Here is a 57071-nt window from a genome sequence, read left to right as displayed (position 1 = left end):
GCAGAGTCGCATCAGTCCCGCACCACGGCCACGATGCGCCCACAGGGCAGGTCGGCCCGTGGTGGGGCTCACCCCCGCCCGGTGGGTGGTTGGTGTGCGATCTTCGGTTCCAGGAGGTCCAGGGCTTCTTCCCAGTGGAAGCGGTCGGCCCCTCCTCCGGCCTTGGGCCTGTGCGGCTCGTACGACCCGATCATGACGTCCATTGCGCGGAGACGTTCCAGGCTCCGGGGATAGGCGGGGTGGGCGGCCTGGGCTGCGTTCAGGTACGGCAGGACGGCGGTGGGAATCCCTATGCCGTACGCCTCGCACAGGATGCCCAGGGCAAGGGTGTCGGAGATTCCGGCGGCCCACTTGTTGACCGTGTTGAAGGTGGCCGGGGCGACGGCGATCGCGTCCGCGGGCGGGAGGGGTCGGGCCTCGCCGGGGGTACGCCAGGCGGAGCGGATGGGGTAGCCGGTCGCCGCTTCGATCGCCTCCGTGTCGAGGAAGCCAAGGCCCTGCGGGGTGGCCACGACCCCGACGTTCCAGTGCCGCTCCTGCGCCGCGGTGATCAGCTTGCCGACGTCACCGGCGATGCCGCAGGCGCAGACGACGACATACAGGAAGGGTTTCCTGTCCAAGGCGGCGGTTCGCTCGGTCACGCAGGGACTCCCAGTCGGCGGCTGAAGTGGTGCAGTTCAGGCAGGGTACGACCGCGGTCACGGGCAGCCATGTCGGCGACCAGTTCGCGGACGGCGGGCCGGTGTACGTCCTGAACGGCGCAGCTCTCGGCGATGCGCACAGCCCGGTAGCCGTCGGCGAGGCGGCCCTGCTGGCTGTAGGCGCGGGCCGTTTCCACCCAGAGGGCGGTCCTCCGCTCGGGGACGGGGACGCGGAGGCGCATGAGGGGACGCGCGGCCTGGAGGGCGAGGCCTGCATCACCGAAGGCCACCAGGGTGCTGAGTTCGTGGAGGGCGACGTTGGTGGGGCAGAAGTTGGCCCAGGCGTCGGGCCGGTCGAGGCAGACGTACCGGGAGACCTCCTTGGCTTCGGTGAGGAACTCCTCGGCCGCGGCCCGGTCACCACCGCTGCCCGCCGCGGTCACACCGCGCAACAGCAGCAGGCCGACGGCCGCGAGGTGCTTCGCGGGGCGGCAGTCGTAGGAACCGGAGAGCTGACCGGCCATGTGCCGGACGAGGGTGACCGCCTGATCGGTGTGCTTCTCCCGCGCCAGGACGTGGGCCTGCACGCGGACGCTGGAGGCCAGGACCACGGGGTCGCCGCAGCGCTCGGCCTCGGCCATGGCTCGGCCGGCCGCGAGCCAGGCATTTCCCTGGTCGTGCTGCTTCAGCAGCAGGCTCGTCGAGGTCTGGTACGCCGTGGCCAGCAGCCCGGACACTGCGCCCCGGTCGGCCGTACCGCCGGAGGCCGACCGCAGGTCGGCGATCAATCCCGGAAGCATGCGCTCCAGTTCGGCGTAGTCGCACGAGTAGAAGAGCCGACGGGCCATGCCCACCCGCTCACGCAACACCGCCGCATCCAGAGTCCCGCCCGTCCTGTCCGGGGCCGGCCCCGGCAGCAGGGACTGGATGTGTTCACTGTGTGCTGCGGCGGCGGCCGGCCGGGATGCGAGTGCGGCGGCGCTCGCGGCAAGAAAAGTGCGGCGGTGCATGTCCTCTGCTTCCGCATCGGCGGGGGAGGAGTCCGGAGCAGGGCCAAGGCCCAGTCGGTGCCACGGAATGCCCAGTTCCTGCGCAACAGCGCGCAGGACACGGATGTCCTCCGCTCCGCGCCCGCCTTCCAGACGGCTCACCTTGGACTGGTGGTAGCCGAGCGCGGCAGCGACATCCCTCTGCGAGCGCCGCTGCGCCACCCGGGCCCGGCGGATCACCTCACCGATCCGCGCCGCCTCACTGTGCGTGTCAGCCATCCGCCACGGCCCCTCCCGCCGTTGCCGACTCCTTGCTGCCCAACTGAGCGTAGGCCAGCAGGGCTTCGCCGCGATGCAGGTCCTGCATAACCGATGCAGCGCACGCACCTGAATCCACCGTCCGCCAGGGGCGACTGGTTGCTTGGAGTGGCCACACCTACACCGGGAGACCGCCCATGGCAGCAGCCCAGCTCACTCTGTCCGTGCCCGCCCTTCCTGCCGCGGTCACCGCCGCACGGCACGCGGCGATGGACGCCATAGCGAGCTGGGATGCGGGGCTCAGCCCTTCGGTGGTGCACACAGCGGAGGTCGTCATCAGCGAACTGGTCACCAACGCCGTCCGACACGCAGGCACCGGACCCGTCAGCCTGACGATGCAAGTCGTCGGCCCCTTCCTGCGCATCGAGGTCTACGACACCAGCCCGAGACTCCCCCGACCCGACATCCCGGACGCAGACAGTGAAAGCGGCCGAGGCCTGCTCCTCGTGGCCGCCCTCACCGACCGACACGGTGCCGAACCGACAGCGAACGGCAAACGGTGCTGGGCTGAAATCGACCTCCGTCCGAACCCGGAGCCCACAGCCGACACACCTTGCCAGCGGAACAACACCGGACTTCTCGCGAACGCACTCACCGGAGACCGCCCGTGCTGACCGACAACCAACCCCGCCGCGGCTACTGGTGCGAGTGCTGGACCCAAGACCTCAACGAGAACGCCGGGCCGACACTCCACGCATCCTTCGACGCCCACTCCGCAGCCCAGGCCGACCGGTGGGTCGCCATCGCCCTCCGCACCATCTCACCAGCACTCGACCCCAACGCCTCCGACGAAGCCTGGGCCTGGCTCTACGACGACCGCATCCGCACCAGACGAGCCCTCCTACGCGCCGAACCCTGCACAGTCACCATCACCCAAGCCGACACCCGCATCACCCTGACCATCCGACCGGTCGTCTACCTCCCTCTCACCCAGCATGCGGCGACGCCTTAAATCCTCCAGCGGACGACTGAGTTACAACTTTCTCCACTTGGGTTTTCAAGGCGGCTCGCTCCGCTCACCGCGCGCTCCCCGGCTCACCGCCGGGGCCACGCTCCTGCCTTCGGCCCGCTCTGGCCCCGGCTACGCCGGTCGCGCGGCTGGAGCGAGCACCATGGTGGGGAGAAACCCGCTGCGGCTGGGGCGGTCGGCTCCACGGCTTTAGCCACCTCCCCGGTTCGGGTCCCGCGTCGAGCAAGACCAGGGGGTCACCCGCTCCATGATCGAGACCCAGGTCAGAGACCTGGGCCTTTTTGCCGTCCCTCGTGTGGCGAGCCCCTCCGCTCCGGGAACTGAGGGGCTCCTGGAGCGTGGACCGATACGCGCACAGCGGCTCCCGGCACCGTGCGGTCAGCCGCCCGAGAGCCAGTCCGCCACGTCGTAGACGGTATGGCAGTAGGGGTCATGGACGTCCTTGCGCATGCGGTCCAGCTCGCCCAGCAGAAGGACCGGGAGTGCGGTGTGCACCGCCGTTACGCCGACCGTGACGGAGCCTCTCTCGTCTTGGAGCGGAAGGTCGATGCCAAACGGTGGTGCGTCCCGTGATTCGGGGGTGTCCAGGTAGAGGCGGCACGTTGTCCGGTCGAGAAGGAGAAAGCCGCGCAGGCGAAGTTCCGGGGGCTCTTCCGGCGCCGGGGGCAGGGAGAACGCAGCCGCCGCGGCGTGCAGTGCGTCCGGCACCTTGAAGCGCGGCTCGGCCACGAAGGCGTGAACGGGGGCGGATACGTCGATCACGGGGATCCCGAAGGCGTCGCGCGGTGCCGCCTGGATCTCGCGTTCCGAGCAGTCCGCCGCCACGCCGCGCAGGGCGGCTGCGAGGTCCCCCGAGGGGATGTTCCCGCCCTGGGTGTCCGTGAGCGGCACGTCGAAGGCGACGGAGCTGTCGAGCCGCTCTCCGTCCCAGAGGACGACGCGGCGACGCCGGGTAGGTCCGGCGAGGCCACCACACCTCTGACGAGCCACACTTCCGGTCCGAACGCGAAGGCCGTGACACGGCTCAGCATTTCGTGCGCCAACTGCGCCTGCAAACCGGACAGGCCTGTCTCGTCCCATGCCATGGAGTGCTCCGTCATACTCGGTTCAACGCGTCCGGGCATGCGTTGACACCCTGGCAGAATGCCGTGGCTGCGGCTCTTCACTCCAGTGCGATCCATGCGTGGCTGGTGAGTGTGCTGTCCCAGAAATAAGTGGACCCCAAACATGGAGCGTTGGGGGCCCGACTACACAGCGAATTCACATCGTCACGATCACGGGAGCATCTTCCGGGGCCGTCGAGGGGGCGTCCGAGGGTGCTCAACGACAACCAACGCTAAGGGCGTCTCTAATCGGATTGCGCCTGGACAGCGTCATCCTCCGCCCGCACCCAGGCCAGCTGCGCGTCGCTCAGCGGGGGGTCGAACCTTTCTGGGTACATCAGCATGAGTGGTTGCGGCCATATGCTCTCAGGCCCGTGCTCTTGGCAGTGTAGGGCGATGAAATGCGGCCCTTCCCCACAGGACTGGTGCCAGTAGGGGCGATCATGGGCCTGGCAGAAGTACCAGAACCTTGAGCACCCGTCCTTATCGCTCGGCTCATAGAAGCCGGGATCACTGACAATCTGGGTCACCCGCTCCTGCCGATTGAACCGGGGGATGGACCGGGGATCACGCCACAGCAGTCGGGGAGGGAGCATGCGCTCATCCTGCAACGCGGCCGTCCCCTTCAGATCACCGAGTTGTTGGCCTGGTCACGGCGCTGACTGATGTGCAGTGGTCGCGGAGGCGTGCCCCTTCCGTACCGGAACGGAAGGGGACTCACGGGGAACCGAGGTTCGCCAGGGTGCACACAGCCCCAGGCTGCCCAAGGCCGGGATTCCCAGATCACGCCTAGGGTCACCCAACCTCGCTCCTTTAAAGCAGTGGTCGGTCGCCGAAGTAGCGCATCCACACACACCGTCGGGTACACGGTCTGCCCCACGTCGCGCCGGAACGGGGCGTGCAGGCACGGGAGCCGTCGCGTCCGCCGGCCGTCAGTAGCGGTGGCCGGGCCAGTGCGGATCCGTCCAACGGTCCTTGCCGGTGAGTCCGAGCAACCGTATCCGGTGCTGCAGATCCGCCGATGCGCCCGACTCACGGACCGCACTGCGGCCTGACCAAGGAGCCAGGCGACCAGTTCGGCGCGCATCTCCTCCTCGTCGTGCTCGTACCAGTCAACGCTCCACGGCAGACTGTCTCCCAGGAGCTCGCACTCCCATTCCGCGACCGCCTCGGCGAGACGTCGGTCGCTGAGGTAGCCGGTCTGCTTCTCCCAGTCGGCAAGCCAGGGGCCGAGCGTTCCGGACGCCTCGGCACACACCGCGAAGACCTGGTGGATGGGACGGCCGCATTCGGGTCGGTGAGGCTCTGCGCCCACCAGGCATGCAGGAACTCGCGTACCGGCTCGCCGTGCTCGTCGGGCCACTGCTGCCAGCGGCCGCGGGCGAATGAGTATCCGGCCTCTTCCAGTCCGAACAGGGGCTCCACGTGACCGGCGACCAAGGCCGTGGCGAACTGCGGCAGGATACGGCGCAGCACAGCCGCGTGATCCATCCAGTCGATGGCCTGCCAGGTCCGGCTCAGGAGGTCCGGCTCCAGTTCCACGTCCGGCGTCTTCAAAAGGGAGAGCTCCTCCGCACTGCCCCAGTGGCAGTCGCAGTTGCTCTCGTCCGAATGTGCGGTCATGCCGTGGAAGGTGACGGAGAGGTTGTCCAAGGCGGCGCTGAGACGGCGGCGTGCGGGATGGTCGGAGAGATGCATGATGTACTCGGCCTTCAAGACTCCGTACGGCTTCCGCCGACTGAAGATCGCATAACCGGTGAGGCGGGACTTGTGCTGACCGTCCTGGGATGGGTGCGGACGGCAGTAGCACTCGGCGGCTTGGCACGGTGCCGGCATAGGACGATCGGACCGCCCCGCCAAGGCGTGCCCGCATCTTCCAAGCACTTGGTCAACAACCGCGCGGCCGCAACCGACCGAGGCCGTGCCAGGTGCGTGCAAGTCGCCGCGCAAGCGCGGCGTGCGCGGCCCGGGCCTCGGCCGGGCCTGCGCTCCTGCCTCCAGCCCGGCCGACGCCCGTGCCGCGCTCATGCCGATCAGCCGCCTGATGCCAGAGAAAGAGGACTGAGTCAGCGCTCGCCTTTATTATGCCCATATTCTCCAACTGGGCATGACCATGCACCGCGCCTGCTTGGGTCTACCCAAATAACCATATCCGCAACAATGCTCGGAACTGCTGGCCGCTGGGTACCTGGAACCACAGGAAGCCCGACAGCGTACATCTCGACATAGGCGTCCGGAATCCTATAGGCCATTTCATAAAGAACTTCCGCCTCGGGCGCCGATGGGTTGACAGTGAAGCCCACTCCCATCCCCGATTCGTCTTGGAGAAGGATCTCTACGTAGCCCTCGCTATCCGGTTCCGAAAATCCGATAGTAGGTGTGGCTTCGGTGCCCACTGAAAGGTCACGAAGGACACGCTCGGCAAGTTCCTTCAGGTTTCGCATCGATAAATCCCCACATAACCAGAATGGGCGCCCCTCCCCAGCTGGGGAGGGGCGCCCATTCTAGGTCAGATAAGCGCCACAGTGAAGTCGAACTCTGTCGTGACGTACTTCTTGCCACCAGCTATAGGAAAGTGCTCGTTGACTGTGAGTACGTAGTGACTCGTGTCTACCCGGAACGAAGAATGGACCAGGTAGTTCGCAGGTACGGCGGGGTGACTGTCACTGTACCCGAAGCTGCGACCATTGCGAGTTGCCGCAGCGCTTTCTGTCATGGGCCCAGTTGCCGTAGCAGCAACGTTGGCAAAGAGCTTTGAACTCCACGCGAACGACAGATGGGAGCCCTCGTGGTATCGCACCTGCCCAGTGAAATGCCCGTATGCTGAATTACCCCGATAGTCGGGCGCCTGCGGGGTGAAGAAGTGTGTGACCGACGAAGGCGCTGCCGCCTCGGCCTTGGCCACTTGGCCGTCAATGACGGTCTCGGTCTCAGTGCGCTCGGTCACAGTAACTTCAACCGCACGAAGCGGCTGTTTAGAGGCATCGTCACCCTGCTCAGCCGCCGAAGCGGAGGTAGTTACCGACACCACGGCAAGCGCAGCAAGACCAATACTTGCCACTCGTTGCATAATTTTCAATTTTCTCCCCCGCAGCCTCATCTGGTCAGCGATCGGCAACGGGAACTTATCGATTGGCCCCGGAAACCTGCAATCGCATTTAAAGAGACTCACGCCACACGGCCATGAGGCAACCAAAAGCAGACTTTCCCCGTCACCCCTCTCGCGTCAGAAGTGATGACCTCGACTTGTACGCCCTCGGCGGGGTGGCCGTGGCTGGACGCCTGGCTCAGGTCATGGTCGCGAACGACCTCAGGGAACTTGCCGCGCTGCTCGGCGAAAGGCCGCGCCAGACCCGTGCCAGGTCGTGCGGGGACCACGGGCGACACCGGGAGTCGGGGCGGCGGGAGCCCGGGCCCCAACACTGCTTCGCCAGAGGTCGTCCCGGCAACCTCCCCCAAATCCCTAGCACCGCAGGTAGAGAACGCGAGTTGGATTCTCGCCACCCGGTCCACGAAGAAGATTCAGGTCGGGCGGCCGCGGGCGTGTCTGCGGGTGGGAGGGGGTGGGGCGGTCCGGCCGCCGTTAGCGGCGGGCAGTCCGGTGGTGGATTGTCCAGGCTGCTGCGCCCAGGGTGAAGCCGTAGGCGGAGACCAGGCCGTGGCCGTTGGACTGGGTGAGCCACATCGTCAGGCCCAGTGCCGGGACGGCGAGGGCCAGGGCGCGTTCCTTGGGGAGGCGGGTGCGGGTGAGGAGGGCCAGGGCGAGGGTGGCGCCCAGGAAGTAGGTGGCGCCGGAGCTGCCGGCGAAGTTGCGCGGGTCGGTGCTGGGGCCGTCGCCGAGGCCGAGCAGGGTGTCGATGCGGCTGGGCAGCAGGATGCCGGCGAGGAAGAAGCCGAGGGTCAGGGGGCCGCCCCAGTACCACTGGGCGAGCGCGGCGACGGCGGCAAGGGTGACCAGGTTCCACAGGGCGCCGAAGAGGCCGCCGTTCTGCATGAACACCGAGGTGAACTCGCGCCACCAGCCGGACTTGGCGGGGTCCGCGTCCAGCGCGTCCATGGCGCCGGACCAGCTCAGCTGGAGCAGGACGCCACCGACGGCGAGCGCGGTCAGGGCGACCGCCGCCCACGGGACCGGCCGCCCGCGCAGGGTGTCCCGGCCGACCACCCCGAGACCACAGTTGATCATCATGACCATCAGCGCAGCCGTGGTCACGTTGAAGACGATCGCCCCCATGTCGGCCCACCCCCCGGACTTCGGCGCTTCTAACGCCGTTCGAAACCTGTCGACGCCAAGCTAGCACAGTTTTCTAATGGTGTTAGAAGGCGTTGTAGAGTGGGCCCATGAAGCTCACCAAGGAGCGCATCGTCGACGCGGGCATGGCCGTCTTCGCCGAGGTCGGTTATCAGAACCTGTCCATGCGTCAGGTCGCCGACCGTCTCGACGCCCGGGCCGGCAGCCTCTACTACCACGTACGCGGCAAGGAGGAACTGCTCGCCCTGATGGCCGACCGGGTCTGCCGCCGGGCCTACGACGCGGGCACCGACGCGCTGGCCGCCCTCCCGTCCGCCGCAGCCTGGCAGGACCGGATCGAAGCCCAGGCCGCCGCCCTGCGCTCGGAGATCAAGCAGCACCCCGGGGGCGCCCAGCTCCTCGCCGAGAGCCCCGGCATGCTCAGCACCGGCGCGTTCTCACTGATGGAACGCCTGCTGCGCACCCTGCTCGACGGCGGGCTGCCCGCCGTTCACTGCGGCATCGCCGCCGACGCCCTGCTCAGCCATGTCACCGGCTTCGTGCTCCAGGAGCAGAACGAGCCGACCGCCCCGCCGGCGGTGGACGCCGCTCGCTACGCCGACCTGTGCGCGCAATTTCCGCTGGTCATGGGCGACTTGATCCCGCGGCTGAGCCAGGACGAGAAGTTCACCCGGAGCATCCGCCTGCTCTGCGCGGGTTTCGCCGCGCTCGGCCGGGGGGAGCGGGACGGCGGCGACGGTTACACCGGCGATCGGTGAACTGGCGGTCGGTGAAATGGCGGTCGGGGGGCGGCGCTACCCGGTACCCCGTACGCCGGTACCCCCGGCTTTCTCGCTGCCGGGGGTACCGCTCTTGACGGGCAGCTCAGAGGCCGGCCGCCCGGCCGGTCACAGCCCGACGGGGTTGAGGTAGGTACCCGGGTGGGTGGCGCCGTCCTGCTTGAGGATCTGGCCGCCGAACGGCCACCTCAGGGTGAAGTGCGTCGTCTCGTTCGGCGGGGTGACCAGGAACTCACCCGGCACGAACTTCTCCTTCTCCGGGGTGGACTTGGCCACCGGGAGCAGGGTGATGCTGAAGTCCACCGTGTCCCCCTGCCTGAGGGTCATCGTCACAGGCTTCTTGGAGGAGCGCGCCAGCGACCAGGTGCCGTCGGTCTTCTGGGTGCCGACCATGTCGACACCGGCGAAGCCGGACAGGGTGCAGGTGCGCTTGCTCTGGTTGGTGAACCAGATGAACGCCTGGGTCTGCTTCGCGGTCTGCCCCATCTCCGGCGCCGCGTCACCCCCCGTGGCGAAGCCCGCCTTCAGGTCGGCGGTGTGGCAGCGGGTCGGGCCGGCCTGGGCGGAGGCGGCAGAGGCCGGGATGGCGGCAGCGGCAGTGCCCGCGACGACGAGTCCGGCAAGGGCTACGGCGGTCAGCTTGCTCTTCATGACGATTCGGTTCCCCTCGAATGCGAAGCGGCGCGCGAGGTCAAGACGCGCCTGTACTGAGGAAGATGGGCAATGGCGGGCGGAGGTTGGGTGGGCCCGAGGTCCTTTGCGGCGGCGCCGGCTCACCCTGTCAGCAAGCTGACGGTTCCAGCGTCTCCGGGCCGCGACGGGTGCCGGGCGGTGACTACCAGGCGAGGGCGTCCTGCGCGTTGGTCTGCCAGTAGGTGACGGTGGCGGCGCTGTTGAAGAAGACTCCGCCCTTCGGCAGCTTCAGGGTCTTCTCCGCGGTGGTCGCGTTGCCGTCCCGGTCGGCGAAGAGCACGCCCAGGGTCTTCTCCGTGGCGCCGCCCTCGCCTTCGGGGGTGGAGGTCGTGATGCCCGCGTACGCGGACTGGCCGGGCGCCAGCGTCACCACGGCCTGCGGCGTGGTCTCCTCGGCCCACGCCAGCGGGGCCTGGGCGTCGGCACCCGCCCTCAGGTAGGGGGCGATGTAGGCGTAGCAGGGCTTGGTGCCGGTGTTGGTGGCCTTGAGCAGCAGGTGGTTGATCGGGCGGGACACCTCGGTGACGGTCAGGTCGGTGTTCGCCGTGGTGCAGGTGGCGACCGAGGGCGCCTTCGTGGTGGCGGCGGAGGCGGTCTGCACGGTGGCCTGGAGACCGACGATCGCGAGGGAGGCGGCGACCACCATGGAGGAGGCGGCTGCACGGGAGGCGAGACGAGGAGCGATACGCATGAGTGGGCTGCTTTCTTTGACATGTAAGGGGAGTTGAGCGATCCGATCGCCGTGCCCGGTGGGGCGCCGTGTTCGGATGACCCAAGCCTGTGGCTCCCCGCGTCCCATCCGCCATTCCCCGGGGGAGTTCCGGGATGCTGGAACGCTCACACCTACTCTGAGCTGGGAAAACGCGGTCCTTCTGGAATGGCGGATGGGACACCGGGCGGGGCGGCGGGGGAGCGGCCGGGGGGAGGGAGGACGGTGGAGGCGGTCGGTGGGAGCGTCGGCCGCGGCGGCACGGGCACCGGACGGCGAGGCACGAACCGAGCGGCTCCGTCTACGGAGCGGCAGGCCCTACCCTGAATCCCGTGAGGCAGGCAGGCGCTGGGAAGGGTGATCGGCGATGACGCCCCTGAGCACCGGGGACCCGGAGTCCATAGGCGGGTACACCCTCCTCGGCCGGCTCGGGACGGGCGGCATGGGTGTCGTCTATCTGGGAGTCTCCGCTTCGGGACGAGAGGTCGCGGTCAAGCTCGTACATGAGGCGTACGCCCAGGAAGAGGAGTTCCGGACGCGCTTCCGGCAGGAGATCGCGGCGGCGCGCAGAGTGAGCGGTGCCTTCACCGCGCCGGTGGTGGACGCAGACCCGGACGCCGAGCGGCCGTGGATGGCGACCCTCTACGTACCGGGGCTCAGCCTTGCCGAAGTCGTCCGCCGGGACGGCCCGTTGAGCATGCGGGAGCTGCGTGCGCTGGGGCTCGGGCTCGCCGAGGCGCTGCGCGACACCCACCGGGCCGGTGTGGTGCACCGGGATCTCAAACCGGGCAACGTCCTGATGACCGAGGACGGACCGCGCGTCATCGACTTCGGCATATCGCGCGCCTCCGGCAACCAGCGCCTCACCACGACCGGCCAGATGATCGGCACTCCGCCCTTCATGTCGCCGGAACAGCTGGCCTCTCCCCGCGATGTCACCCCGGCCTCGGACGTGTTCTCGCTGGGGTCGCTGCTGGTGTTCGCGGCCGTCGGGATGGGACCGTTCGACGCCGACAGCCCGTATATCACCGGCTATCAGGTGGTGTTCGGGACGCCGGACCTCGACGGGGTGCCCGAAGCCCTCCTGGAGATTGTCGAAGGCTGCCTGGACAAGGACCCGGCGGCGCGGCCGGAACTGGCGGAGGTGCACCGCATGCTGCGGGCGCTGCCGGAATCCGACACCACGGGGTCCCCGAGGACCCAGTCCGCGCATCCCTGGGTCCTCCCCGTTCCTCCGGGCGCGGCCACCACCTCCCGGGGCTCCGCGACCGGCACCGGCGCGGGGACCGCCACCGGCGCGGGGTCCGGCACCGGCACGCGACGCCGGACCCGGCGGCTGCTCATCGGCCTCGGTGCGGTGCTGGCCGTCGCGGGGCTGGCGGTCGGGCTGGGTGTCTTCGTGTCCGGTCCGGCCACCACCACCGCCTCCGGCACCGCCGCCAGGGCCACCGCTCGTGCCGCGGCGCTGCCCGCGGGCTGGCGGCCGTGGCAGAGGCATCTGCGGTACGACACCAAGGGTGTTCCCCTCGACTACGACAGCCCCGGATGCGTACCGGAGGGAACCGCCCTGTTCTGCGGCGGTTCGGGCTTCACGGTCGCCAGGGTCGACGCCGCCTCCGGCCGCACCGTGTGGCGGACCGGCACCCGCCCTCAGGGGGCGCCGCCGATCGGCGTCCGCGGCGGACTGGTCTACATGTACGAGGACCCGGACGACAGCATCCGGCGCGTGGTGGCCCTCGACGCCGCCACCGGGCACCGGCGGTGGCAGCGCGACATCAGCAAGTCCGAGGAGGCGATGCTGTACGACGGCGGGTTGCTGACCCTCTCCTCCAGCGACTCCTCCTTCGTGGCCTACGGGCCGTCGGGCAAGGAGTTGTGGCGGGCGCCCTCGCTGGACGAGTACTGCACTCCGTCGGCGCTGGGCGGCGCGCCCTACGCCCTGTGCTCGAAGGGCAACGAGCCCGGCCAGGCACCGGTCGAGCTGATGAAGCTCGGCCCCGGCAGCCTGACCGAGACCGCCACACTGCCCGAGAAGGCGATGGCGCTCGGCGCTGTCGGCGGACAGCCCCTGTTCCTCGCCCCCCAGACCGCGAAGGAGGTGTACGACGGCGCGTACGAACGGCCGTACAACGCACTGCTGCGGGTGGCCCCGGAAACCGGGCAGGTCACCCGGATACCGCTGGCGCGCCCGCTGACCGGCGCGCCCACCCTGGTGGGCGGTGTCGTCTACTTCGTCCGGTCGGACGGGCTGGTCACCACGGTGTCGGCGGACAGCGGCCGGGAGCTCTGGCAGAAGGTGACGGACGTGGAGAGCCTGTCCGAGCCCGCGGTGTCGGCGACGTACAGGCGGGTCTACTTCGCCAACCGCTTCGGGCGTCTGCTGGCACTGGACAGCCGCACCGGAGCGGAGGCCTGGCGTACCTCCGCACTGGACGACCCCGGGGTCGAGGCGCAGAACTACTCACCGCACGTGCTGTTCGTCAAGGACGCGATCGTGGCGATGGCCGGCGACACGGTCTTCTCCCGACGCCCGGACGGGCCGGCTGACCGACCAGGGTGACCCGGGCGGACCCATGGGCCCTCCGGCGGGCCCATGGCCATCAGGCGTTCAGCAGCTCCGTGGGCTCCGCCCCGTGGGGCCCCTTCGGCAGGGCCGTCCTGGCCGTCAGGCCCCGTGACTGCCAGGCGTTGTCGCGGAGTTTGAACAGGGCCCAGTACCGGGTGGGGCACAGCAGCACGATGTTCATGAACACGGACGCCGGGGTTCCGACGAGCCACGAGTGCCAGCGCTGGCGTGTGGTCATGTCGGGCCGCATGAGCACATACAGGCCCGACTGGCCGTACCGGACCACGATGTACACCGCGAGATACACCAGGGCCACGCCGGGGTTGTGGTATCGGCCGCCGAGGGTCATCGCCGTCATCACGAGCGTCCAGGCCAGCATCACCGGGGTGATGACGAGCTGGAGCAGGCCGAAGGTCGGCGAGATGAGCTGCTTCAGGGACAGCCGCGCGTACACGAACGGCAGCATCCACCACCAGGACCGGGCCCAGCGCAGGCGCTGGCGGTAGGTCTTCTTCAGCGTGGTCGGCATGTCGGTGACGACGCCCGCCTCGTTGACGGCCACGACCTCACCGCGCATCAGGGCCCGCAGCGCGAGCCAGCGGTCGTCTCCCGTCCCGCACTCCACCTCGTAGGCGTCCAGGTGGTCGTAGAGCAGCTCGGCCCGGTAGAGGGCCAGGGCACCCGACGTGGTCTCCAGCGCTCCGAGCATGGAGCGCGAGGACCGCATCATCACGCAGGAGGTGCCGATGTCGATGTCCGCGGCGCGGGAGACCCAGGTCTCCTCGAAGTTGCGGATGTAGATCATGCCGGTGGTGGCCTGGATGCGCGGGTTGCTCATGGCCCGGAGCTGCTGCTCCAGAGCGTCCGGGAAGGGCTCGCCGTCCGAGTCGATGGTGAGGACGAAGTCGAAGTGCCTGCCCTGCTCCTGGAGGTGGCGGAGGACGGTGACCTGGGCCCCGCGCTTCCCCTTGTTCTCCTGCCGGTGCCAGAAGACCCGGGGGTGGTCGAAGGTCGCAGCGCCCCCGGTCGGGCTCGTAGCCGGTCACGGTGTGTCCGGCCTCGGCGGCCCTCAGGGCCAGGGGCAGGCCGACATAGCCCTGCCCTAGCACGCAAACGCGCATGGTGGATTCCTCTCGAACCGGCCCGCAGGCGTGTACGGACCGGGAAACGGCGCCCCTGAAGTGCGGCTGCCTGTTCCTGAAGCAGGCAGCCGCGGCGTCGGGTACTGCATGGACTGCGGTGCGGGAGCTGCGGCGCCGAACCCCCGTCGGGCCGGGCGGGCGCTCCCTCATGAGTCACCGCGGACTCAACGGCCGGTCCAGGCCCCCTGCCCGCCGGACGCACACCAGACCCACATAATGATCTTCACAATTCCCCCTCATTTGTGGACCTTAAGAATTCAACAAGACCTTGCCGCGCGGAAGCCCTGTTATCGATTCGGAACATATGAGTTGCCTGTGGGGCTCAGGGGGCAGCTTGAGGCGCCATCCTCGCCAAGTTACTTGGCAATGAACGGAATTGACCGAGTCGTTGCCGCTTCTCGATCGGGTGCGGCAGCGGGCTCGGCGGCGGACGGCCCGTTCCCGGAATGTCGGCCGACACTTCGGGCCGTACTGCATTTGATCTTCACAAGTCGCGGTGGTGAGCCGGTCTTTGTGGATCGCGCCCGTCCCCGTGGCCGGAGGGCGGGCGGCCGCAGGCGCACGGTTAGGGTGATTCGCCGTAGGGGGAATGCTGTGCGGGAGGGGGCGGGTGGGGGTGGTTGATCCCTCGGCGGTGCGGGTGCCGGTCGGTGAGGGCTCGCATCTGTGGGCCAGCCGGTCGACCTGTCGCAAGGTGCTGCTGGTGGCGCACAACGTCACCTCCGCCGGGCGGCTGCTGGACGTACTGCCCCTGTTCCACGACGACTTCCGGGTACAGCTGCTCGTGACCTCCACCGGGTCCTCCGCGTTCCGGGCCGGGCTCCATGAGTTGTTCGCCGAGCTGGAGCTTCCCGTACTGCCGTGGGAGCAGGTTCGGTCGACGCCGGTCGATCTGGCGGTCTCGGCCAGCTTCGGGGGTCACATGCACGCCCTTAAAGGGAAATTGAGCGTTCTGTCGCACGGTGTCGGTTACACCAAGAAGCTGGCGGCGCCGGGAGCGGGGAACCGGGAGGCGACGTTCGGTCTGTCACGGGAGTGGCTGCTCGTCGAGGGCAAGCCGTTCGTGGACGGTCTTGTCCTGTCCCATCCCGAGCAGTTGGAGCGGTTGCGCCGCGTGTGCCCGGAGGCCGCGCGGTCGGCGGTCCTCGCCGGGGACCCCTGCTTCGACCGCATGCTCGCGGGCCGCCCGTACCGCGAGCGGTTCCGGCGGGCGCTGGGTGTACGCCCCGGACAGCGGCTCGTCGTCCTCAACTCCACCTGGAACCCCGAGGGTTTCTTCGGGAACGGCGGCGGGGCGGACGTCCTGCCGAGTCTGCTCCCGCGCCTCACGGCCGAGTTGCCCGCCGACGACTACCGGCTGGCCGCGATCCTGCACCCGAACATCTGGTTCGGGCACGGCCCGGGCCAGATCCGGGCCTGGCTGGACCGGGCGCGCCGCAGCGGACTCACCCTGATCGACCCCGTGCACGCCTGGCGGCAGGCCCTCCTCGCCGCGGACGTGGTCCTGGGGGACTTCGGCGCCGTCTCCTACTACGCCGCGGCCCTGGGCCTCCCCGTCCTGCTGGCGGCGGCCTCGCAGGACCGGCTCGATCCCGAGGCACCGCTCGCGTCCTTCGTGCGGGACGCGCCACGCCTCGATCCGCACGGCCTTCTGCGGGAGCAGATCGACAAGGTGCTGGCCGGGCACCGGCCGCTCGCCGGACCGGCCGAGTCCACCACCTCCGCCCCGGGCGCCTCGGCGGCCCTGCTGCGGCGGCACTTCTACGCGTTGATGGACCTCCCGGAGCCCGAGGCGCCCGCGCTCCTGGAACCGCTGCCGCTGCCGCCGTACGACCCGCCGCGGCGCACGGCTCCCCTGCATGTGTGGACTCGGGTGCGCGGGACGGACGTCGCAGTCGAACGCTCCACCGGACGCCCGCACCGGACCGACGGGTATGTGCACCTCGCCGTCCACGAGGACGGCCTCGACCCCGACAGCCTGGAGTCCGCCGATGTGATCACGCGTGAGGGCCAGCCGGACGATCCCCGGCTCGGTGGCGCGGACGCGTGGACCGGCGAGGTGCTGCGCCGCCATCCGCACTGCCCGGCCGCCGCGTATGTGACGGGCCCGCACACCTGCACCGTCCGGGTCCGCGGCCACGGGGTGTTCCGGCTGGCGGCGGCCGGGCCGGACGCGGACGCCGACCCGGCGGCCTACGCGTCCGCGCTGGCCGCCTGGTACGCCGCGGGCGGGAGGGTCCCTGCGGGCGGCATCACCCTCCGGGTGCACGCGGCGGGCCGAGCGCACCCGGTGGCCGTGGAGCCCGCGGGCTAGGGTCTTTCGTTGGGATCGGGCCGGATCAGGGAGCGGGGTCTGGCACCGTGCATCGCAAGGCGGAGGAGGGCGTCATGGCGGAGCCATGGCAACCGACGACAACGCCGCGAGGCGCGGCACCAGGGCCCGCGAGCCCGGCCTGATCCACACGAGAGGCCCTATCCGGCGACCTCGCAGCGCAGCCGTAGGGCGGCCAGGTACCCCAGGTGCGGGGCCGCGCCCGGCGGGAGGAGGCGTTCGGCCTGCTCGATCTTCGCCAGTGCCTCGGTGTTCCCGCCCGCGTCGTGCAGGGTCTCGGCGAGGTCCGTGAGGGCGCGGGCCTGGTTGTACGCCTCCCCCCGCTCCTCGAAGAACTCCACCACGGCCGTGAGCAGGCCGCGTGACTCGTCGAGCCGTCCCAGGCCGCGCAGGGCCCGGCCCCGGTGGCGCCGGGACAGGGCGTAGGCGCGCGGCAGGTCCTCCGCGCCCTCCTGGCCGGGGGCGATCCTGCCGTAGACGGCCTCTGCCGCGACAAACCGCTCATGTGCCGCCTCGTAACGCCAGCGGTAGAGGTTCAGCAGGCCCTGCAACTCCACGGAGGACGCCTCGCCGCGGAGGTGCCCGGCCTCGCGCTCGGCCCGGGCGGCGGCCTCCGCCTCCCGGTCGGCCTCCTCCCACCGGCCCAGTTCGCCCAGGCAGTGGGCGAGTTGGAAGTGCAGCGCGCCCGCGATCCGCGATCCCGGCCGGTGTTCGTCGGCGCAGCGGGCCGCGACCCGGAGCGCCGGGAGCACGTCGTCCCAGTGGCCCGCCTTGAGCTGGAGGGGCCACAGGGCACGTCCCAGGCGGAGCGCGGTGGTGAGGTGCTGGTACTCCCGGGCGACGGACACCGCGCGGACGAGGTTGCCGACCTCCGCCGCCAGCGCGTCCACGCCCGCCGCCTCGTCGCGGTACGGCTCCCCGTGCGGGGGCGCGGGCTCGGTGCGCCAGCTCTGGGGCAGTGCCGCGTGGGCCGCGTGCAGCGCCCGGTGCAGCAGGGCTTCGAGGGCCCGGGCGACCGCGGCGGAGCACTCGGGGATGCCGTGCTCCGGTCCCGCCGTGTGCGCCAGACAGCGGCGCACCTCGGGCCGGAACCGGTAGCGGTCGTCGGGCAGGGCTTCGAGCAGGTGTGCGTCCGCCGCCTCGGCCAGCAGCGGAGCGGCCTCTTCCGCGGTGATGCCCGCCGAGGCCGTGGCGAGGTGGGCCGTGACGGACGGCCAGTCGCCCAGGGCCGTCAACCGGCAGAGCCGGGCGGTCTCCGGCCGGATCCGCAGGCAGCCCGCCTGTACCGCGGCGCGCACCGGGTCGCTTCCCGGCTCCCCGGTCACCGGGGCGGGGGGCGCCGACTCCGGGTCTCCGTCGAGCAGGCTCAACGCCGTTGTCCGCAGCGCGAAGGCGTTTCCCGCGCAGTGGGCCAGGAGGTCCGGCATCCACGGCCTGGCCCGCGCGATCCGCTCCCGTCCGGCGATCCTGCCCATCAGCTTCAGCGCGTCCCGGTCGCTCAGCCGGTCCACCGGTACGGGCTCCGCCTCGAGCGCGAAGGGCGAGCCGGACACGATGACCAGCAGAAAGACCTCGGGGGTCGACGGAACGAGTCCGCGGACCTGGGCGAGGGAGGACGCGTGGTCGATCACCACCATGGCCCGGCGGCCCGCCGTGAGCCGCCGGTAGAGCTGTTCCCGCCCGGCCTCGGTGGGCGGGATCCGGTCGGGCTCGACCCCCATCCGGCACAGCAGGCGCAGCAGCACGGCCGCCGGAGCCGGTCCGTTCTCTCCGGAACCGTCCCGAAGGTCCACATAGAACTGTCCGTCGGGGAAGCGGTCGTGGGTGACGGCACCCAGACGAAGGGCGACGGCGGTGGTGCCGATCCCCGGCGGTCCGTACAGCAGCGCGACTCGGGGGCGGCCTCCGGCGGGGCGGGTCGCCTCCCGCCTGAGCTGCCGGACGACGTCCTTGCGGTCGGTGAAGTGCCGGGTGGCGGGCGGGAGTCCGCTCCCGGACAACAGTGCCGGGGCGTGCTGCGGGAAGCTCCGCAGGAGCAGTGCCCACTCCGCCGCCTGCCGGGGGTCGTCGGCCAGGCGGGCGTGCACATGACCGGCGAGCGACTCCCAGTCCTCGCGGGCCGCGGGCAGCGGGGTGTCCCGTCCCGTCGCCCTTCTCGCCAGCGCGCCCGTGGACACCAGCAGCTGCTTGCCCATCTCTCCGGCCGCGCCGTTGCCCACCGATGTGAGGAAGGCGGTGAGCGCACTGAGTGCCACGATCTCCAGCAAGTCGGCCCCTCCCCAGCTACCGGATCCGCCACCGGCCGGACTGTCCGGACTGTATCGCCGCGTCGTGGGCTTGCGGAAACAATCGGTCAGCGCGCCAGGGCCCGTCTGACCGTTCGCGTCGTCGCCCGCAGACGGGAATGGTCAGACAGGCCCTACGGCCTCCGGAGCCGCCCGCGCCGTTGACGCGCGGCCGAACCGATGGACAGACTTCTGCCGGAGCGACCGGTTCCGAGGGGCGTCCCACAGCGGACTCAAAGGCTTCCCACCAGAAGGGAAGGGGGCGCGAGTTCACCCCTGCGGTGGCGGTACGGTGTGCGGCAGTCGATTGCCCGTTCGGGGATCGCTGAGCACAAGGGGGTTCCATGAAACACCGCCGCCCGAGCCACCGTCGCAGAGCCATCGCCAGAGCGGTCGGCACGGCGGGTGCGCTGGCCGTCACCCTGGGGGCGGGTATCACACCGGCACTGGCCGCCGGAAAGTCGTCCGCCAAGCCCGTGGCCACCGGGTCCTCTCCCGACCTGCCCGAGCAGGCCGACCCGAACACGTCCTGGGCGCCCGAGAACGACGAGGCACCGCTGCACCGCAAGGCCGTGCACCCCGAGGCCCTCGCCGCCTCCCCCCGCACCGCCGCCTCCGGTCTCCAGCTCAAGATGCCCGCGCCGACCGGCCCGTACAGCGTGGGCATGGTCGGACTGCACCTCGTCGACAAGTCCCGTCCGGACCCGTATGTGCCGGGCAGCAAGTCCCGCGAGCTGATGGTGTCGCTCTGGTACCCGGCCACCTCCACCTCCGGGCACTACCAGGCGCCGTGGATGCCGTCGCTCTCCGGCGCCCGCTTCCTCGCCACGCGCGGGCTGTCACCGCAGCAGGTGACCCTGCCGACCACCGCGGGCCATGTCCTCGCCCCGGTGAACACCAAGCTCGGCAAGCTGCCCGTGCTGCTGTACTCGACCGGGCTGCACTCGGACCGTGCGATGGGCACCGGCTTCGCCCAGGACCTCGCCAGCCGCGGCTACCTCGTCGTCACCGTGGACCACACCCACGACGCCAACGAGGTGCAGTTCCCCGGCAACCGGGTCGAGGGCAACCTGATGCCGGCGGGCACGCACTCCTCCGACACCCTCAAGGTGCGCGCGGCCGACATCAAGTACGTCATCAACCAGCTCGACACCCTGAGCAAGGGCGGCAACCCGGACGCGGGCCATGCCACCCTCCCCTCCGGGCTGACGAAATCCGTGGACATGTCCCGGATCGGGATGTTCGGCTGGTCGCTGGGCGGCGCGGCGGTCGACACCGCCATGCAGCTCGACTCCCGGATCAAGGCGGGCGCCAACCTGGACGGCCAGTTCTTCGGCACGGCGCCCAGCAAGGACCTGAACCGGCCCTTCATGCTGTTCAGCTCCGGCACCCACAACCGCAACAACGACAGCTCGTGGCGGACGCTGTGGTCGCATCTGAAGGGTTACCGGGTCGACGTGCAGCTCCACGGCGCGGCGCACCTGTCGTTCAGCGACAACGAGTGGATGGTGCCGCAGGAGGCGGGTCTGCTCGGGCTCTCGCAGTACCAGCTCCAGCAGCAGTTCGGCACGATCGACCCGGCCCGCGCGGTCGCGGTCCAGCGCGCCTACCTCGCCGCGTTCTTCGACAAGGAGCTGCTCCACAAGCAGACCAGCCTGCTCGACGGGCCCAGCAAGTCGTATCCGGAGATCTCGTTCGTCCGCTGACCGGACGGCGGGACGGAGCCTCCGACGGAGGTTCCGACGGACGGTTCGGCGGAGGGCTCGCCGGACACCCGAAGAGCGGGTCCTGTTCACAGGTCCGCTCTTCGGCATGCCGGGGCGGACCTGCGAGGACGCCGGGTGTCGCCGGTTGTTCCGCTCAGGTTCCCGTCCCGGACACCGAGTTCAGGTTCTTGCCCGGACATACGACATGGGAACGTAAGTGTGATGATTATGTGATCGTAAAAAGCTAGAGTGTTCGGTCTGTCGAATATCTGGGCGCTCGGCGCCAGTCGTGGAAGGATTCACTCTCCTGCCCTCCGCACCCCGGGCGTCGCGCCGACACCGCAACCGCCGCCGCGCCGATATGCCCATGCTTGGCGGGGTGCGCCCGCCAATCGCCTCGCTCGTCGTCCTGCTGCTGGTGGTCGCCGTCCTGACGGTGATCGGCCTCGGCAGCATCCACGCCTCCAGCACGCCGCAGGCGGCGCTGGACGGGGAGCAGCAGATCGCCGCGGACACCGCGCTGTCGCTGCGCACCTCGATCGACGCCGAGGCGAGCACCGTACGCCGTACGGCCAACGCCTACCCGGCGACGGCCACCACCACCCCCGCGGCCGCCCTCAAAGCGCTGACCTCCGCCCGCAAGGGGATCCTCACCAGTGCGCTGCTCGACCCGCACACCGGCAAGATGCTGGCGTCCGGCGGCAAGCCCGTGCCCCTGGCCGGGGTGGACGTCACCGGGACCGCGGACGACCGGGGGCCCGTCCCGCCCCGGCTGGTGACCTCGGGCACCACCCGGCAGCTGCTGTACTTCGCCAGGGTCGCCCTGCCGCCGCAGCAGGAGGACGCCAACCAGGACCAGAACCAGGCCGGCCACGCCGAGCGGCAGTGGCTGCTGGTGGTCTCCGAGGCGCTCCCCGGCCTCACCGCCTACGGCGACGGACGCACCGCCGAAGTGCTGGACGCGAACGGCGCGGCGCTCGCCACCACCGCCCGCGGCGCGGCACCGGCCACCGCGGACAGCGGTCTGACCACGGCGGCGGCCCACTCGGCGAACGGCTCGGGGCACGACAGCGACGCCTCGGGCAGCCTGCTGGGCCCGGCCACGGGCAGCGCCCGCACGGTGGCGGGCTGGGCCCAGGTCGCCTCGTCGAACGGCTCGGGGGACACCGCCGACCTCGGTCTGGTGGTGCTCACCTCCCGCGCGGTGCCCGTCAGCACCACCGCCGTCGACTACTCGCGCTTCGCACTGGAGGCCGCGGGCGCCCTGGCCGCGCTCGCGCTGCTGCTCGGGCTGGCACTGAACCTCCTGGTGCAGCGGCCGCTGCTGCGGCTCTATCTGTCCGCCGGGCGGCTGGCCCGGGGCGCCGCCGAGGACGGACCGGCCGCCTACGCGGACCTGTCCCGTCCGGTCCCGGTGCACGGCTTCGGCGAACTGGCCCGCACCGGACGGGCGCTGGAGTCCCTGCGCCGCCAGCTGCTGGGCGAGAGCGGCCCGGAGGAGTTCCCGGCGCGGCGCGCACCGGGCTACCGGGCACTGGCCGTGGCCTGCGTCCTGGTGGTGGCCTGCTGGGCGGTGCCGATGATCTTCGTGCTGAACCGGGCGGACACCCGGACCGCGGTCGAGCCGTCGGTCGTCGCCGCACAGCAGACGCGCACCGAGATAGCGAGCAACCGCATCCGGCAGTCCCTCGACCAGTCCTACGCCGACCTCAGCGAGGCGGCCGCGGGTCTGCCCGGCAGGGACAAGGACGCACAGCGGGAGCTGCTGCGGCACACCCTCGACGACCACAAGCAGTACCGCTCGCTGTACCTCCTGGACAGCTCGGGCGCCATCACGATGCGGGTGGGCGACGCACCGCTGCGCACCCTCGTCCATGTGCCCGGCGGCGGCGGTATCACCACCGTCAACACCTCGGGCCGTATCCCGGCGATCGCCGCCTACTCCCAGGTCCGCACCGTCAAGGGCAAGGCCCCGGCGGACGGGGTGGTCCTGTTCGGCGAGATCGATGTGAACGCGCTGAACTCCACCCTGGCCAGGCCCCAGTTGGGCAGTGTCTGGGTGACCGACAGCCGCAACAAGGTGCTGGCGGCGAGCGTGGGCTACCGCGCCTTCCAGTCGCTGCCCGACTCCGGTCTGACCCGTCTTGCCCACGCCACCCAGGGCGCCCCGGGCACGGTGGGCACCGCGACCTCGGCCGTGCTCGCCTCCTCCTCCGGCCCGTCGATCGACGCCGCCGCGCCCCTGGCGCAGACCGGCCCGACGGCAGGTCTCGGCTGGCGCGTGGTGACCGCGGAGCCCGCGGCGGCCCTCCAGCTCCCGGCGATGCAGGCCGAGCAGCGCACCATGCTCGCGGGCATCCTCGGCCTCGCGCTGGGCGTCGCCTGCCTGGGCTGGCTGCACGTCGTGGTGATCCGGACGCTGCGCGCGGTCGCCCTGCTCTCCGAGCGGCTGGCCGGCGGCGACCGCCGTACCGTGCTGCACCCGGTCAACCACGACGAGGTCGGCTCGGTGACCCGCAGCCTGGAGCTGGTCCGCCAGGCCCTGGCGGACCGCGGGCGGGCGACCAGATCCGGCCAGGCCGGGCCCTCCCGGTCCCCGCGCGAGACCACCCTCCAGCGGTAGAAGGACGAATTCACGTGCTCTTCCTCTATGTCATCGTCCTGCTGTGCTGCACCGGGCTGTGGATCGCCGGAATCGTCGAGCAGAAACGGCACTTCGCCTCGCTGGAGCAGATACCGACGCGGGTGCTGGTCAACGGCATCCGCGGCAAGAGTTCGATCACCCGGCTGTGCGCGGGAGCCCTGCGCGGCGGCGGTCTGGTCACGGTGGCCAAGACCACCGGCACCGCGGCCCGGTTCATCCACCCGGACGCCACCGAGGAGCCGGTGTACCGCAAGTTCGGGCTGTCCAACATCGTCGAGCAGATCGGCATCGTACGGCGGGCGGCGACCTACCGGCCGGATGCGCTGGTGATCGAGTGCATGGCGGTGATGCCCGCGCTCCAGGAGACCAACCAGGAGAAGCTGATCCGCTCCACCATCGGCGTGCTGTGCAACGTCCGCGAGGACCACCTCGAGGAGATGGGCCCCACCCTGGACGACGTCGCCCGCTCGCTCTCCCGGTCCATGCCGGTGGGCGGGGTGTGCGTGACGGCGGAGAAGGACCGGCTGCACATCCTCCAGGAGGAGGCCGACAAGCGGAACTGCCGTCTGATCGCGGTCGATCCGGAGACGGTGACCGACGCCGAACTGCGCGGCTTCAGCTGGTTCACCTTCAAGGAGAACGTGGCCATCGCGCTCGCCGTCGCCGAACTGCTCGGCGTGGAGCGGCACACCGCGATGCAGGGCATGTGGGACGCCCCGCCGGACCCGGGCGTGCTGTCGGTGGAGCGCTATGTCACCCCCGACGGCAAGCGGCTGCGCTTCGCCAACGTCTTCGCGGCCAACGACCCCGAGTCGACGCTGATGAACGTGCAGCAGCTGGAGGACCTGGGCGCGATCCGGCGGCCGCTCAACGTGGTCATCAACTGCCGCCCGGACCGGGTGGAGCGCAACGGCCAGATGGGCGGGATCGTCCCCGACCTCGCCGCCGAGACGGTCTTCCTGATCGGCCACCCGACCAAGAGCGCCCGCGACGCGATCCCGGAGAGCTTCACCGGGCGGGTGGTGGACCTCGGCGGCGACAAGCGCGACCCCGAGGAGCTGACCGCGGCGATGCTCGCCGAACTCGGCCCGACCTCCTCGCTGGTGGCGATCGGCAACATCCACGGCCAGGGCGAACTGTTCCTGGAATGCCTCGCCGAGCTGCCGCTCGACGAGTCCGAGGACCCGCTCGACGCGGTGCCCGCCGGTGACGGCCTGGACCAGGAGACCATGCAGATCGCGGTGTTCCGGCCGCAGGTCGCGGTGGCCCGGCCGCCCGAGCCGGAGCCGTACACCTGGGTGGCCCCCCTGGAGACACCGGCGTTCGGATTCCACATCCCCGAGCAGCGCGAACTCGCCCGCCGCTTCGCCGTCCGCCACGGCGCGCCCGACGGCGCGAGCGCCGAGGGCGACCTGCACCACGCCTACGATCCGTCCCAGTCCACGAGGAACCCGTGATCCCCGCCCACCTCACCGCACAGACCGCCGCGCTCGGGATCGCCCTCGGGCTGGTCTTCTCGCTCGTCTGCTATCTGACCACCAATCTCTCCCCCGGGGGCATGATCACCCCGGGCTGGATCGCCCTCACCCTCGTCACCGACGTGCAGATGGCCGGCCTGATGGTCGGTGTGGCGGCGCTCACCTACTTCATGACGAAGCTGCTCCAGCGCACCGTGATCCTCTACGGCAAGCGGCTGTTCGCCGCCGTGGTGCTGTGCGCGGTGCTGATGCAGACCACCGTGATGCTCGCCCTCAGCCACGAGTTCCCGCTGCTGTACACATCACAAACCCTTGGCTTCATCGTCCCGGGCCTGGTCTCCTACCAGATGGTCCGTCAGCCCCTGGCGGCCACGGTCATCTCGACCACGGCGGTGACGCTGGCCACGTATGTGGTGCTGGTCTCCGGTCTGCTGATCGGCGTCCTGCCCACCGGCTGACCTGTCCCCCCCGCCCTTGACACCCCGTATCCCAGGAGGAACGGCCATGCACTCCGACCACCCCGGCAAAAGCAGCCGCCCGACCCGTCGGGCCGTGCTCGGGACGATCGCGGGCGTGGCGGCCGCCGGGGCGGCGGGCGGCTACGCCTGGAACCGGAGCGGACACGGCGGCGGCGACCACGGCGGTACGGCCGCCGGCGGCACGGGCAGCGGCCCGGGCGCCCGGCCCACCGGGAACCTCAGCTACGAACGGCTCGCCTCCCCCGACCGCACCGTGGTCCGCTCCGCCGACGGCGGCACGCTCGCCACCTTCACCGACGGCGCCCGTACGGCCGTCTTCGCCGGGCCCAGCCGCACCTTCAGCGAACCGCGGACCACCGAGGCCAGAGTGACCACGGAGGCCTGGGTGCGGGTGCTGCCGCACGAGTGGCAGCAGGGCATGGAGAAGTCCTCCTGGTTCAAGGGCTGGTTCGGCAAGACGCTCGGCGACACCAGCCCGGACGTCTTCGCGGTGGCCTTCCAGTACAGCAGCGCCGGGGCGCCCGACAAGCAGAACTCCTCCGGAGTGCGCTATGCGGGCACCGCGCACTTCGGCCCGCGCAACTCCAAGGTGAACAATCCGCTGGACTTCGCCTACCACGACGAACAGTCCGACTTCTACGACTACCTGGGCATCCCCTGGGCCTTCCCGGACGGCCGCGTACAGCCGGAGCAGGACCGGTACGGCTGCGTCGACTGCTCCGGCTTCCAGCGCCTGGTGTGGGGCTACCGCATGGGCATCCCGCTGCACAACACCAACGCCCAGGGCACCGGCCTGCCGCGCCGCGCCTTCGCCATCGCCGCCTACGGGCCCGGCCGCCTGGTGATCCCCCACACCAACCAGCAGCCCACCGACCTGGGCGTGCTGCAACCCGGTGATCTGGTCTTCTTCGCCATCATCAAGGACCGGCCCAACTTCATCGACCACTGCGGCATGTACATGGGCATCGACGACCAGGGCCGGCACCGCTTCTACTCCAGCCGCTCCGCCGCCAACGGCCCCACGCTGGGCGACCTGTCGGGCCGCTCGCTCCTGGACGGCACCGACTTCTACGCCCGCGGCTTCCGGGCGGCCCGCCGCCTGTGATCCACCCGCCCGTGCCCCGCCGCCCCGCCTGACCTGCCGATCCGAGGACCACCCTGCCATGACCGCCATCCCCGCCGCCCAGCCCACCGGCGCGCACCGAGGCAGCCGGGCGGCGAACCGCCGCTCCGGCCCGCCGCAAGACGCCCCGCGCTGGGAGCGCCCGGCGCTCGCCGCGGTCCTCGTCGCCGCCACGGCGCTGTACTCCTGGGGCATCGGGAATGCCGCGCTCCACCCCTTCTACGGCGCGGCGATACGGTCGATGGCCGGAAGCTGGCGCGCCTTCCTGTTCGGCGGGGTCGACACCGGCGGTTCCATCAGCATCGACAAGCTGCCCGGCGCCTTCTGGCCCGACGCCGTCTCCGTCTGGCTCTTCGGCCCGCACACCTGGGCGGCCGCCCTTCCGCAGGTCGTCGAGGGCGTGCTCACCGTATGGCTGCTGCACCGGATCGTGCGCGCCTGGGCCGGTCCGCTCGCCGCGCTGATCGCCGCACTGGCGCTCACCCTCACCCCGGTCACCGTGGTCCTCAACCGGGCCACCATCCCCGACACCGCGCTCACCCTGCTGCTGGTGACGGCCGCCGGGGCGCTCCAGAAGGCGCTGCGCACCGAGCGGCTGCTGCCGCTGATCCTCTGCGGGGTCTGGGTCGGGCTCGCCTTCCAGGCGAAGATGCTCCAGGCGTGGCTGGTACTCCCGGTCTTCGCCCTCGTGTACCAACTGGCCGCCCCCGGAACGCCGTTGCGGCGCGCCCTGCGCCTTCTGCTGGGCGGGGCGGTCGCGCTGGCGGTCTCCTGCTTCTGGGTGCTGATCGCCTGGGTGACACCGGTCGCCGACCGCCCGTACCTCGACGGAACGACCGACAACAACCCCTTCGCCCTGGTCTTCGGCTACAACGGCCTGAGCCGCTTCAGCAGCGACTCCGGCGCGTTCGGCGCCGTCGCGGGCACCGCCGCCAGCCGCACCACCGGCAACACCGGCTGGGACATGCTGGTCAACCACACGGTCGGCCCGCAGGTCGCCTGGTTCCTGCCGCTCGCCGTGCTCGCCACGGTCCTCGGCATCATGTGGCGCTCCGGGCAGCCGCGAACCGACCCGCTGCGCACGGGATTTGTGCTGTGGGGCGGCTGGCTGGCGATACACGCCCTGGTGTTCAGCTCCTCCAACGGCAACCACGCCTACTACACGGCCGTCATCGCCCCGGCGCTCGCCGCGCTGGCGGGCGGCGGCCTCACGCTCTTCTGGGAGGAGTACGAGGAGGGCGGCCGACGGCGCGTGGCGCTTCCGGCGGCCATCGCGCTGACGGTGGCCTGGGCGCTGGTGCTCGACTGGCCGACCCGCTTCGTCTCCTGGATGCTGCCCATCGCCGTACTGCTCGCGCTGTGGGGCGTGGTGGGCCTGTGGTCCCGCGGTCCGCGCACCTCCCTGCGCATGGTCCACGGCGCCCTCGCCGCCGGGATCGCGGCCACCCTGGTGGTCCCGGCCGGATGGGCCGCCTCCAGCCTCGACCCGCTCTACGCGGGCGCCGACACCTCCCCGCTGACCGGCCCGGTCGGCAACGCGTACCACGACAGCGTCGAGGCGCACCACGCCCCGCGCAGGATCGGGCTCGACCGCCCCAGCGCCCGCGACACCGACCTGCTCAACTACCTCACCGCGCGCCGCCACGGCGAGAAGTACCTCCTCGCCACCCAGGCCGCCTACACCGCCGAGCCCCTGCTGCGCGCCAAGTCCGAGCCCGTCCTCGTCATGGGCGGCTTCACCGGCAGCACCCCCTTCCCCACCGCCCAGCAGTTCGGCACCCTCGTCAGCACCCACCAGGTGCGCTACGCCCTGCTCACCACCCAGCGCCCCACCACGGCGACCACCACCTGGATCAAGTCCCACTGCACCCGCATCCGCCCCACCGCCTACGGCCGCCACACCGACGGCAGCTTCCGGCTCTACGACTGCGCCGCACGGAAGTAGAGGTGGGGACGAGCGGAGGCCGCGCCTGCGTACGCTGCCGGGGCGGACTCACGAGGGTGCTGGGGAGGACGCGTACATGCTGGTGACGCTGACCGGCGGCGCGGGAGCGGGCAAGACGACACTGGCGGCCGCGCTGGCGGCCGCCGCGCCCCAGATGTCCGCACAGGTGCTCCACGGTGACGACTACTACTTCCCAACCCCCGGGCAGGGGGTGTGGGCACCGGACGACACCGGGGAGTTGCGGCTTGACGTCGGCGACCCCCGGTCGCAGGATCTCACCCGTCTGTCCGACGACACGGACACCGCCCTGGCGCGCGTCCCCGTCGTCATCGTCGACGGGCTCTTCGCCCGGCACGTCACTCCGCGGACGCCCTGCACCCGCTTCGACGTCTTCGTCGACCTCCCGGCCGACCTCCGACTGGCCCGGAAGATCCAGCGGAAGTGCCTGCGGGACGGCTTTCCGCTCGACGTCCTCCTACGGAACTACCTCGACCACCGGCGCGACGCCCACGACCGGCACATCGAACCCCTCCGCGACGACTGCGACATGGTCGTGGACGGCAGCCTCCCGGCCGACGACCTCGCTCGGCGGGTCTGGTCGGCGATGGCGGACCGAGACCTCGTCCCCGGTCCTCGGCCTCCGGTCCCTGACGACCGTTGCCCCTGACGGCCGTTCGCCGGGCGGCTCAGGCCGTACTGGCGGCGCGGGGGCACGTCTGCTCCGTGTTCGGCCGGCGGGGGCGGTGACGGCCGGAGGCGGGGCCGTCGGGACAGGGGCGTCGGGGCGGTCAGGAGGGTGCCGGGGGGAACGGCACCCTCCTGGGTGGGTCAGGCTGCCAGGGCGGTGGGGTGGTCCGCGGCGTTCAGGAGGTGCAGGAGGGTTGCGCGGGCGCGGGCCACGCGGGAGCGGACCGTGCCGATCGGGCAGCCGCTGACCTCGGCGGCCTCCGCGTAGGGCAGGCCGAGCAGTTGGGTGAGGATGAACGCCTCCCGGCGGTCGCCGGGCAGCGCGGCCAGCAGATCCAGCAGTGCCACACCGTCGTCGAAGCCCGGCAGATCGCACGGCTGGGCCAGTTCCACGGCCGTCTGCCAGTCCGCCGCGTCCGACAGGCGCGGCCGGGCGGCGGCGTAACGGTAGCTGTCGATCACCGCGCGCCGGGCGATGGACAGCAGCCAGGCCCGTGCCGAGGAGCGGCCTTCGAACCGGTGCAGGCTGCCGAGCGCCCGGAGGAACGTGTCCTGTGCCAGGTCGTCCACAGCCTGGGGATCGCCGCAGAGATGGGCGACATAGCGCTGGACGTCCCGGTGCAGGGCGGCCACGAACCGCTCGACCGCCTCCGTGTCACCGCCCCGGGCAGCCAGCGCCCATGCGGTGATCGATTCGTCGAGCGCCGCCGTGGTACGGGTTTTCACACGCGAGGTGGGCAGGGCAGAGGTCTTCACCTGGTGTCCTTCTCGGGTCGACCGTGGTCCGGACCGGCGCACAGCAAGGACGCGGTCCGGTGAAGGGGAAAGACGGCCTGCGCGCGCCGCGGCGCTCTCACGCCTGTGCGGCCGTACGGCCATGGCCCGAAGTGCCGACGGGCAGCTCCGGGTAACCGGCTGTCCTCAGATGACAGCGGTCCCCACGGGCGGACCCCGGGACGTGATCGCATGGACGAGAAGGAGGAGACGCGGCGCCCGCTCCGAGCGGCGGCGCCGAGGCCGGACCCGCGGACGGTCCGGGGTGACGGGCAGGGCGAAGAGCGGCCGGAGGGGCGCGGCCAGCCATCCGGCCACCGCCCGCAGGATCCGGAAGGCCGCCTTCTCACCGTGGGCCAGCCACAGGCCGCACAGCAGGGCGGCGAGAAGGTGGGCGGCGAACATGCCGAACGAGGAGCCACCGTCCATGGGGTGGTGGTAGGGCAGGGAGCCGTTCATGGGGTGGCTCGTCTGGGCCAGCCCGTTCATGCCGCTCATCGGGCTCATGTCCATGTGCATGTGCATGGGCATGGGCATGGGGTGGCTCGGTGGGGCGCTCGTGGGGCGGGCCGACTGGGCGTAGGAGAACGCCTCGTGCAGCAGGCCCTGGGCGGCGACCACGACCGTCACGATCAGAGGGAGTCCGCGTTCACGTCCCGCGAGGCACCAGCCCGCGGCACCGGTGGTGGCCACGCCCGCGGCCAGGGCCCACGCGGGGACGTCGGTGCCGGACATCAGGACGTGGCCCAGGGCGGCCAGCAGCACACAGACGGCCGCGAACACCGCGGCCCGCACCGTGCGAGCGCACCACCCTGCCGTCATGGCGACTCATCCTCGCATCCGGGCTTCCGTCGTCATGGGTGGGTACGGAAATCCACCGGACCCCTCACTCAATTGCCGGACAGTGATCCGGATCACGGCGACGCAGCGGCCCTGTCGAACCGGTCCGGTCGGTGCCCGGCCGGTCCCACGCGGGGGCGCGGCCGGGCACACGGGGTGGGTCCTGCGGACTACTCGGCGCGGGAGCCCGCGGCGCCGCGGAAGACGGCGAACGCCGCCGCGGCCAGGCCCAGCACACCGACGACCAGACCGGCGATACCGAGGTTGCGGGCGGTCGAGTCGTCGGCCGAGGCGGTCGACTTGGAGCTGCCGGAGTCGCTCGCACCCGCCGACGGGGCGGCCGGGGCGGCGCCGTCGTCCTCGGCGGCCTTGGCCGTCAGCTTGAGCACCGGGGCCGGGTTCTCCGGCTCCTCCCCGCCCTTCGGGGTCTGCTCGATCCAGCGCACGACCTTGCCGTCGGAGTACGTCTGGAGCGCCTTGAAGGTCAGCTGGTCCGTGTCCTCGGGCAGCTGCCCGAAGGCCACGTTGAAGTCCTGGTACTGACCGGGCGCGACCTTGCCCCCGGTCCAGGTGATCTCGGAGACGGCGTCCGTGATGGTGCCGTCGTCGGTCTTGATCGGCTTCTTCAGCTTGGTGTTCGTGACCTGCGCGGTCCACCCGTTCTGCGGCTGGACCAGCACACCGAGGACGGGGTGGTCGGTGGGCAGGAAGACCTGCACCTTGTTGGTCGAGGCCTTGTCCTCCTCGTTGGGGACGCGGAAGGTCAGGACCCCGTCGGTGGCGCCCTTGGCGTAGCTGCCGGGATGGACGGTGACATGCGCGGAGGCGACACCGGCCGCGGCGAGAAGTCCGGCCGCGGTCAGCGTGGTGACGGCGGCGGCCCGGCGCAGGGGGATGCGGTTGGGGGACATGAGGGGTCTCCGTACAGGAAGTAGAGAGTGGAGTGGGTGGGGGGTTCAGGGGTGGATCGCGTACGGCGTCCCCGTCGGCGGCCCCCGCCGTCGCACGGCGTACCGCAGCCGCGCGCCCCTCAGTGCCTCCCGCTTCTCTACGACCCGGCGCACGATCCCCAGCGCGTCCGGGATGGCTCGCGCCCCTGTGCATGTCTGCCACCAGGCGGCCAGCCCCGGTGCACATCCGGCCGCCCGCCGCAGCAGCGACCACACCGCGGCCTCCCCGCGCCGCAGCCACCAGGTCAGCACCACCGCGGCCCCGACATGGGCGGCGGTGGCGTGCGGTGTCAGCGCGTGGGCCTGGGTATGGGCCATCCGCATGCCGTACATGACCATGTCCGCGTGGTGCGGGCGGACCGTGTGGGAGAGGTGGAAGAGCAGGTGCAGCCCGCCCTGGGCGGCGAGCATCGCGCCGCCGATCCCGGCGAGCGAACGCTCCCGGCCGCCCAGCAGTGCGCCCGCGGCGAAGACCGGTACGACCGCGGCGGCCTGTATCCCCAGTGAGGGTGCCGCGCCCGTGGCCAGGGCATGTCCCCCGGCAGCGAGCAGCACGCACAGCACGGCGAAGACCGCCGCGCGCACGCCGCGCACGCCCAGGGACACCTTCATGGCATCCGATGCTGCCATGCGGCGAGACGATCTCTGCCCCCGCCTGCGCATGTCCGTCTCCGCTCCCGCCCGCACCTGTCCGTCACCGCGCGCGGAACACCCGGCCGTCCGCCCCCCATACGGGCCGGAGACGGGCACCGTTCAGCCCCGGTGACGGGGCGGCCCACTGGTCCGGGGTGCCGGGGCCGATGGGCGCGCCGGTCACGGCTACGGCGCTGCGGAGGGGGCTGCCGTGGAGCCGGTCTCGGCGCCGGTCGCGGCGGCGGTGCAGCGGTGGGCCAACCGGGCGAAGGCGTCCTTGAGTGCGGGCGGCCCGACGACCTCGATGTCGGTGTCGAAGCCGCTGACGGCGGCGGCCAGACCGGCCCAGGACCAGGAGCCCAGCACGAGGCGGCAGCGGTCCGGGCCGAGTTCCTCCACGACCCCGTCACGGGCGTAGGGGGACACCGCGGCGGCGGGCAGGCCGAGGATCACCTCGCCGCGGCACGGCCAGCCGCCCGAGCCGTCCAGGCCCCGGAACCGGTCCGTCACAAAGGCGGCCACATCGTCCCCGGGGAGGGCGCGCGGAGTGAAGCGGGGGCCCGTGGGAGTGCGCGGGGTGATCCGGTCCGCGCGGAAGATGCGCCAGTCGTCGCGGTCGAGGTCGTGGGCGACGAGGTACCAGCGGCCGCCCCGGGCGACGAGATGGTGGGGCTGCACCCGGCGCGGCGGGGCCGTGGGCACCGGAGCCACGGGGGCGTCGGGAGCTCCCGGCACCCCGGCAGGGACGTAGTCGAAGCGCAGTTCCTCGCAGGCGTGGACGGCGGCGCTGAGCGCCATGAGCACCCCGCTGTCGGCCTGGGGGCCCGACCGGGGCGAGGGCCGGTCCACGGCGGTGAAGTGGAGGGTGTCGATGCGGCGGCGCAGCCGGGCGGGCATCACCTGCCGGACCGTGGTCAGCGCGCGGGCCGCGGCCTCCTCGATACCCGCGCCCGTGGTGACGGCCAGCTGAAGGGCGACGGCGAGGGCGACGGCCTGCTCGTCGTCGAAGAGCAGCGGGGGCAGTTCGGTACCGGCGTCGAGCCGGTAGCCGCCGTCGGGACCCTTGACGGCGGTGATGGGGTAACCCAGTTCCCGCAGCCGGTCGACATCGCGGCGCACCGTGCGCGGGCTGACCTCCAGTCGCTCCGCCAGGAGTGCGCCCGGCCAGTCCCGGCGCGCCTGGAGAAGGGACAGCAGGGAGAGCAGTCGTCCCGAGGTTTTCGGCATGGCGCCAGTATGGGCAGGAGAAGCGGCCACTTCCTGTCCGCTTCTCCTGGAACAGTCGGGGTGTACGGCGGAGCCCGCGCACACCTCGGAGCCGGATCCGTACAAGGACCAACGAGCGACGACCGGAAGGACCCGTACGCCATGACCTCAAGGGCCACGACGACCACGACCACTACGCCCACGGCCACTGCGGCCACGGCGCCCCCGCCCGCCGCCGTCGACGCCGAGCGGGCCGATCTGCTCGCGGCGCTCGCGGGCGCGCGGTCCGCCCTGGTCACCACGGTCCGAGGGCTCACCGACGAGCAGGCGGCCGCGCGGCCGACGGCGAGCGCGCTGTGCCTGGGCGGCCTGGTCAAACACTGCGCGTCCGTCGAGGAGACCTGGATGCGCTTTGTCGTCGAGGGCCCCTCGGCGTTCCGCTACGACCTGCCCGAGGGGGTCACCTGGGCCGATCTCGCGGCCGGTACCGCGCGGGAGATCCCGCAGTGGGCGATCGACCGCCAGACCGAGTTCCGGATGCTGCCCGGCGAGACAACGGCCGGGATCCTCGAACGCTACGAGCGGGTCGCCGCCCGGACCGAGGAGATCCTCGCCTCCGTGCCCGATCTGTCGGCCACGCACCCGCTGCCCGAGGCGCCCTGGCACGAACCGGGGGCGGTGCACAGTGTCCGCCGGGTGCTGATGCACCTCATCTCCGAGACCGCCCAGCACGCCGGGCACGCGGACATCCTGCGCGAGACGCTCGACGGGCGGACGACCACCTGACCGGGCGTCACCCCGGCAGGGCGTCACACAACGCCCACGAGCCGAGGAGAATCCGCTCAGGAGTGCCACACAGGCCGCACACAGTCCCCCTGAAGCCCGGTTAGCGTTGCTGGCCGCTGGAACCCACGTGCGAACGTGGCCGGGCCGCGGCCGAGGCCGCAGGCGCAGTCGACTCAGGAAGACCGCAAATGGACTACTGCTCCTCGTGCCGACGGCATCTCAACGGCGCCCTGGTGTGCCCCGGATGCGGCGCCTACGCACCGGACATCGCTCCCCGCACCACCGCGAGCACCCCGGTACGTACGGCGGGCCCGGCGGCGACGAGGCCGGTCCCTGCCCCCGTACCGCGGGTGCCCGACGCGTTCGACGCTTGGCAGGACCGCGGCCCCCGGAGTGAAACGGCCGCTCCGCCCACCGTTCCGGAGGCCCTGGAGGCTCCGGAGGCTCCGGAGACCCCTTCCGGTGCGTCGCGGGGCCGGGCGGCCCGGCGTCGGCAGCTGGCCCGCTGGAAGAAGAACAAGCGGCGGGCCGCGGTCGCCACCGCCGTCGCCCTGGTCGGCGGCGGTCTGACCCTGACCGCGATGGAACGGCAGTCCGGCGACCGGGCGCAGGCGGCCACGGCGCCCGACAACCGGCCCATGGGCGGCACCGGGGAGCAGGCCGCCGAGGAGCCCCCTCCGCCGTCGGCGCCCTCCGGCACCCACCGCTCCGCGCCGTCGCCGCGCACCGCGGCCCCCGGGCAGGCCGACGACCGCGCGGTGCACCGGAGCAGCGGGGCCGCCGCATTCCGTACCGCGGCCCCGGACACCCGGCCGGACGCCGCGGCGACCCCCCGTCCCGTCGCGACACCGGCCGCGCCGCACCGGAGCGCCGCGCCCGTAGGCGGTGCCACGACCGCGCCGGGCGGCTCCGCTGCCGCGGCGGCACCGCGGCCGTCCACGCCGTCCGCCGCCGCGCCGTCCACCCCGCCCGCGTCATCGGGCGGGACGGATCCCTCGGGCGGTTCGGGCTCGCAGTCGGGCGCCTCGGCCCCCGCGACCTCCCCGGCGCACCTCTGCCTGCTCGTGGTCTGCCTGAGCTGACCGCCCGGGTCGCCGCGCACCCGGCGGCCGTCCCCGCTCAGCCCGCGCGGCCGGGATCCGTATCCGCACCCCGCGGCCGTCCTACCCACCCGCGTGGACCGGAATCCGTACCCGCACCCCGCAGCCGCCCCGCTCAGTCCGCGTGGGCCGGAATCCGTATCCGTACCCGGTAGCCCCCGTCCTCCGCCGGGCCGGAGTCGAAGGTGCCGTGCAGGATGTCGGCCCGTTCCTTCAGGCCCACCAGGCCCTGGTGCGCGCTCGGCAGGGGCAGCGGCGGCCGGGACGGCGCGGTGTTGGTCACGGTCACTCCCACGTCGGGGCCCTCGTGCCACAGCTCGACGGACGCCCTGGCCCCCGGGGCGTGTTTGCGGACGTTCGTCAGCGCCTCCTGCACCGTGCGGTAGAGCGCCCGCTGTGCGGGGGTGCCCACGGTGGGCGGGAGTTCGCCCGTCAGCTCCGCCTCGATACCGCTGGACTCCACCAGCCGGTGCAGATCGGCGAGGGTGGGCTGCGGGGTCAGTTCGGTGGCGCTGCCGCCGGAGGCGCGCAACAGCGTGACCATGGTGCGCAGTTCGTCGAGCGTGCCGACGCTCAGCGAGCGGATGGAGCGGGCCGCCTCCCGCGCCTCGGGGTCCCGGGCGGCGACCTGGAGGGCTCCGGCCTGCACGGCGATCAGGCTGACCTGGTGGGAGACGACATCGTGCATCTCACGGGCCAGCTGGGCGCGTTCGCGGGCGAGGACGGCCTGTGCGTGCAGGGCGCGTTCGTGCTCCCTCGCCTCCTCGATCTCCGTCAGCCGCTGCGACAGGTCGTGCCGTGCCAGGACGAGCTGGCCGAGCAGCACGGGGGCGGCGGCGGTCGCCAGGGTGTAGACGAAGTCGACCAGGGTCCAGGTCCGGCCGAGCCAGGCGCTCTGGCCCGGGGGCCAGGGGACCGCGGTGGCGGCCGCCGACAGGGTCGCGCACACCGCGAGCAGACGGCGGTCCCGGGACCGTACGGACAGGGTGAACAGGGCCGCGATCGGGGCGACCAGGGTGTCCTGGATCAGGGTGGCCGGCAGGGTGAGCAGAAAGACCAGCAGCGGGAAGCGGCGGCGCAGGGCGAGGGCCGCACAGGCGACGGCCGCGAGCGCCAGCCCGAAGGGCGTGTCGTCCGAGAGGTTGAGCCCCGCGTCGAGCGCGGCGAGGGCGACCAGTCCGGCGTCGGCCACGGGCGCCGGAACACGCTCCCAGAGCTGCTTCGCGTCCCGCTTCGGAGACGGGCCGGGAGGCGTCATCCCGGTCACCCGCCTTCCCCGTCGGTGTCCAGCAGCCCGGCCCGCTGGGCGAGCAGGGCTGCCTGTACCCGCCCGGCCACCCGCAGCTTGGTGAGGATGGCGCTGACATGGTCCTTGACCGTGCCGGTGCCCAGGTGCAGCCGGGCGCCGATCTCGGCGTTGGACAGGCCCTCCGCCAGCAGGAGGAGCACGTTCCGCTCCCGGTCGGTCAGCAGCTCGACCCGGGCCGCCTCCTCGTCGACGCCGGGGGAACCGGCGTCGGCGCGGGCCCCCAGCAGGGTCCGGGACGCCTGCGGGGACATCACCACCCCGCCCGCGGCCAGCGTGCGGACCAGCTGCGCCAGCTGGTCCGGCTCGGTGTCCTTGAGCAGGAAACCGGCCGCGCCGGAGTGCAGGGCCGTCAGTACGTACTCGTCGGCGTCGAAGGTCGTGAGCATCGCCACCACGGGCGGATCCGGCCGGGCGCGCAGCTCCCGCAGCACGGTGAGACCGTCGACGTCCGGCATCCGGATGTCGAGCAGGACGATGTCCGGCCGGTGCTCCGCGACCGCGGCCAGGGCGTCCGCGCCGGTCGCGGTGGCGACCACCTCGATGTCGTCGGCCGCGTTGAGGATGAGGCTGAAGCCGGACCTGACCAGTGCCTCGTCGTCCACCACCGCCACCCGGATCACCTGCGTACCGCCCTCCGGTACCTCTTCCCCTGCCTTCCCCCCTCGCCGTCGGCCCTGGAATCCCCCTCCCTATCGACCCTAGAGTCCCCTCTCCGTACCGACCAGCGACCGCCGCCGTTCCCTCTCCCCGTACCGCCCAGCGACCGCCGCCTCTTCCGCGCCCCGCCGGTCGGGGGGCCCGTGGCCGCCGGTCGGCGGGGATGGCCGGGTCTCCTGCCGGGTACCCCGCCTGACCAGTGCTTTTCACTCTGGATCCATGGCATACGACGCAGCCCTCACGGCGCCCCCGGCCCGCATGGCGGACGGCAGGACGCCCTCCACGAGCCGCCTGGTCGGCGTGGACCTGGCCCGCGGCCTGGCCGTCTTCGGCATGTTCGCGGCCCATGTCGGACCCGACCCGGACCAGGGCGGTGTCACCGGCTTCCTGATGGAACTGTCCCGCGGCCGGTCCTCCGCCCTGTTCGCCCTGCTGGCCGGTTTCGCGGTCGTCCTGATCACCGGGCGTCGTACCCCGAAGACCGGGCTCGCCGGACGCCAGGCCGTCGCGAAGGTGGTCATCCGGGCCGTCATCCTGCTGGCCCTGGGCAGCGCCCTGACCATGTGGGGCACCCCCATCGATGTGATCCTGGCCTTCTACGGGCTGTTCTTCCTGCTGGTGCTGCCGCTGTACCGGCTCGGCGCGGGCCCGCTCGCGGCCCTGGCGGCCGGTACGGCCCTGGTGTTCCCGCAGCTGCTCTACGCACTGGCCCCGATGGCCGGCGGCATCGGCACGTCCCCCGCGGACGGCCACCCCGACGGGCTGGTCTCCCTGCTGCTCACGGGCAGCTACCCGGCCCTGACCTGGCTTTCCTTCGTTCTGGCCGGCATGGCCGTAGCCCGCCTCGACCTGTCCTCGGCCGCCGTCCGCACCCGGACGGCGCTCACCGGCGCGGCGCTCGCGGTCGTCGGCTACGGCGGCTCCTGGCTGGCGCTGCACCTGTTCCCCGGCGCCGTGAAGGCGATCGCGGCCTCCGGGGCGGGCGGCTCGGCGGCGTCGGCCTGGTGGTCCGACACCGCGGGCTCCCCGGACGGCACCACCCCGGCCTGGATGCTGGCCGCCGCCCCGCACAGCGAGACGACCCTGTCGATCGTCGCCAACACGGGTGTGGCGATCACCGTCGTGGCCCTCTGCCTGACCGCCATGGACTCCTTCCCCCGTCTGCGCCGCCTGGCCCGGCCGGTCGTCGCGGTGGGCTCCATGTCGCTGACGGCGTATGTCCTCCACATCCTCGCGATCCGGGTCCTGGGCCCCGACCTGGACGATCTGCCGGGTACGGCGATGCACGAACTGCTCGGCTTCATCGTGTCCGCCGCCGTCTTCGCCACCCTGTGGTCCCGCTTCTTCCGGCGCGGCCCCCTGGAGTGGCTGATGGGCCGGGCGACCGGGCTCGCGCGGTACGTCCCCGAGGGACGCGGGCCCCGCAGGGCGCGCGGAGACCTCCCGGTACCGGCCCAGGCACTGCCGTAACCCCACCGCCCCCGAGCACCACGCACCGGCACCCGGCCCTCGCCGGGTGCCGGTCCGTCGTCCGCGGACGATCGGCCCCGACCGGAAGGACTTCCCTGCCACAGCGGGCCGGCCCCGGGCAACGAACCCCCGTAGTCCCCCCAGCACGACGAGCCACCCGCACCCCTCCCCCCAGGGCGACGGACCGCCCGTAGTCCCCCATCACGCCCCGGCGCCCCGCGCAACCGCCTTGGGCTGTCCGGGGAATTGTGTTCATCGGATCGGGTGACGCGTTGCGGCGCCTCCGCCGCGGTCGTGTGCCGCGCGCATGGACTGGCCGCGGACCACGGCGAGGCCGCCCGTCACTCCCGCTTCGCGACCGGCTGCCCGCGCCCGCTCACAGGCGCCGACCGGCGCCGGGGAAACGAAGGGGACACCGGATGCGCCTACTGCCCGTCGTCGTACGGAGCGCCCTCGCATCGCTCCTGCTCCTGCTCGGTATCGCACCGGCCACCGCCCAGGCCACCGAGGCCGGCGCCGCGCACCGCTTCCACTGTCCCACCATGAACCGGGACCGCGGAACGAACACCGCCCCGCCGCCGCTCCAGCGGTACTACCGGATGGACTGGCGGCTGGGACCGGCGCACCTCCCCCGGTCGGGCCCGCTCGGGCGGATGCTGAGGGGCTATCACCGTACGGACGACACCACCGCCTCCCGCTTCATCCGGTGCTTCTGGCAGACCAACCCGGCGACCACGATGTCCGGTTGGTGGTACCCGAACAACAACGGCTTCGTCCTCAGGAACGGCAGGCCGGTCGAGCACCCGCAGACCCTGCGCCGGGGACAGCTGCTCGATCTGTTCGGCAGCGGCTTCGGCCACTTCCTGGCCCCGGCGGGCACCCCGTACGCCCGGCGCGCGATCCCGCCGAGCAATCTGGACACCTACGACCCGAACCACCCGTTCAGCTACCACCTGTACCGGGTCGTGCGCCCGTTCACCGTCGCCGCGGGCCCGATCCGGCCCTGGTTCGGCCAGCCCGGCCTGGGTCTCCAGTATCTGACGACCCCGTCGATCCCGGACCTCGTCGCCTCCCACAACCTCAAGGAACTGCCGGTAACCTGACGCCGCCCGGCCCCGGGTGGCCCCGGATCCGCCGGACCACCCGGGACACGGAGGACGGACGGCAGCGATGAACCGCACCGAACTCGCCGACAGGCTCCGCTCCGCGGGCGTCCCCGACCCCCTGTACGAGATCACCGGGGTCCACGCCGTACCCCTCCAGCCCGACGCCTACTACTTTCTGCGCCCCGAGGGCGCCCGCTGGGCGGTCGGTCTGCGCGAACGCTCCCGGGACACCGACGTACGGCACTTCGCCACCGAGGCGGAGGCCTGCGCGCATCTCCACCACCTGCTCACCCGGGTCCCCCCGCCTTCCTCCGAGGCCGCGGAACCCCTGGAGCGACTCCTCGCCGACCCCGAGGAGATCCAGCGGCAGGCCTGGGAGGACTTCCACCACGCGGCCGGGCACGGCCGGGGTGAGGACCGGGACGACGGCGCCTGAAGGTACGTCCCCCCTGGCCGCAGGCCGCGCTCAGTCCTCCGGGCGGCGGTTGCGGGCATAGAGGCCGAAGGTGGTGGCGGGGGCGAGGCGTTCGCCGAGCGACTGGAGCACACCCGACTGCGTCGACCAGTAGCGCCGCAGCTCCACCCGCTCGAAGGCGGCCGAGAGCAGTTCCCGCAGGGCCACCTCGTCCACGCCCTGCCGTACGACGTGGTACTCCGCCATGTCGGCCTCGTTCGTCTCGTCGTAGTGGCCGCGCAGTCGGCGCACCCGCGTGGCCAGTCCGCGCCGCAGATCGCCCTGGCCGAGCCGCCACAGCAGATACGCCCCGCGGTCCAGCCGCATCGAGGCACCGGACCGGCGCGGGTACCACAGGGGGTCCTGGACGCTGAAGAACGCGCCGCCGGGCGCGATCCGTGTGACGAGGTGTCCGACGGTGCCCAGGTAGTCGGGGATGTGGTGCAGTACGGAGATGCAGACCACGGCGTCGACCTGGTCGGTGCGCAGGAGTTGGCCGCCCTCCGGGTCGTGGGTCACGGTGACGCGCGGGTTGTTGCGGAAGCGGTGCCGCAGGACCGCCGCGCTGGGGGCGCTCATCTCCGTCACCTCGACGCTCGCCCCGGCCGCCGCCAAGTGGTCGGTGAAGGTGCCGTGTCCGGCCCCGACCTCCAGGACCCGGCAGCGGCCGGTGCGCGCGGTGACCTCGCCGACCAGGGTGTGCAGGCCCGCGATCACCCGCTCGCGGATGCGGTGGTGGCGGATGTGGGGGGAGCCCTTGGCGTAGTCGTGCCCCTCGTGGTGGGCGCGTTCCTGAAGCTCCCCGATGGTGGGCCTGCTCAGCATGTCCGTCATGCCGGGGACCCTATGCGCGGCGCCGCCCGCACGGCCCTGCCCTCCGGCGGCCCGGGCCCGTAATTCATGCGTCCGGACGCAGCCCGCCGGACGAGCCCGTTCCGGCCGCCTCTTCACCGGAAACAACGGGCCCGGGCGAACCGCCTTGTCCGGCAGTCCTGTTCGCGGACGAGCCTGACGGGCCGTCGGGAGTGGCGGACTCGGGGCGAGGATGCGGACGTACCGTCACCCGTCGGTCACCACCGGGGGGAGAGCGTGATCGAATCGGGTCCGGTGCCGCTAGGCTGGGATCCGCTCCGGCTCTCCGCCGTCGCCCGTTCCGACGGCGTCATGGCCGGGGGCGGTCGAGCGGTCTCACGGCATTCGTCCAACGGCATGAGGATGTAACAACAGGTGCTGATCGCGGGCCGGTACGAGCTGAACACCACCATCGGGCGCGGCGCGATGGGAGAGGTCTGGCGGGCGTACGACCGGATGCTCGGCCGACCGGTCGCCGTCAAGCTGCTGCTGGCGCAGAACTCCGACCCCACCGCCGCCTCCCGCTTCCGGCTGGAGGCCCAGACCGCCGGGCGGCTGCACCACCCCCACGCCGTCGGTGTGCTCGACTTCGGCGAGCACGAGGAGCGGCTGTTCCTGGTCATGGAACTCGTCGACGGCGACAGCCTCGCCCGGGTCCTCACCGATGACGGCCCGCTGTCCGCGGAGCGCGTGGCCCATATCGCCGCACAGGCCGCGGCCGGGCTGGCGGTCGCCCACGACCAGGGCATCGTGCACCGGGACATCAAGCCGGGCAATCTGCTGCTGGACGCGGACGGCACGGTCAAGATCGGCGACTTCGGCATCGCCCGCTTCATGGACGACCCCTCGGCCGCGCTCACGGCGACCGGGCAGATCGTCGGCACCAGTCTGTACATCGCGCCGGAACGCGCCCTCGGCAAGCCCGCGGGACCGCCCAGCGACGTCTACTCACTGGGCTGTGTGCTCTATCAACTCCTCACGGGGAAACCGCCGTTCCGGGCCGACACCCCGATCGCGATCCTCCACCACCATCTGGACAGCACCCCGGTGCCGCCCCGGGAGCTGGGCGTCCCGCTGCCGCCCGCCTTCGAGAACTATCTGCTGAGCCTGCTCGCCAAGCGGCCCGAGGACCGGCCCACCGCCCACCAGGTCGCCGACTGGTTCGGTACGGGCGCCTGGCAGGGGCGTTCCGAACCGCTCCCGGCCATCGCACCGCAGCCGCGCCACGCACCGGCGGCCGCCCTGGAACCGCCCACCCTGCCCGCCGCGGACACGGGCCCGGCGACGACGTACAAGCTCCCCTCGGCCGGACCCGTCCCCGGCCATCGCGCGGCCCACCGCCAGCGCCCCCAGCCGGGCGGCCACCGGGAACGCCCCGCGGCCTCCGCCCACCGGGAGCGCCCCGCCCAGTCCGCGCGCCGCGAACGCCCGGGCGCGGCGGCCCACCGGGAGCACCCGGTGGCCCCGGGCCACCGCGAACGCCCGGTGACGGCCGGACACCGCGACCGTCCGCCGACCGCGGGCCACCGTGACCGGTCCGCCCCGGCCGGTCACCGGGAGCGGGCGACCCCGGCGGGACGCCGTGACCGGTCCGCGGCGGGCGGCCGGGGCGCACCCGGCTCGCTGCGCGCCTTCGCCTCCGCGCGGCCCCGCGCCATGGGGCTGATCGCCGCGGCGGCGCTCTTCCTCACCGCGATGTTCGTGAGCATGGCGGTGTTCTCGCCGGACAGCAGCTCCGCGGAGACCCCCCAGGAGACACAGTCCAGCCCGGTACGGCCCGCCCCCTGACCCCACCCTGTTCCCGTCAACGCCCCTGCCCCGCAAAGGCGTTGTGTTGACAGAACATTGACCATCCGAAAAGGAACCGCGCCGGGCCCGAACTGTAGGTTCACCGGCATGCCCCCACAGCCCCCGCGCCTGCCCGTACTCCCGTACCGCAAGCCCACCCGCGGCCGGGACTACTGGATCATCGACGACGTCCTGCCGAACGTGGACGAGATCCGCGCCCGGTGCCTGGCCAAGGGCGAGGACGAGTGGACCAAGGGCCATCCGTACACCCAGGAGAGCTGGCCGGGGCTGCGCACCATGCCCGGCCTGGAACCGTCCGAACTCGGGCGCGTCGAACGGCTCGTACGCAAGGAGACGGGCGCCCAGAAGCTGTGGCAGGAGACCGCGCCCGGCGGCGGCACGCTCAACCACAACTGCATCCAGGTCGTCGGCAAGGACGAGGGCGAACCGCGCCCCCACACCGACTCGCGGGCGCTGTGCCGCTATGCGTCGGTGCTCTACCTCAGCCCGGACATCCCCAAGGACTGCGGTACGAGCTTCTTCCGGCAGAGCCTGCCCGGCGGTGTCCTCGGCGGCAACATGGTGCAGGCGCCGCACACCAACCTGGTCGAGGCACTGGGCACCCGCTATGTCGCGCCGGACGCCTTCACCGAGGACATCCGCGTGCCGCAGCGCTACAACCGGCTGCTCCTCTACAAGGCCAACATCATGCACAGCGCCACGGGTTACTGCGGCAGCGAGCTGGAGGACAAGCGCATGACAGCCGTCTTCTTCTGGATGGCCTGACGGCACCGCCCCGGGGCCCGGGCGGTGCCGTCAGCGGGTGGGGTTCAGCGGCAGGTCGTCCGTGTACGCGTTCACGGGCCGGGTGATCCGCTCGACGGTACGGGCGTCCAGCGCGGCGGGCGCGGACGAGGTGCCCAGGGTTCCGCCGGGGTGCCAGGTCCCCGTCACGGCCACCCAGGTGTCGGCGGCCGGGGCGGGCCTGCCGTGCACCCGCACCAGGACGGTCTGCGCGTCAGCGGCGCAGCAGCTGAAGATGATCCGGGTCAGCTGCCAGCCCCCGCCCCGCTTGTCGGGGGTGACGAAGCCGGACATCCGGATGACGCGCCCCCTGATGTCCCCCGCATGGTCCTGCCGCACCCGGGTGGTGAAGCCGGTGAGGGTCATGGGGACCGGTGAGGTGCGGGGCAGCGGGTCGAAGCGCTGCTGCTCCTTGACCACCGTGGGCGCCTGGCGGGCGGCGGTGTAGGCCCCGAGGGCCGGCGGCGCGAAGAGCAGCAGGCTCAGCGCGGGCAGAAAGAGCAGCCAGGCGACCCGCGGAGTGGCGGAGTGGTCGTGCCCGTGGCCCTCATGGCCTTGGCTGCCGTGCTCGCCGTCGGTGGTGCGCTCGTTGTCAGTGGCATGGTCGCCGTCGGTGGCGTGCTCGTCATGGCCGCCGTGATCGCTGCTGTCGCTACGACCGCTGTTGTCGCTACGGCCGCCGCTGTCGCTACGGCCGCTGCGGCGACCGCGGCCGAGGCCCGACGCCGCGTCCAGCAGTCCCAGGGCGAGCAGCAGCACCCCCGACACGACGAGCAGCGGCCGCAGTCCCTCCTTCACATAGCGCAGGGACAGGTCCGTGAAGAGCGAGACATGGAGCAGACCGAGCCCGCAGAGGACGAGCAGCAGCACCTGGGCGGGACGTTTCACAGCAGGACCCCTCCGACCAGCGCGCTGCACAGCACCGCGACGACGGTCGTCGCGGTGGAGAAGCGGGCGGCGAAGGCTCGCCCGAAGGTGCCCGCCTGAAGGGCGATCAGCTTGAGGTCCACCATCGGCCCGACCACCATGAACGCCAGCCGCGCGGTGGGCGGGAAGCCGCTGAGCGAGGCGGCGACGAACGCGTCGGCCTCGGAGCACACCGCGAGGACCACGGCGAGCCCGGCCAGGAAGAGCACCGACAGCCAGGGGGAGCCGGAGAAGGCGTCCAGCACCGAGCGCGGGACGGCGACGTTGAAGGTGGCCGCGGCCATGGCACCGAGCACCAGAAAGCCGCCCGCGTGCAGGAAGTCGTGCTGGAAGCCGAGCCGGAACTCGGTCCAGCGGCTGTGCCCCGGCCGGTGCCCGGTGTGCCGCACGGTGGGCCGCAGCCATTCCTCGCGGCCCAGCCAGAGCCACAGCCAGCCCATCACGGCCGCGGTGGCGAGCGAGGCGAGCAGCCGGGCCAGCACTATGACGGGGCTGCCCGGGAAGGCGACCGCGGTCGCCGTGAGCACGACCGGGTTGATCGCGGGGGCCGACAGCAGGAACGCGAAGGCGGCGGCCGGTGTCACCCCCCGGCGGATCAGGCTGTTCGCGACCGGCACCGACGCGCACTCGCAGCCGGGCAGCACCGCACCGGCCACGCCCGCGACGGGCACGGCGAGCACGGCCCGCCGGGGCAGCACCCGGGTGAACACCTGGGCCGGTACGAAGGCGTTGATGGCACCGGACAGCGCGGTGCCGAGCAGCAGGAAGGGCAGCGCCTGGACGACGATGGCGAGGCACACGGTCCGCCAGGCCTGCATGACGGGCTGCTCCAGCCACCGGCCGAGCAGGAGCAGCACCGGGCCCGCGAGGACGGCCGGACCGAAGAGCAGCGGCCAGGGGAGCTTTCGCGGGCCGCCCGGGGGCGGGGGCGGGGGCCCGTCGGCGGCCGCCCCGGGGGCGGCGGCAGTCGGATCCGCCGCCGCGGTCAATGCATCCGCCTTCTGCATGCCAACCCCGAATGTCCGATGTTCGGATCGAACATAGCGGGTGCCGATCCGCGCCTCCCCGCTCCGCCACGCACCGTCTTTCCGTGCTCCGACGAGCGGTTCCGGGGAGACGACCGGGGACTCGGGGCGCGCCCTGTGTGACGACGGCCACAGCGGGAGGCCCGGATTTTGCCTGGGGAAAAGGTTTCGGGTGCCGCCGTGCGCGTATCCCTGGACGTTCGATCAACCAGGAGGTGCCATGCGCATTTCGCGGAACGCGGCGGGAACCCTGTTCGTGGGGGGTGCCCTGACGCTGACGCTGACGGCGCTCGTCTATCCCTCGATGCTGGGCGTGCAGACCGTGTCGAGCGCTCCGGCGCGTGTCATCGCCAACACCGCGTCGGGACCGCTGACCGAGGCGGACCGCGACTTCGTCGTCAAGGTGCGGGCCGCCGGTCTGTGGGAGTTTCCCTCGGGCGAACTCGCCGTGAAGAAGGGCACCACGCCCGCCGTGCGGATCGCCGGTGAGCACCTGATCAACGGACACGCCAACCTCGACGCCACCGACCGCAAGGTGGCCGCGGAGCTGGGCATCACCCTGCCGAACCAGGCGAGCCCGCAGCAGCAGGGGTTCGTGGCGACGCTCACGGCCGACCAGGGCAAGAAGTTCGACTACGACCTGGCGAACATCCTGCGGCTGACGCACGGCCAGATCTTCCCGGTCATCGCCAACATCCGCGCCACCACGAAGAACACGCTGGTCCGCCAGCTGGCCGACCAGGCGAACGACACGGTCCTCGACCACATCACGGTGATGGAGCAGACGGGCCTGGTGGACTTCGACACCCTCCTGTTCCAGGAGACGACCCCGCCGAAGCTCCCGAAGGCCAGCATGACCCCGCCCGCGCCCGCGCCCGGCGAACCGACGGTGATCCTCTCCCCGCCGCCCGGCTTCACCCCGCCCCCGTCGACCACCCCGTCCCCGGTGCCGACCCCCACGACGGGCTGACCTCCGCGACCGGTCGGCCTCCGCGGCGGGGCGGCCCGACCTCCGCGCGGCCGCCGGGCAGAAAGGTGGGCCCGGCGCTCATCGGGGGATTAGAGCGCCGGGCCCGTGGAGGAAGGTCACTGGGCACCGGGGGCGCAAGGGGCGCACGCGGGGGCGCTTTGCGCTCCGGTTTGAGCCATGTTCGATCACCGCTCCAAGGCTGTCAACCTCGTTGAAAGCGCGACGAGTTCATTGCCCCATCACGTTTCGGCCACATCAGGAAGGTGACCTTCCGGTACCGGATCGCTGCCTCGTCCTCCATCCGGGTGACGTCCGAACTCCCCCCGGGCACTTGGGAACTTCTTTACCCGTGCGACCGGTTCCACGGACAGCGGATCGGTCGCGCACCACCCGCGGGTGCGGGCCGCCGGACGGACGGCGAAGGCGATCAGTGAAGGAGCGCACCGGCATGGTGTTCAAACGGCTGCTCGGGGCGATCGGTGCCCACGGCCCCTCGGTGGACACGGTCCTGGACGGGGGCACGGCCCTGCCCGGCGGGACGCTGTCCGGCCGGGTGGAGCTGCGCGGCGGCGGTTCAGCCGTGGAGATCGAGCACATCGGGCTGGAGCTGATCGCACGGGTGGAGGCGGAGCACGAGGAGGGCGAGAGCGAAGGCGCCCTTCCCTTCGCCCGGTTCACGGTCGGCGGCGGCTTCCGGCTCGGCGCGGAGGAGCGGATCGGCGTCCCGTTCAGCGTGCCGCTGCCCTGGGAGACCCCGATCACCGAGTTGTACGGGCAGCGGCTGGGCATCGTCCTCGGCGTGCGCACGGAGCTGGCGGTGGCCGGGGCCCGGGACAAGGGCGACCTGGACCCGCTGGCGGTGGGCCCGCTGCCGGTCCAGGAGGCGGTTCTCGAGGCCTTCGGACAGCTCGGCTTCGGCTTCCGCTCGGCGGACCTGGAGTACGGCCGGATCGGCGGGACCGGCCAGCAGCTCCCCTTCTACCAGGAGATCGAACTGACCCCGCCCCCGCGGTACGCGCACACGGTGACCGAGGTCGAGCTGACCTTCCTCGCCTCTCCCGAGGGCGTGGGGATCGTCCTGGAGGCCGACCAGCGCGGCGGCCTCTTCTCCTCGGACCATGACGCCCTGGCCCACTTCACGGTCGGCCACCACGAGGCCCACACCCGCGACTGGAACGCGGAGGTGGACGGCTGGATGGCCCGGCTCCTCGACCACCGGGCGGTCCAGGGAGCGGGTGCGCTGCCCGGAGCCCACGCCCCCGCCCCGTACGGCGGCGGCCACCCGGTCCACGACGGCGGCTCCTACGCCAGTCCCTACGGCAGTCCGTACGGCGGCCCCCACCACGGCCACCACGACGGGTACTACGGCGGCCATGGCGACCATCAGGCCGGGCACTACGGCGACCACGACGGCGGGCGTCACGACGGGCACCGCTCCGGACCCGGGATCGGCACGGCGGTCGGCGCGGGAGCGGCCGGGCTGGCGGTCGGGGTGGTGGGCGGCCTGGTCGCGGCCGAAGTGGTGGACGAGATCGGCGACTTCTTCGAAGACGAGGAGGACGGGGGCGACGACGACTAGCCCATCCGGTCCACGGCGTCCCCCGGAGCGGCGGCCGTGGGGTGCCTCGAAGGGGTGCTCGCCGCTGGCCCGCGCCGGGCGGTGCCTCGAACGGGTGCTCACCGCTGGCCCGTACCGCGCGGCGCCCGGAGGCTGGCTCCATGGACGTTCCGCCGCGCGAAGGCTCTCCGCCCTTCGAGGACCGTACCGACTTCGAGAACGCCGACCGCGGTTTCATCGCCGCCCTGGAGCCCGCGACGGTGCGGGACGCGGGCGGCAGGGTGGTGTGGGACGGGGAGGCCTACGGCTTCCTCGGCGGGGACTGCCCCGGCACCGCGCATCCCGCGCTGTGGCGGCAGTCGCAGCTCTGTGTGCGCCAGGGGCTGTACGAGGTGACCGAGGGCGTCTACCAGGTGCGCGGACTCGACCTCGCCAATATGACCCTCGTCGAGGGCCGGGACGGGGTCCTGGTTATCGATCCGCTGGTCTCCGCCGAATGCGCGGCGGCCGGACTCGACCTGTACCGGCGCCACCGCGGCCCCCGCCCCGTCACCGGACTCGTCTACACCCACTGCCATGTCGACCACTTCGGCGGCGCCCGGGGAGTGCTGCCGCACGGCGAGGAAACGGGGGTGCCGGTGCTCGCACCCGTCGGCTTCCTCGAACACGCGGTCAGCGAGAACGTGTTCGCGGGCACCGCGATGACCCGCCGCGCCGCCTTCATGTACGGCACCCGGCTGCCGAAGGGACCCGGCGGGCAGATCGGCTCGGGTCTCGGCACGGCCCTGTCCACCGGCACGATCACCCTCGTCCCGCCGACCGTCGACATCACCCGCACCGGGCAGCGGGAGACCGTCGACGGCGTGCCCATCGTGTTCCAGACGACCCCGGGCACCGAGGCCCCGGCCGAGATGAACTTCCTCTTCCCCGAGCGGCGCGCGCTGTGCGTGGCCGAGAACGCCACCCACACCCTGCACAACATCCTGACCCTGCGCGGCGCCCCGGTCCGCGACGCCCACGCCTGGTCCCGCTACCTCGACGAGACCATCGACTTCTTCGGCGACGCCTACGACGTGGTCTTCGCCTCGCACCACTGGCCGACCTGGGGGCACGAGAACGCGGTCCGGCTGCTGGCCGAGCAGCGGGACCTCTACGCGTATCTCCACGACCAGACGCTGCGGCTGCTGAACAACGGTCTGACGGGCCCGGAGATCGCGGAGGAGCTGCGGCTGCCGCCCGCCCTGGAGGCCGCCTGGCACGCCCGCGGCTTCTACGGGTCCCTGAGCCACAACGTCAAGGGCATCGCCCAGCGCTATCTGGGCTGGTACGACGGCAATCCCGCGCATCTGTGGGAGCACCCCCCGGCCGCCCTCGCCCGGCGCCATGTGGAGGTGGCGGGCGGCCCGGAGGCGATGCGCGCGGCGGCCCGCCGCTACGCCGACGCCGGTGACCTGCGCTTCGCCGCGACCCTCCTCAACCATCTGGTCTTCGCCGACCCGGCGGACACGGAGGCGAAGGAGATGCTGGCGGGCGTGTACGAGCGGCTCGGGCACGGGGCCGAGAACGGGACCTGGCGCAACATCTATCTCACCGGCGCGATGGAGCTGCGCGAGGGGCCGGGCAGCGCGGGCACCGCGGGCGACACGGCCGGGATGAACCCGGCGCTCACCGTGAGCATGCTGCTGGACGCCATCGCGGTACGCATCGACGGGCCGCGGGCCGCCCAAGAGCCCCGGCTGATCATCGACCTGGTGATGGCCGACGAACAGTGCAGGCACCGCCTCAACCTGGAGCACGGCGCCCTCACCCACCGGAGCCTGCCGCTGCACCGCACCCCCAGACCGCACGCGGGTCTGACCCTCACCCTGACCCGCCCCGAACTGCGCGCACTGCTCGGGGGCAGCGGCCTCGCGGGCATCGAGACGGACGGTGACCGGGATCTGCTCAAGCGGCTGTTCTCGTATGTGACCCGGCCGGAGGAGGAGTTCGCGGTCGTGACGCCGTAGGGCTCACAGCGGTGGCTGCGCCGGGGCCGGGCCCAGGGTCGTGGTGCCGGGGGCGGTGCGGTGCCCGAGGCCCGTGCGATAGGCGTCCAGGGCCGCTTCCACCCGGCCGGTGCGCCGCAGCAGATCGCCCAGCAGCCGGCACAGGTCCGCCAGGTCGCCCGCCGCGCCCGCCCGTTCCAGCAGGCTCAGCGCCCGTACGTAGTGCTCCTCCGCCGCCTCCGTGTCGCGGGCGTCCTCCGCGATGATCCCGAGGAGCCGGTGCGCGGCCGCCGAGTGCACCGCGCCCCGCTCGGGGCCGATGTCGCCGAGCACCCCGCGCAGCAGTTCCGCGGCCTCACCGGACTTCCCGAGCCGGTGCAGCACGTCCGCCAGCTCCACCGCGACCTGGCTGCCGTAGAGGGCCGCCCGCTGCTCGGTGAGCATGGCGAGCGCCTCACGCAACTCGTCCTCAGCGCGGCGCAGTTCGCCGTTCTGGGCGTGGAGATAACCGCGCATCCAGTGGCAGTTGGCCAGTTCGGTGCGGATCTGGAGCTGGCGGTAGAGCTCGGCGGCCTTGGCGAGGCTGGTGTCCGCCTCGGCGATCCGTCCCTCCGCGAGGAGGGTGCGGGCGACCGACCGGTGCATCCGGGCCACCAGGGCGGGATCCTTGACCCGGGGCGCCAGCGCCAGCGCGAATTCCGCCGCCTGGGCCGCCCGCACCTGGGCTCCCATGTCCATGTACGGCCCGATGGCGCTCGCGTAGAGCAGCAGCAGGGCGTCCGGGTCGTGCAGCCCGGAGCGGTTCAGTTCGTCGAGGGCGGACTCCAGGAGGTAGCAGGCGTAGCGGAGTTCACCGGCGAGGTAATGCGAGACGGCGCGCCCGCGCAGGGCCGGGACCCGGCTCGGCAGCGGCGCGTCGGCGAGGCACTCCTCGGCCCGCTCGAAGTAACGGCGGCCCGCCGTCAGGTCGCCCAGCTCCAGGGCGCACTCGCCGAGCCCGAGCAGCGCCTCGGCCCGCTCGGCGTCCAGCCCGTGCGCCTCGGCCTCGGCGAGCAGTTCGCCGTACTGCTCGGCCGCGACCCGGGCCACACCGGTGGCCAGGGTGCGACGGGCGTCGGTCAGCCCGAGCCGCAGCGCGGTGGCGAGATGGGCCGGACGGCCGGTGACCAGCTCCTCGTAGGCGACGCCGAGCCGCTCGGCGATGTGCCGCAGCGCCTCGTCGGAGGGACGGACCCGCCCCGCCTCCAGCGTGGAGATGTACGCGGGCGTGTAGGAGGGCTCGGCCAACTGCCGCTGGGTCAGACCCCGTTCGTGCCGGAGCTGCTGCACCCGGCGGCCTATGGTCTCCGGGTCGTCCCGCTTCACCATGCGATCAATCATGTCAGTAAGCGCAGTTGACGGCGGCGTATTCCGGCTTTTCGCCCGTGGCCGCCCACTTCCGCCGGGTCTTCCGACCCCCTAGGTTGGGAGTCACCTTAAGCGTGCTTAATGCATTGCTGTCATCGCTGTCATTGCTGTCATTGCATCCATTGCTGTCATTGCGAGGTCGGTCACCGTGCCCGGACGCCCTTCCGCGCTCCACGGACGCATCTACGCGCGTTACCTCAGAGGACTCGGCGCCGCCGTCGTCACGGTGGCCGCCCTGGTCACCGCGGCCAACGCGGGCCCGGCGGGGGCCGTTCAGCCGGTGCCGGACCGGCATGTCCGGCATCTGCACGCCGCGGACGGCACCGTACGGTGACCGGTCCGCACCGGTGACGGACCGCACCCCGCCGCCTACCCTGGCCCCGTGACCTCCCCCGCCGCACGCACCGCGCTGGACCTCACCGCCGACCTTCCCGTGCCGGACCTGGAGGACTGCTACCGGGACCTGCACCGCCATCCGGAGCTGTCCCTGCGGGAGCACCGCACCGCGGGACGGCTCGCGGAGCGGCTGCGCACCGCCGGGTACGAGACGGCCGAGGGCGTCGGCGGCACCGGGGTCGTCGGGGTGCTGCGCAACGGCGACGGGCCCGCCGTCCTGCTGCGGGCCGACATGGACGCGCTGCCGGTCGCGGAGGAGACCGGACTGCCGTACGCCTCCGAGGTGCCGGGGGTGATGCACGCCTGCGGGCACGATCTGCATGTCACCTGGCTGATCGGCGCGGCGGGCGCGCTGGCCGCCGGGCGCGACGCCTGGTCGGGCACGCTGCTGGTGGTGGGCCAGCCCGCCGAGGAGACCGGCGAGGGCGCACGGGCGATGGTCGAGGACGGGCTGTACGAGCGCTTCCCGCGCCCCGACGCGCTGCTCGCCCAGCACGCGGTGCCGGGCCCGGCCGGTCTCTACGCGCACCGGCCCGGTCTGATCCTGTCGGCCTCGACGGACATGGACATCGTGGTGCACGGCCGGGGCGGCCACGGCTCGCGCCCGGAGGCGACGGTGGATCCCGTGGTGACGGCCGCGTATCTGGTCACCCGGCTCCAGACGGTCGTCAGCCGGGAGACCGCGCCCCGCGACTCCGCGGTGCTGACCGTGGGCCGGATCGAGGCGGGCACCCGGGCCAACATCATCCCGTCGACGGCGCGCGTCTCCCTGAATCTGCGGACCCAGTCGGCCGAGGTGCGGGACCGGATGATCGCCGCGGTCCGCCGGATCGCGGCGGGCGAGTGCCTGGCCGCGGGCTGCCCGCGCGAGCCCGAGGTGACCGTCGCCGCCGACTTCCCGGTCACGGTCAACGACGATGCCGTCGGCCGGCGGGTGGCCGCGGCCCACGGCGAGGTGTTCGGCGCCGCCTCGGTCTTCGACCCGGGCCCGGCGATGGGCAGCGAGGACTTCCCGCATCTGGCGGCGGACGGGATCCCGTACGGCTACTGGTTCGTCACGAGCACCCCGGCCGACGTCTGGGCGGCGGCACCGGGCACGGAGCTGATGGAGAAGTCCACGGCGGTCCCGAGCAACCACAGCCCCCGCTTCGCCCCCGACCTCTCCACCCTCGTCCCGGGCGTGCGGGCCCTGGTGTCGGGGGCACTGGCCCACGTCCCGGTGAACTGACCGACGGCGGCCCGCCCGGGTGCCGGGCCAGGCTCTTTCGTGTGGATCGGGCCTGATCCACACGAGAGGCCCTAAAACCATGTGCGGGCGGCCGGGAGTTCTCCTTACCCTCCGGCCATGCATCTTCGCGAGGAACGTCCGGGCGACGCGGAGTCGGTGCGGGACATCCATCTGCGGGCCTTCGGCGGCCACGGCACCGTCGTGGCCGACCTGGTCGACACCCTGCGGGCCACGATCACGCCCACGGACGGCCTCTCCCTGGTCGCCGAGGACGGAGGGCGGGCGGTCGGGCACGTCATGTTCACCCGCGGTCTGCTCGACGCCCCGCGGCGGCTGGTCGAGGTGACCGTACTCAGCCCCCTGGCCGTCGTGCCCGAGAGCCAGGAGCGCGGTATCGGCTCGGCCCTGGTCCGCCGCGGGCTGACGGTACTCGCCGGGCGGGCCGTCCCCCTGGTCTTCCTGGAGGGCGATCCGGCCTACTACTCCCGCTTCGGCTTCACGCCCGGGGGCACCCGAGGCTTCCGCAAACCGTCCCTGCGCATCCCGGACGGAGCCTTCCAGTCCCTCGCGCTCCCGGCGTACGAGCCGTGGATGACCGGGACACTGGTCTACGCGGAACCGTTCTGGCGGCACGACGCGGTCGGCCTCCGGGACCCCGGCGCATAGCGCCGCGGGCGACTCCGCCGCGGCCGGGCCCCGCCGCGTGGGCGGATCGTCACGGCTGGGGCTGAAGACCGGTCTCCAGGCGGCGCAGGTGCTCCCGGACGTGGTGCAGGGCGCCTTCGCGGCGGCCCGGCACCCGTTCCCGCAACTCGACCAGTTCCGGGCCCAGTTCGCAGGCCCGGGCCGTGTCGGCCATCCGGCCCCACTGGTGGTGCGCCCGGTCCACGGCCGCCTCCACCGCCGGATCCCCGGGCGGCTGCCCGGCGGCGAGCCGGGCCGCGGCGACCGCCAGCCAGGCCGCACAGCTGACGCCGGGGTCGCCCGCGAGCATCGCCAGGTCGGCCCGGACCTCCATCCAGTGCAGCACCTCCTCCGAACCCGCGCCGTGCTCCCGCTGCGCGACCCGCTCCCACCACAGGGCGAGCGCGGCGGCCTCCGTGTGCCTGCCCTCCTGCACAGCGACGGCGAGCGCGGCGTGCGGGTCGGGGAGGGGGGTGGGGGTGGGGGTTGGTGCCGGTGCGGGTGCCGGGCTCGGGCTCGCGCCGGGTGCCGGTTCCGGGTTGGAGTTGGGGCTGGGTTCCGGGCGCGGGCGCGGGCTGGGTTCCGGTGCCGGGGGTGGCGGGGCCGGGGCCGCGAACACGACGGCGGGCGGGTGCGGCGGAGCGGGGATCTCGCGTACGGCGGTGGGGGGCTCGGGGTACGGCGGAGCGGGCAACTCGCCTACGGCGGTGGGGTGCTCGGTCTGTGGCGGGGCCGGGATCTCGCGTACGGCGGCGGGGTGCTCGGGGTACGGCGGTGGGGCCGTAGGACCGGAGCCGGAGTGAGGCTGCGGGTCGGGGTGGGGGGTGTGTCCCGGGGGCGGGGTGGGCCAAAGGCCGGGCGGGGCGGCGTAGTTCGGAACGGGGGCCAGGATGATGTCCGCCTCCGGGCCCGGCGCGGTGCCCGTCTCGCCGAGGGTCCGGGTGAGGGCCTCGTGGTGGAGGGTGGCCGGGTCGGGGCGGTGCCCACTGCGCAGGATCGTCGCCACGGCCTTCATGTACGCCGGTGCCCCCAGCGCACGGCGGGGAGGGGGCGGGGCGACACGGCCGTAGAGGAGGACGGACCGGCCGCAGTCCAGGGGCCGGGCCCGCAGCAGCCGCCAGCTCTCCGCGTCCGCGTGCAGATCCGCGAACACCGTCGTCGTGCCCGGTGGCCGCAGCCGCAGCTCCTCGCCGATCCAGTGCCAGGGGAAAGCCGTGTAGCGCACGGTCGCCGGAGTGGTCCGAGCCAGCGCCAGATGGGGCAGGTGCTCGCGCCGGTCGAGCTGGAGCTGCCCGGCGAGGAACAGCGTCAGCGGTCCGGGCACCGCCGCGGCGGCCCGCAGCCGGGTGAGGACGGCCTGCGGCTCCAACGGGTCGGCGAGTTCGACCACGTTGGCCGTGTCCGTACCGGACAGCACCGGCGGGGCCACGGCCGCGAGCACCGGGAGCACGGAGGCCGCGTCCACCAGGCACCCCCTGCCCGCAGGTGAGGCCGCGAGCAACAGCACGGTTCCGGGCATCGTTCCCTCCCCGATCGATCACGTACGGCAGCACGGTAACGGCTGCGCCTGCAAAGCTGCGACGGAGTGAGAACAAACGCCCGGCTATGGACCGGCTTGTGCGGCAGCGGGGTGATGCTTCGGGCGGGGCCGCGGCTCATGGTTCGCCGGGCGGCCGCGGCCGCCGCAACGCGAAGATCGTCGTGTCGTCGCCGAGGCGTCCCCGGCAGTGGCGCAGCGTGCCGTCGCGGACCAGCCGCACCAGACGGCCGGGCTCGGCGGTGCCCGGGTCCGCGGCCACCGCGCGGGTCAGCCGGTCGAGCAGCGGGAAGAAGCGTCCGGCGGTGTCCCGGGCCTCGGACACCCCGTCCGTGACCAGCAGCAGCGTCTCGCCGGGGGCCAGCGGGGCCCGTACCGCGCCGGGCGGCCGCCCGCCCAGGTCGCCGAAGCCCAGCGGCAGCCGTCCGCCGGGCGGCAGGGCCCGGATCCCGCCGGGGGTGACCACCAGCGCCGGTTCGTGCCCGAAGTTGATGAACTCCACATGCCCGGGGTCGGCGGGCGGGAAGCCCAGCAGCACGGCGGTCGCGAAGCGGTCGTCCTCGTCCCGGCCGATCGCCGCGCCGTAGCGGATGTGCCGCCGCATCCGGGTCTCCAGCCGGTCGGCGACGGTGTCGAGGAGCGGTTCGTGATAGGCCGCCTCACGGAAGGTGCCGAGCAGCGCGGAGGCGGCCGCGACCGCGCCGAGGCCCTTGCCCTGGACATCTCCGAGCAGCACACGGGTGCCGAGGGGGCTGGGCTGGATGTCGTAGAAGTCGCCGCCGACCCGGGCGACGCTGTCGGCAGCCAGATAGACCGCGGCATGGTCCAGGCCGCCCCAGCCGGGCGGCAGCGGGCGCAGCACCGCGCGGCGGGTCGTCTCCACGATGTCCTGCATGTGCAGCATGCGCCGCTCCCCGCGCAGCCGCACCGCGCAGACCAGCACCGCCAGCGCGCCGCCCAGGACGACGAGGACGAAGTCGGGCAGCCCGGTGCGGTACTGGTGCGGCCAGGCGCGGTCCTCCACCACGTAGATGACCACGGCGAGGACGGCGGCGGTGATCGTGCCGCCCAGTCCGCAGATCGCGGCGGCGACGCTGGGGACGAGCACCACCCAGGAGATGATGCGGAAGCTGCTGCCGCTGGCCCAGTCGACCACGGCGATGAGGAAGAGCAGCACGAGCGGTGGCAGCCAGGCGACGCTGCGCCCGCCCACCCGCAGCAGCTGCGACCGTCCGCTCACCAGGGGGTCGGCGCCGGAGGGCCGGGGAAGCAGACCGCGCAGGGGACCGAGCGGGCCGTCGGCGGCGGGGGGCTCCGGGTCGGCCGGGGTGCCGGAGAGCGTGTCGAACCGGGACGGCAGGTGCGCCTTCGGTACCCGCCTCCCGTCCCCGGGGACGGGCTCGCCCTCGTGGGGTGGTCGCCTGGTGGGCACCCGGCACCGCCCTTCGCCTCGTCAGTACGCGACCGAGATACGGGCGCGCGGATGGGCGCCCCGCTCGACTTCGTCGACGAACGCGACCGCGTAGTCCTCCGCGCTGATCCGGCTGACCCCGTCCGCGCCGGTGAGCAGCCGGTCGCCGTCCACCCGGAAGTCGCCCGTGCGTTCGCCGGGCGCGATCTCCGCGGCGGGCGAGACATAGGTCCAGTCCAGGTCGTCGAGGGTGCGGAAGTACTCCAGGGCCGCGCGGTGGGCGAGCGCCTCGGGCCGGACCGCCGCGGGGAAGCCGGGCTCGTCGCACAGTTCCCGGCCGGGCGCGACCTCCAGGCTGCCCGCGCCGCCGACC

Annotated in this window: 49 protein-coding genes and 1 pseudogene (1 of these 50 only partly in view); 25 read left to right on the top strand and 25 right to left on the bottom strand. The window is 72.4% G+C overall.

All coding sequences use genetic code 11. The annotated features are described in order from the left end of the window. Nucleotides 1–68 precede the first annotated feature (68 nt). Entirely contained in the window at nucleotides 69–641 is a 573-nt protein-coding gene (locus ACIHAA_RS23025; protein WP_399820071.1) for a flavoprotein, read from the bottom strand. Then, the gene (locus ACIHAA_RS23020) at nucleotides 638–1909 is read right to left on the bottom strand and encodes a helix-turn-helix domain-containing protein (RefSeq protein ID WP_399820068.1); all 1272 of its coding nucleotides are present in this window, start codon (nucleotides 1907–1909) and stop codon (nucleotides 638–640) included. Before ACIHAA_RS23020 ends, ACIHAA_RS23025 begins: the two co-directional genes overlap by 4 nt. Nucleotides 1910–2085: 176 nt before the next feature. Between ACIHAA_RS23020 and ACIHAA_RS23015 the strand changes: the two genes are divergently transcribed. Together ACIHAA_RS23015 and ACIHAA_RS23010 are read left to right on the top strand one after the other, a co-directional pair. After that, on the top strand, nucleotides 2086–2562 hold the full coding sequence (locus tag ACIHAA_RS23015; protein ID WP_399820066.1) for an ATP-binding protein: 477 nt from the start codon (nucleotides 2086–2088) through the stop codon (nucleotides 2560–2562). Next, on the top strand, nucleotides 2559–2900 hold the full coding sequence (locus ACIHAA_RS23010) for a hypothetical protein (protein ID WP_399820202.1): 342 nt from the start codon (nucleotides 2559–2561) through the stop codon (nucleotides 2898–2900). The genes ACIHAA_RS23015 and ACIHAA_RS23010 overlap by 4 nt, the downstream gene beginning before the upstream one ends. Nucleotides 2901–3296: 396 nt before the next feature. On the opposite strand, the gene ACIHAA_RS23005 is transcribed toward ACIHAA_RS23010, so the two are convergent. The 5 genes from ACIHAA_RS23005 to ACIHAA_RS22985 all read right to left on the bottom strand — a co-directional run bounded on the left by ACIHAA_RS23005 (nucleotide 3297) and on the right by ACIHAA_RS22985 (nucleotide 8255). Further along, a complete protein-coding gene (locus ACIHAA_RS23005; RefSeq protein ID WP_399820064.1) occupies nucleotides 3297–3908 on the bottom strand; it encodes a hypothetical protein in 612 nt (203 codons plus the stop codon). Between the two features lie 1145 nt (nucleotides 3909–5053). Continuing rightward, nucleotides 5054–5737, bottom strand: a complete 684-nt coding sequence (locus ACIHAA_RS23000) for a hypothetical protein (RefSeq protein WP_399820062.1) — start codon at nucleotides 5735–5737, stop codon at nucleotides 5054–5056. 350 nt (nucleotides 5738–6087) lie between these two features. Beyond that, nucleotides 6088–6465 (bottom strand): hypothetical protein, encoded by a 378-nt coding sequence (locus ACIHAA_RS22995; protein ID WP_399820060.1) that lies wholly within the window; start codon nucleotides 6463–6465, stop codon nucleotides 6088–6090. Between the two features lie 65 nt (nucleotides 6466–6530). Then, nucleotides 6531–7139, bottom strand: a complete 609-nt coding sequence (locus tag ACIHAA_RS22990) for a hypothetical protein (RefSeq protein ID WP_399820058.1) — start codon at nucleotides 7137–7139, stop codon at nucleotides 6531–6533. A 465-nt stretch (nucleotides 7140–7604) separates the two neighbouring features. Next, on the bottom strand, nucleotides 7605–8255 hold the full coding sequence (locus tag ACIHAA_RS22985) for a hypothetical protein (RefSeq protein WP_399820056.1): 651 nt from the start codon (nucleotides 8253–8255) through the stop codon (nucleotides 7605–7607). A 107-nt stretch (nucleotides 8256–8362) separates the two neighbouring features. Here ACIHAA_RS22985 and ACIHAA_RS22980 point away from each other — a divergent pair, with 107 nt between their 5' ends. Then, nucleotides 8363–9031: a TetR/AcrR family transcriptional regulator gene (locus tag ACIHAA_RS22980; protein ID WP_399820054.1), complete on the top strand. Its 669-nt coding sequence runs from the start codon at nucleotides 8363–8365 to the stop codon at nucleotides 9029–9031. 129 nt (nucleotides 9032–9160) lie between these two features. On the opposite strand, the gene ACIHAA_RS22975 is transcribed toward ACIHAA_RS22980, so the two are convergent. Beyond that, a complete protein-coding gene (locus ACIHAA_RS22975) occupies nucleotides 9161–9703 on the bottom strand; it encodes a DUF4232 domain-containing protein (RefSeq protein ID WP_399820052.1) in 543 nt (180 codons plus the stop codon). A 184-nt stretch (nucleotides 9704–9887) separates the two neighbouring features. After that, on the bottom strand, nucleotides 9888–10436 hold the full coding sequence (locus ACIHAA_RS22970; protein WP_399820050.1) for a DUF4232 domain-containing protein: 549 nt from the start codon (nucleotides 10434–10436) through the stop codon (nucleotides 9888–9890). Nucleotides 10437–10821: 385 nt separating this feature from the next. Between ACIHAA_RS22970 and ACIHAA_RS22965 the strand changes: the two genes are divergently transcribed. Beyond that, a complete protein-coding gene (locus ACIHAA_RS22965; RefSeq protein ID WP_399820048.1) occupies nucleotides 10822–13014 on the top strand; it encodes a PQQ-binding-like beta-propeller repeat protein in 2193 nt (730 codons plus the stop codon). A 40-nt stretch (nucleotides 13015–13054) separates the two neighbouring features. Here the strand turns inward: ACIHAA_RS22965 and ACIHAA_RS22960 are convergent. Beyond that, nucleotides 13055–14011, bottom strand: a pseudogene (locus ACIHAA_RS22960) (glycosyltransferase family 2 protein); the annotation flags it as partial. A 767-nt stretch (nucleotides 14012–14778) separates the two neighbouring features. Between ACIHAA_RS22960 and ACIHAA_RS22955 the strand changes: the two are divergent. Then, entirely contained in the window at nucleotides 14779–16476 is a 1698-nt protein-coding gene (locus ACIHAA_RS22955; protein ID WP_399820046.1) for a hypothetical protein, read from the top strand. Between the two features lie 158 nt (nucleotides 16477–16634). Here the strand turns inward: ACIHAA_RS22955 and ACIHAA_RS22950 are convergent, their stop codons facing one another. Next, entirely contained in the window at nucleotides 16635–18761 is a 2127-nt protein-coding gene (locus ACIHAA_RS22950) for an ATP-binding protein (RefSeq protein ID WP_399820044.1), read from the bottom strand. Nucleotides 18762–19123: 362 nt separating this feature from the next. On the opposite strand from ACIHAA_RS22950, the gene ACIHAA_RS22945 reads away from it, so the two are divergent. The 7 genes from ACIHAA_RS22945 to ACIHAA_RS22915 all read left to right on the top strand — a co-directional run bounded on the left by ACIHAA_RS22945 (nucleotide 19124) and on the right by ACIHAA_RS22915 (nucleotide 28821). Further along, on the top strand, nucleotides 19124–20485 hold the full coding sequence (locus ACIHAA_RS22945; protein ID WP_399820043.1) for an alpha/beta hydrolase family protein: 1362 nt from the start codon (nucleotides 19124–19126) through the stop codon (nucleotides 20483–20485). Nucleotides 20486–20864: 379 nt separating this feature from the next. Continuing rightward, nucleotides 20865–23108, top strand: a complete 2244-nt coding sequence (locus ACIHAA_RS22940; RefSeq protein ID WP_399820041.1) for a HAMP domain-containing protein — start codon at nucleotides 20865–20867, stop codon at nucleotides 23106–23108. Nucleotides 23109–23122: 14 nt separating this feature from the next. Then, nucleotides 23123–24586 (top strand): poly-gamma-glutamate synthase PgsB, encoded by a 1464-nt coding sequence (pgsB, locus tag ACIHAA_RS22935; RefSeq protein WP_399820039.1) that lies wholly within the window; start codon nucleotides 23123–23125, stop codon nucleotides 24584–24586. Next, nucleotides 24583–25065, top strand: coding sequence for a poly-gamma-glutamate biosynthesis protein PgsC/CapC (locus tag ACIHAA_RS22930; protein ID WP_399820036.1), 483 nt, complete (start codon nucleotides 24583–24585; stop codon nucleotides 25063–25065). Before pgsB ends, ACIHAA_RS22930 begins: the two co-directional genes overlap by 4 nt. Before the next feature lie 46 nt (nucleotides 25066–25111). Next, entirely contained in the window at nucleotides 25112–26191 is a 1080-nt protein-coding gene (locus ACIHAA_RS22925; RefSeq protein WP_399820034.1) for an NlpC/P60 family protein, read from the top strand. Nucleotides 26192–26249: 58 nt separating this feature from the next. Beyond that, nucleotides 26250–28154: an ArnT family glycosyltransferase gene (locus ACIHAA_RS22920; RefSeq protein ID WP_399820031.1), complete on the top strand. Its 1905-nt coding sequence runs from the start codon at nucleotides 26250–26252 to the stop codon at nucleotides 28152–28154. Between the two features lie 76 nt (nucleotides 28155–28230). Further along, a complete protein-coding gene (locus ACIHAA_RS22915) occupies nucleotides 28231–28821 on the top strand; it encodes a uridine kinase (protein ID WP_399820029.1) in 591 nt (196 codons plus the stop codon). Between the two features lie 161 nt (nucleotides 28822–28982). On the opposite strand, the gene ACIHAA_RS22910 is transcribed toward ACIHAA_RS22915, so the two are convergent. The 5 genes from ACIHAA_RS22910 to ACIHAA_RS22890 all read right to left on the bottom strand — a co-directional run bounded on the left by ACIHAA_RS22910 (nucleotide 28983) and on the right by ACIHAA_RS22890 (nucleotide 33265). Then, complete coding sequence (locus ACIHAA_RS22910; RefSeq protein WP_399820027.1) at nucleotides 28983–29597, bottom strand: sigma-70 family RNA polymerase sigma factor; 615 nt, start codon at nucleotides 29595–29597, stop codon at nucleotides 28983–28985. 165 nt (nucleotides 29598–29762) lie between these two features. Then, nucleotides 29763–30437 carry a hypothetical protein gene (locus ACIHAA_RS22905; RefSeq protein WP_399820025.1) on the bottom strand — a complete coding sequence of 225 codons (675 nt, stop codon included), beginning with the start codon at nucleotides 30435–30437 and terminating at the stop codon, nucleotides 29763–29765. Nucleotides 30438–30625: 188 nt separating this feature from the next. After that, complete coding sequence (locus ACIHAA_RS22900; protein WP_399820023.1) at nucleotides 30626–31366, bottom strand: YcnI family protein; 741 nt, start codon at nucleotides 31364–31366, stop codon at nucleotides 30626–30628. A 45-nt stretch (nucleotides 31367–31411) separates the two neighbouring features. Further along, nucleotides 31412–32035 (bottom strand): hypothetical protein, encoded by a 624-nt coding sequence (locus tag ACIHAA_RS22895; RefSeq protein WP_399820021.1) that lies wholly within the window; start codon nucleotides 32033–32035, stop codon nucleotides 31412–31414. A gap of 189 nt (nucleotides 32036–32224) precedes the next feature. Further along, on the bottom strand, nucleotides 32225–33265 hold the full coding sequence (locus ACIHAA_RS22890; RefSeq protein WP_399820019.1) for a helix-turn-helix transcriptional regulator: 1041 nt from the start codon (nucleotides 33263–33265) through the stop codon (nucleotides 32225–32227). Between the two features lie 141 nt (nucleotides 33266–33406). Here ACIHAA_RS22890 and ACIHAA_RS22885 point away from each other — a divergent pair, with 141 nt between their 5' ends. Continuing rightward, complete coding sequence (locus ACIHAA_RS22885; RefSeq protein WP_399820017.1) at nucleotides 33407–34030, top strand: DinB family protein; 624 nt, start codon at nucleotides 33407–33409, stop codon at nucleotides 34028–34030. Nucleotides 34031–34218: 188 nt separating this feature from the next. Continuing rightward, entirely contained in the window at nucleotides 34219–35112 is an 894-nt protein-coding gene (locus ACIHAA_RS22880) for a hypothetical protein (protein WP_399820015.1), read from the top strand. Nucleotides 35113–35245: 133 nt separating this feature from the next. Here ACIHAA_RS22880 and ACIHAA_RS22875 read toward each other — a convergent pair whose 3' ends face one another. Together ACIHAA_RS22875 and ACIHAA_RS22870 are read right to left on the bottom strand one after the other, a co-directional pair. Beyond that, nucleotides 35246–36388 (bottom strand): sensor histidine kinase, encoded by a 1143-nt coding sequence (locus ACIHAA_RS22875; RefSeq protein ID WP_399820013.1) that lies wholly within the window; start codon nucleotides 36386–36388, stop codon nucleotides 35246–35248. 5 nt (nucleotides 36389–36393) lie between these two features. Next, nucleotides 36394–37059, bottom strand: a complete 666-nt coding sequence (locus tag ACIHAA_RS22870; RefSeq protein WP_399820011.1) for a response regulator — start codon at nucleotides 37057–37059, stop codon at nucleotides 36394–36396. Nucleotides 37060–37315: 256 nt separating this feature from the next. On the opposite strand from ACIHAA_RS22870, the gene ACIHAA_RS22865 reads away from it, so the two are divergent. The 3 genes from ACIHAA_RS22865 to ACIHAA_RS22855 all read left to right on the top strand — a co-directional run bounded on the left by ACIHAA_RS22865 (nucleotide 37316) and on the right by ACIHAA_RS22855 (nucleotide 40108). Next, nucleotides 37316–38566 carry a DUF418 domain-containing protein gene (locus tag ACIHAA_RS22865; RefSeq protein ID WP_399820008.1) on the top strand — a complete coding sequence of 417 codons (1251 nt, stop codon included), beginning with the start codon at nucleotides 37316–37318 and terminating at the stop codon, nucleotides 38564–38566. 419 nt (nucleotides 38567–38985) lie between these two features. Further along, complete coding sequence (locus tag ACIHAA_RS22860) at nucleotides 38986–39669, top strand: TNT domain-containing protein (RefSeq protein ID WP_399820006.1); 684 nt, start codon at nucleotides 38986–38988, stop codon at nucleotides 39667–39669. A gap of 67 nt (nucleotides 39670–39736) precedes the next feature. Next, nucleotides 39737–40108: a hypothetical protein gene (locus tag ACIHAA_RS22855; protein ID WP_399820004.1), complete on the top strand. Its 372-nt coding sequence runs from the start codon at nucleotides 39737–39739 to the stop codon at nucleotides 40106–40108. A gap of 30 nt (nucleotides 40109–40138) precedes the next feature. Here the strand turns inward: ACIHAA_RS22855 and ACIHAA_RS22850 are convergent, their stop codons facing one another. Next, on the bottom strand, nucleotides 40139–40960 hold the full coding sequence (locus ACIHAA_RS22850; RefSeq protein WP_399820002.1) for a class I SAM-dependent methyltransferase: 822 nt from the start codon (nucleotides 40958–40960) through the stop codon (nucleotides 40139–40141). A gap of 393 nt (nucleotides 40961–41353) precedes the next feature. On the opposite strand from ACIHAA_RS22850, the gene ACIHAA_RS22845 reads away from it, so the two are divergent. Continuing rightward, on the top strand, nucleotides 41354–42766 hold the full coding sequence (locus tag ACIHAA_RS22845) for a protein kinase (RefSeq protein ID WP_399819999.1): 1413 nt from the start codon (nucleotides 41354–41356) through the stop codon (nucleotides 42764–42766). Nucleotides 42767–42874: 108 nt separating this feature from the next. Beyond that, the gene (locus ACIHAA_RS22840) at nucleotides 42875–43552 is read left to right on the top strand and encodes a DUF6445 family protein (RefSeq protein WP_399819997.1); all 678 of its coding nucleotides are present in this window, start codon (nucleotides 42875–42877) and stop codon (nucleotides 43550–43552) included. A 30-nt stretch (nucleotides 43553–43582) separates the two neighbouring features. Here ACIHAA_RS22840 and ACIHAA_RS22835 read toward each other — a convergent pair whose 3' ends face one another. Next, nucleotides 43583–44458, bottom strand: a complete 876-nt coding sequence (locus tag ACIHAA_RS22835) for a TIGR03943 family putative permease subunit (RefSeq protein ID WP_399819995.1) — start codon at nucleotides 44456–44458, stop codon at nucleotides 43583–43585. Further along, nucleotides 44455–45504 carry a permease gene (locus ACIHAA_RS22830; protein ID WP_399819993.1) on the bottom strand — a complete coding sequence of 350 codons (1050 nt, stop codon included), beginning with the start codon at nucleotides 45502–45504 and terminating at the stop codon, nucleotides 44455–44457. Before ACIHAA_RS22830 ends, ACIHAA_RS22835 begins: the two co-directional genes overlap by 4 nt. A gap of 238 nt (nucleotides 45505–45742) precedes the next feature. Here ACIHAA_RS22830 and ACIHAA_RS22825 point away from each other — a divergent pair, with 238 nt between their 5' ends. From ACIHAA_RS22825 to ACIHAA_RS22815, 3 genes are all read left to right on the top strand, one after another. Beyond that, nucleotides 45743–46492: a DUF4142 domain-containing protein gene (locus ACIHAA_RS22825; protein WP_399819991.1), complete on the top strand. Its 750-nt coding sequence runs from the start codon at nucleotides 45743–45745 to the stop codon at nucleotides 46490–46492. Nucleotides 46493–46940: 448 nt separating this feature from the next. Continuing rightward, nucleotides 46941–48071, top strand: a complete 1131-nt coding sequence (locus ACIHAA_RS22820) for a sporulation protein (protein WP_399819989.1) — start codon at nucleotides 46941–46943, stop codon at nucleotides 48069–48071. Between the two features lie 140 nt (nucleotides 48072–48211). Further along, nucleotides 48212–50056: an alkyl/aryl-sulfatase gene (locus ACIHAA_RS22815; protein WP_399819987.1), complete on the top strand. Its 1845-nt coding sequence runs from the start codon at nucleotides 48212–48214 to the stop codon at nucleotides 50054–50056. A gap of 3 nt (nucleotides 50057–50059) precedes the next feature. On the opposite strand, the gene ACIHAA_RS22810 is transcribed toward ACIHAA_RS22815, so the two are convergent. Continuing rightward, nucleotides 50060–51403 (bottom strand): helix-turn-helix domain-containing protein, encoded by a 1344-nt coding sequence (locus ACIHAA_RS22810; protein WP_399819985.1) that lies wholly within the window; start codon nucleotides 51401–51403, stop codon nucleotides 50060–50062. A gap of 187 nt (nucleotides 51404–51590) precedes the next feature. Here ACIHAA_RS22810 and ACIHAA_RS22805 point away from each other — a divergent pair, with 187 nt between their 5' ends. The 3 genes from ACIHAA_RS22805 to ACIHAA_RS22795 all read left to right on the top strand — a co-directional run bounded on the left by ACIHAA_RS22805 (nucleotide 51591) and on the right by ACIHAA_RS22795 (nucleotide 53732). After that, on the top strand, nucleotides 51591–51776 hold the full coding sequence (locus tag ACIHAA_RS22805; protein WP_399819983.1) for a hypothetical protein: 186 nt from the start codon (nucleotides 51591–51593) through the stop codon (nucleotides 51774–51776). Between the two features lie 48 nt (nucleotides 51777–51824). Further along, nucleotides 51825–53066 carry an amidohydrolase gene (locus tag ACIHAA_RS22800; RefSeq protein ID WP_399819981.1) on the top strand — a complete coding sequence of 414 codons (1242 nt, stop codon included), beginning with the start codon at nucleotides 51825–51827 and terminating at the stop codon, nucleotides 53064–53066. 117 nt (nucleotides 53067–53183) lie between these two features. After that, on the top strand, nucleotides 53184–53732 hold the full coding sequence (locus tag ACIHAA_RS22795) for a GNAT family N-acetyltransferase (RefSeq protein ID WP_399819979.1): 549 nt from the start codon (nucleotides 53184–53186) through the stop codon (nucleotides 53730–53732). A 49-nt stretch (nucleotides 53733–53781) separates the two neighbouring features. Here the strand turns inward: ACIHAA_RS22795 and ACIHAA_RS22790 are convergent, their stop codons facing one another. The 3 genes from ACIHAA_RS22790 to ACIHAA_RS22780 form a co-directional block, all read right to left on the bottom strand. Then, a complete protein-coding gene (locus ACIHAA_RS22790; protein WP_399819977.1) occupies nucleotides 53782–55269 on the bottom strand; it encodes a hypothetical protein in 1488 nt (495 codons plus the stop codon). A 136-nt stretch (nucleotides 55270–55405) separates the two neighbouring features. After that, nucleotides 55406–56569 (bottom strand): PP2C family protein-serine/threonine phosphatase, encoded by a 1164-nt coding sequence (locus tag ACIHAA_RS22785; RefSeq protein WP_399820200.1) that lies wholly within the window; start codon nucleotides 56567–56569, stop codon nucleotides 55406–55408. 171 nt (nucleotides 56570–56740) lie between these two features. Continuing rightward, nucleotides 56741–57071, bottom strand: the 3' portion of a protein-coding gene (locus ACIHAA_RS22780) for an NAD(P)-dependent oxidoreductase (protein ID WP_399819975.1). It continues 305 nt past the right edge of the window; the window shows 331 of its 636 coding nt (coding positions 306–636); its start codon lies off the right edge, out of view — the gene reads right to left on this strand; its stop codon occupies nucleotides 56741–56743.

Source organism: Streptomyces sp. NPDC052040, assembly GCF_044548405.1.
GTDB lineage: Bacteria > Actinomycetota > Actinomycetes > Streptomycetales > Streptomycetaceae > Streptomyces.
Note: the sequence above shows the minus strand (reverse complement) of the source record. Positions and strands in the feature narration are given on the sequence as shown.

Bases quoted from the DNA above. Each gene is read 5' to 3' on its own strand.
- ACIHAA_RS22975 (WP_399820052.1), bottom strand. From the start codon at position 9,703: ATGAAGAGCAAGCTGACCGCCGTAGCCCTTGCCGGACTCGTCGTCGCG.
- ACIHAA_RS22900 (WP_399820023.1), bottom strand. From the start codon at position 31,366: ATGTCCCCCAACCGCATCCCCCTGCGCCGGGCCGCCGCCGTCACCACG.
- ACIHAA_RS22875 (WP_399820013.1), bottom strand. From the start codon at position 36,388: ATGACGCCTCCCGGCCCGTCTCCGAAGCGGGACGCGAAGCAGCTCTGG.
- ACIHAA_RS22925 (WP_399820034.1), top strand. From the start codon at position 25,112: ATGCACTCCGACCACCCCGGCAAAAGCAGCCGCCCGACCCGTCGGGCC.
- ACIHAA_RS23015 (WP_399820066.1), top strand. From the start codon at position 2,086: ATGGCAGCAGCCCAGCTCACTCTGTCCGTGCCCGCCCTTCCTGCCGCG.
- ACIHAA_RS22905 (WP_399820025.1), bottom strand. From the start codon at position 30,437: ATGACGGCAGGGTGGTGCGCTCGCACGGTGCGGGCCGCGGTGTTCGCG.
- ACIHAA_RS22920 (WP_399820031.1), top strand. From the start codon at position 26,250: ATGACCGCCATCCCCGCCGCCCAGCCCACCGGCGCGCACCGAGGCAGC.
- ACIHAA_RS22825 (WP_399819991.1), top strand. From the start codon at position 45,743: ATGCGCATTTCGCGGAACGCGGCGGGAACCCTGTTCGTGGGGGGTGCC.
- ACIHAA_RS22840 (WP_399819997.1), top strand. From the start codon at position 42,875: ATGCCCCCACAGCCCCCGCGCCTGCCCGTACTCCCGTACCGCAAGCCC.
- ACIHAA_RS22815 (WP_399819987.1), top strand. From the start codon at position 48,212: ATGGACGTTCCGCCGCGCGAAGGCTCTCCGCCCTTCGAGGACCGTACC.
- ACIHAA_RS22895 (WP_399820021.1), bottom strand. From the start codon at position 32,035: ATGGCAGCATCGGATGCCATGAAGGTGTCCCTGGGCGTGCGCGGCGTG.
- ACIHAA_RS22915 (WP_399820029.1), top strand. From the start codon at position 28,231: ATGCTGGTGACGCTGACCGGCGGCGCGGGAGCGGGCAAGACGACACTG.
- ACIHAA_RS22850 (WP_399820002.1), bottom strand. From the start codon at position 40,960: ATGACGGACATGCTGAGCAGGCCCACCATCGGGGAGCTTCAGGAACGC.
- ACIHAA_RS22810 (WP_399819985.1), bottom strand. From the start codon at position 51,403: ATGGTGAAGCGGGACGACCCGGAGACCATAGGCCGCCGGGTGCAGCAG.
- ACIHAA_RS22865 (WP_399820008.1), top strand. From the start codon at position 37,316: ATGGCATACGACGCAGCCCTCACGGCGCCCCCGGCCCGCATGGCGGAC.
- ACIHAA_RS22965 (WP_399820048.1), top strand. From the start codon at position 10,822: ATGACGCCCCTGAGCACCGGGGACCCGGAGTCCATAGGCGGGTACACC.
- ACIHAA_RS22820 (WP_399819989.1), top strand. From the start codon at position 46,941: ATGGTGTTCAAACGGCTGCTCGGGGCGATCGGTGCCCACGGCCCCTCG.
- ACIHAA_RS22885 (WP_399820017.1), top strand. From the start codon at position 33,407: ATGACCTCAAGGGCCACGACGACCACGACCACTACGCCCACGGCCACT.
- ACIHAA_RS23020 (WP_399820068.1), bottom strand. From the start codon at position 1,909: ATGGCTGACACGCACAGTGAGGCGGCGCGGATCGGTGAGGTGATCCGC.
- ACIHAA_RS22860 (WP_399820006.1), top strand. From the start codon at position 38,986: ATGCGCCTACTGCCCGTCGTCGTACGGAGCGCCCTCGCATCGCTCCTG.
- ACIHAA_RS22890 (WP_399820019.1), bottom strand. From the start codon at position 33,265: ATGCCGAAAACCTCGGGACGACTGCTCTCCCTGCTGTCCCTTCTCCAG.
- ACIHAA_RS22830 (WP_399819993.1), bottom strand. From the start codon at position 45,504: ATGCAGAAGGCGGATGCATTGACCGCGGCGGCGGATCCGACTGCCGCC.
- ACIHAA_RS22980 (WP_399820054.1), top strand. From the start codon at position 8,363: ATGAAGCTCACCAAGGAGCGCATCGTCGACGCGGGCATGGCCGTCTTC.
- ACIHAA_RS22970 (WP_399820050.1), bottom strand. From the start codon at position 10,436: ATGCGTATCGCTCCTCGTCTCGCCTCCCGTGCAGCCGCCTCCTCCATG.
- ACIHAA_RS22945 (WP_399820043.1), top strand. From the start codon at position 19,124: ATGAAACACCGCCGCCCGAGCCACCGTCGCAGAGCCATCGCCAGAGCG.
- ACIHAA_RS22880 (WP_399820015.1), top strand. From the start codon at position 34,219: ATGGACTACTGCTCCTCGTGCCGACGGCATCTCAACGGCGCCCTGGTG.
- ACIHAA_RS22995 (WP_399820060.1), bottom strand. From the start codon at position 6,465: ATGCGAAACCTGAAGGAACTTGCCGAGCGTGTCCTTCGTGACCTTTCA.
- ACIHAA_RS22985 (WP_399820056.1), bottom strand. From the start codon at position 8,255: ATGGGGGCGATCGTCTTCAACGTGACCACGGCTGCGCTGATGGTCATG.
- ACIHAA_RS22855 (WP_399820004.1), top strand. From the start codon at position 39,737: ATGAACCGCACCGAACTCGCCGACAGGCTCCGCTCCGCGGGCGTCCCC.
- ACIHAA_RS22790 (WP_399819977.1), bottom strand. From the start codon at position 55,269: ATGCCCGGAACCGTGCTGTTGCTCGCGGCCTCACCTGCGGGCAGGGGG.
- ACIHAA_RS22795 (WP_399819979.1), top strand. From the start codon at position 53,184: ATGCATCTTCGCGAGGAACGTCCGGGCGACGCGGAGTCGGTGCGGGAC.